The organism is Pseudoalteromonas sp. NZS71 (assembly GCF_015864715.1).
GTDB lineage: Bacteria > Pseudomonadota > Gammaproteobacteria > Enterobacterales > Alteromonadaceae > Pseudoalteromonas > Pseudoalteromonas arctica.
In genome coordinates this window covers 1-57,266 of the sequence record NZ_JADYWS010000031.1, presented here as the reverse complement: position 1 = coordinate 57,266, position 57,266 = coordinate 1, and the positions used below count along the sequence as shown (strand labels likewise).

At 39.8% G+C, this 57,266-nt stretch carries 52 protein-coding genes; 23 read left to right on the top strand and 29 right to left on the bottom strand.

Features of this window, described 5'->3' with window-relative positions; translation table 11 throughout:
* Positions 1-445: 445 nt before the first annotated feature.
* Both I6E85_RS17690 and I6E85_RS17685 read right to left on the bottom strand, forming a co-directional pair.
* On the bottom strand, positions 446-2,239 hold the full coding sequence (locus tag I6E85_RS17690; RefSeq protein ID WP_024591272.1) for a choice-of-anchor I family protein: 1,794 nt from the start codon (positions 2,237-2,239) through the stop codon (positions 446-448).
* 83 nt (positions 2,240-2,322) lie between these two features.
* The gene (locus tag I6E85_RS17685; RefSeq protein WP_024591273.1) at positions 2,323-3,552 is read right to left on the bottom strand and encodes an acyltransferase family protein; all 1,230 of its coding nucleotides are present in this window, start codon (positions 3,550-3,552) and stop codon (positions 2,323-2,325) included.
* A 144-nt stretch (positions 3,553-3,696) separates the two neighbouring features.
* Between I6E85_RS17685 and I6E85_RS17680 the strand changes: the two genes are divergently transcribed.
* Positions 3,697-4,539, top strand: a complete 843-nt coding sequence (locus I6E85_RS17680) for a LytTR family DNA-binding domain-containing protein (protein WP_197237188.1) — start codon at positions 3,697-3,699, stop codon at positions 4,537-4,539.
* A 27-nt stretch (positions 4,540-4,566) separates the two neighbouring features.
* Here I6E85_RS17680 and glmU read toward each other — a convergent pair whose 3' ends face one another.
* The 20 genes from glmU to rpmH all read right to left on the bottom strand — a co-directional run bounded on the left by glmU (position 4,567) and on the right by rpmH (position 23,674).
* Positions 4,567-5,925: a bifunctional UDP-N-acetylglucosamine diphosphorylase/glucosamine-1-phosphate N-acetyltransferase GlmU gene (glmU, locus tag I6E85_RS17675; RefSeq protein WP_101163105.1), complete on the bottom strand. Its 1,359-nt coding sequence runs from the start codon at positions 5,923-5,925 to the stop codon at positions 4,567-4,569.
* Positions 5,926-6,210: 285 nt separating this feature from the next.
* The gene (locus tag I6E85_RS17670) at positions 6,211-6,633 is read right to left on the bottom strand and encodes a F0F1 ATP synthase subunit epsilon (RefSeq protein ID WP_007377666.1); all 423 of its coding nucleotides are present in this window, start codon (positions 6,631-6,633) and stop codon (positions 6,211-6,213) included.
* A 13-nt stretch (positions 6,634-6,646) separates the two neighbouring features.
* Positions 6,647-8,032 carry a F0F1 ATP synthase subunit beta gene (gene atpD / locus I6E85_RS17665; RefSeq protein WP_007585971.1) on the bottom strand — a complete coding sequence of 462 codons (1,386 nt, stop codon included), beginning with the start codon at positions 8,030-8,032 and terminating at the stop codon, positions 6,647-6,649.
* 33 nt (positions 8,033-8,065) lie between these two features.
* Positions 8,066-8,926, bottom strand: a complete 861-nt coding sequence (gene atpG / locus I6E85_RS17660) for a F0F1 ATP synthase subunit gamma (protein WP_007585974.1) — start codon at positions 8,924-8,926, stop codon at positions 8,066-8,068.
* Between the two features lie 60 nt (positions 8,927-8,986).
* Positions 8,987-10,528 (bottom strand): F0F1 ATP synthase subunit alpha, encoded by a 1,542-nt coding sequence (atpA, locus tag I6E85_RS17655; protein WP_007585976.1) that lies wholly within the window; start codon positions 10,526-10,528, stop codon positions 8,987-8,989.
* A gap of 14 nt (positions 10,529-10,542) precedes the next feature.
* Complete coding sequence (gene atpH / locus I6E85_RS17650) at positions 10,543-11,076, bottom strand: F0F1 ATP synthase subunit delta (protein ID WP_007585978.1); 534 nt, start codon at positions 11,074-11,076, stop codon at positions 10,543-10,545.
* Positions 11,077-11,092: 16 nt separating this feature from the next.
* Positions 11,093-11,563 (bottom strand): F0F1 ATP synthase subunit B, encoded by a 471-nt coding sequence (atpF, locus tag I6E85_RS17645; protein ID WP_004335264.1) that lies wholly within the window; start codon positions 11,561-11,563, stop codon positions 11,093-11,095.
* A gap of 41 nt (positions 11,564-11,604) precedes the next feature.
* The gene (gene atpE / locus I6E85_RS17640; RefSeq protein WP_007585980.1) at positions 11,605-11,847 is read right to left on the bottom strand and encodes a F0F1 ATP synthase subunit C; all 243 of its coding nucleotides are present in this window, start codon (positions 11,845-11,847) and stop codon (positions 11,605-11,607) included.
* A gap of 61 nt (positions 11,848-11,908) precedes the next feature.
* Positions 11,909-12,766: a F0F1 ATP synthase subunit A gene (gene atpB / locus I6E85_RS17635; RefSeq protein ID WP_024592268.1), complete on the bottom strand. Its 858-nt coding sequence runs from the start codon at positions 12,764-12,766 to the stop codon at positions 11,909-11,911.
* Positions 12,767-12,781: 15 nt separating this feature from the next.
* Complete coding sequence (locus tag I6E85_RS17630) at positions 12,782-13,162, bottom strand: ATP synthase subunit I (protein WP_007585983.1); 381 nt, start codon at positions 13,160-13,162, stop codon at positions 12,782-12,784.
* 142 nt (positions 13,163-13,304) lie between these two features.
* Positions 13,305-14,228 carry a ParB/RepB/Spo0J family partition protein gene (locus I6E85_RS17625; RefSeq protein WP_024591276.1) on the bottom strand — a complete coding sequence of 308 codons (924 nt, stop codon included), beginning with the start codon at positions 14,226-14,228 and terminating at the stop codon, positions 13,305-13,307.
* 20 nt (positions 14,229-14,248) lie between these two features.
* Positions 14,249-15,034: a ParA family protein gene (locus I6E85_RS17620; protein WP_004335235.1), complete on the bottom strand. Its 786-nt coding sequence runs from the start codon at positions 15,032-15,034 to the stop codon at positions 14,249-14,251.
* A gap of 14 nt (positions 15,035-15,048) precedes the next feature.
* Complete coding sequence (gene rsmG / locus I6E85_RS17615) at positions 15,049-15,669, bottom strand: 16S rRNA (guanine(527)-N(7))-methyltransferase RsmG (protein WP_007585988.1); 621 nt, start codon at positions 15,667-15,669, stop codon at positions 15,049-15,051.
* Between the two features lie 15 nt (positions 15,670-15,684).
* Positions 15,685-17,574: a tRNA uridine-5-carboxymethylaminomethyl(34) synthesis enzyme MnmG gene (gene mnmG, locus I6E85_RS17610; protein ID WP_010555145.1), complete on the bottom strand. Its 1,890-nt coding sequence runs from the start codon at positions 17,572-17,574 to the stop codon at positions 15,685-15,687.
* A 428-nt stretch (positions 17,575-18,002) separates the two neighbouring features.
* Complete coding sequence (mioC, locus tag I6E85_RS17605) at positions 18,003-18,452, bottom strand: FMN-binding protein MioC (RefSeq protein WP_024591277.1); 450 nt, start codon at positions 18,450-18,452, stop codon at positions 18,003-18,005.
* Positions 18,453-19,558: 1,106 nt separating this feature from the next.
* Positions 19,559-20,923 carry a tRNA uridine-5-carboxymethylaminomethyl(34) synthesis GTPase MnmE gene (mnmE, locus tag I6E85_RS17600; protein WP_007584209.1) on the bottom strand — a complete coding sequence of 455 codons (1,365 nt, stop codon included), beginning with the start codon at positions 20,921-20,923 and terminating at the stop codon, positions 19,559-19,561.
* A gap of 135 nt (positions 20,924-21,058) precedes the next feature.
* Complete coding sequence (yidC, locus tag I6E85_RS17595; protein ID WP_024591278.1) at positions 21,059-22,696, bottom strand: membrane protein insertase YidC; 1,638 nt, start codon at positions 22,694-22,696, stop codon at positions 21,059-21,061.
* Between the two features lie 8 nt (positions 22,697-22,704).
* A complete protein-coding gene (gene yidD / locus I6E85_RS17590; protein WP_008138026.1) occupies positions 22,705-22,980 on the bottom strand; it encodes a membrane protein insertion efficiency factor YidD in 276 nt (91 codons plus the stop codon).
* A 129-nt stretch (positions 22,981-23,109) separates the two neighbouring features.
* On the bottom strand, positions 23,110-23,532 hold the full coding sequence (gene rnpA, locus I6E85_RS17585; protein WP_007584204.1) for a ribonuclease P protein component: 423 nt from the start codon (positions 23,530-23,532) through the stop codon (positions 23,110-23,112).
* A gap of 7 nt (positions 23,533-23,539) precedes the next feature.
* A complete protein-coding gene (gene rpmH, locus I6E85_RS17580) occupies positions 23,540-23,674 on the bottom strand; it encodes a 50S ribosomal protein L34 (RefSeq protein WP_004335215.1) in 135 nt (44 codons plus the stop codon).
* Positions 23,675-24,192: 518 nt separating this feature from the next.
* Between rpmH and dnaA the strand changes: the two genes are divergently transcribed.
* The 7 genes from dnaA to I6E85_RS17545 all read left to right on the top strand — a co-directional run bounded on the left by dnaA (position 24,193) and on the right by I6E85_RS17545 (position 33,889).
* Positions 24,193-25,581 carry a chromosomal replication initiator protein DnaA gene (gene dnaA / locus I6E85_RS17575; protein ID WP_010555148.1) on the top strand — a complete coding sequence of 463 codons (1,389 nt, stop codon included), beginning with the start codon at positions 24,193-24,195 and terminating at the stop codon, positions 25,579-25,581.
* Between the two features lie 13 nt (positions 25,582-25,594).
* Complete coding sequence (gene dnaN / locus I6E85_RS17570; RefSeq protein ID WP_004335206.1) at positions 25,595-26,698, top strand: DNA polymerase III subunit beta; 1,104 nt, start codon at positions 25,595-25,597, stop codon at positions 26,696-26,698.
* A 15-nt stretch (positions 26,699-26,713) separates the two neighbouring features.
* Entirely contained in the window at positions 26,714-27,808 is a 1,095-nt protein-coding gene (recF, locus tag I6E85_RS17565; RefSeq protein ID WP_008138030.1) for a DNA replication/repair protein RecF, read from the top strand.
* A 12-nt stretch (positions 27,809-27,820) separates the two neighbouring features.
* Complete coding sequence (gene gyrB, locus I6E85_RS17560) at positions 27,821-30,247, top strand: DNA topoisomerase (ATP-hydrolyzing) subunit B (RefSeq protein WP_008172005.1); 2,427 nt, start codon at positions 27,821-27,823, stop codon at positions 30,245-30,247.
* A gap of 142 nt (positions 30,248-30,389) precedes the next feature.
* Positions 30,390-31,292, top strand: coding sequence for a glycine--tRNA ligase subunit alpha (gene glyQ / locus I6E85_RS17555; protein WP_007584197.1), 903 nt, complete (start codon positions 30,390-30,392; stop codon positions 31,290-31,292).
* Between the two features lie 2 nt (positions 31,293-31,294).
* On the top strand, positions 31,295-33,364 hold the full coding sequence (gene glyS, locus I6E85_RS17550; RefSeq protein ID WP_024591279.1) for a glycine--tRNA ligase subunit beta: 2,070 nt from the start codon (positions 31,295-31,297) through the stop codon (positions 33,362-33,364).
* A gap of 75 nt (positions 33,365-33,439) precedes the next feature.
* Positions 33,440-33,889, top strand: coding sequence for a hypothetical protein (locus tag I6E85_RS17545; protein WP_024591280.1), 450 nt, complete (start codon positions 33,440-33,442; stop codon positions 33,887-33,889).
* A gap of 86 nt (positions 33,890-33,975) precedes the next feature.
* Here I6E85_RS17545 and tusA read toward each other — a convergent pair whose 3' ends face one another.
* The gene (tusA, locus tag I6E85_RS17540; RefSeq protein ID WP_024591281.1) at positions 33,976-34,215 is read right to left on the bottom strand and encodes a sulfurtransferase TusA; all 240 of its coding nucleotides are present in this window, start codon (positions 34,213-34,215) and stop codon (positions 33,976-33,978) included.
* Between the two features lie 153 nt (positions 34,216-34,368).
* Between tusA and I6E85_RS17535 the strand changes: the two genes are divergently transcribed.
* On the top strand, positions 34,369-36,333 hold the full coding sequence (locus tag I6E85_RS17535) for an RNA-binding domain-containing protein (RefSeq protein WP_024591282.1): 1,965 nt from the start codon (positions 34,369-34,371) through the stop codon (positions 36,331-36,333).
* 76 nt (positions 36,334-36,409) lie between these two features.
* Here I6E85_RS17535 and fadA read toward each other — a convergent pair whose 3' ends face one another.
* Together fadA and fadB are read right to left on the bottom strand one after the other, a co-directional pair.
* Positions 36,410-37,579 carry an acetyl-CoA C-acyltransferase FadA gene (gene fadA, locus I6E85_RS17530; RefSeq protein WP_007584192.1) on the bottom strand — a complete coding sequence of 390 codons (1,170 nt, stop codon included), beginning with the start codon at positions 37,577-37,579 and terminating at the stop codon, positions 36,410-36,412.
* Between the two features lie 4 nt (positions 37,580-37,583).
* A complete protein-coding gene (gene fadB, locus I6E85_RS17525) occupies positions 37,584-39,743 on the bottom strand; it encodes a fatty acid oxidation complex subunit alpha FadB (RefSeq protein ID WP_024591283.1) in 2,160 nt (719 codons plus the stop codon).
* Positions 39,744-39,935: 192 nt separating this feature from the next.
* Between fadB and I6E85_RS17520 the strand changes: the two genes are divergently transcribed.
* The 8 genes from I6E85_RS17520 to I6E85_RS17485 all read left to right on the top strand — a co-directional run bounded on the left by I6E85_RS17520 (position 39,936) and on the right by I6E85_RS17485 (position 47,738).
* The gene (locus I6E85_RS17520) at positions 39,936-41,822 is read left to right on the top strand and encodes a transglycosylase SLT domain-containing protein (RefSeq protein ID WP_007584188.1); all 1,887 of its coding nucleotides are present in this window, start codon (positions 39,936-39,938) and stop codon (positions 41,820-41,822) included.
* A 115-nt stretch (positions 41,823-41,937) separates the two neighbouring features.
* On the top strand, positions 41,938-43,260 hold the full coding sequence (pepQ, locus tag I6E85_RS17515; protein WP_024591284.1) for a Xaa-Pro dipeptidase: 1,323 nt from the start codon (positions 41,938-41,940) through the stop codon (positions 43,258-43,260).
* An 88-nt stretch (positions 43,261-43,348) separates the two neighbouring features.
* Positions 43,349-43,963 (top strand): YigZ family protein, encoded by a 615-nt coding sequence (locus tag I6E85_RS17510; protein ID WP_024591285.1) that lies wholly within the window; start codon positions 43,349-43,351, stop codon positions 43,961-43,963.
* Between the two features lie 96 nt (positions 43,964-44,059).
* Positions 44,060-45,511, top strand: coding sequence for a TrkH family potassium uptake protein (locus I6E85_RS17505; protein WP_007584186.1), 1,452 nt, complete (start codon positions 44,060-44,062; stop codon positions 45,509-45,511).
* Positions 45,512-45,555: 44 nt separating this feature from the next.
* Positions 45,556-46,215 carry a flagellar brake protein gene (locus I6E85_RS17500; RefSeq protein WP_024591286.1) on the top strand — a complete coding sequence of 220 codons (660 nt, stop codon included), beginning with the start codon at positions 45,556-45,558 and terminating at the stop codon, positions 46,213-46,215.
* Positions 46,216-46,679: 464 nt separating this feature from the next.
* Complete coding sequence (locus tag I6E85_RS17495; RefSeq protein ID WP_004335175.1) at positions 46,680-46,892, top strand: EF-hand domain-containing protein; 213 nt, start codon at positions 46,680-46,682, stop codon at positions 46,890-46,892.
* 139 nt (positions 46,893-47,031) lie between these two features.
* A complete protein-coding gene (locus I6E85_RS17490; RefSeq protein ID WP_004335174.1) occupies positions 47,032-47,244 on the top strand; it encodes a calmodulin in 213 nt (70 codons plus the stop codon).
* A gap of 278 nt (positions 47,245-47,522) precedes the next feature.
* Positions 47,523-47,738, top strand: a complete 216-nt coding sequence (locus tag I6E85_RS17485) for an EF-hand domain-containing protein (protein ID WP_007584177.1) — start codon at positions 47,523-47,525, stop codon at positions 47,736-47,738.
* Positions 47,739-47,819: 81 nt separating this feature from the next.
* Here I6E85_RS17485 and trkA read toward each other — a convergent pair whose 3' ends face one another.
* The 4 genes from trkA to def all read right to left on the bottom strand — a co-directional run bounded on the left by trkA (position 47,820) and on the right by def (position 52,052).
* The gene (gene trkA, locus I6E85_RS17480; RefSeq protein WP_004335170.1) at positions 47,820-49,196 is read right to left on the bottom strand and encodes a Trk system potassium transporter TrkA; all 1,377 of its coding nucleotides are present in this window, start codon (positions 49,194-49,196) and stop codon (positions 47,820-47,822) included.
* An 86-nt stretch (positions 49,197-49,282) separates the two neighbouring features.
* Positions 49,283-50,578, bottom strand: a complete 1,296-nt coding sequence (gene rsmB, locus I6E85_RS17475; RefSeq protein ID WP_197237187.1) for a 16S rRNA (cytosine(967)-C(5))-methyltransferase RsmB — start codon at positions 50,576-50,578, stop codon at positions 49,283-49,285.
* Positions 50,571-51,524 carry a methionyl-tRNA formyltransferase gene (fmt, locus tag I6E85_RS17470; protein ID WP_024591287.1) on the bottom strand — a complete coding sequence of 318 codons (954 nt, stop codon included), beginning with the start codon at positions 51,522-51,524 and terminating at the stop codon, positions 50,571-50,573. Before fmt ends, rsmB begins: the two co-directional genes overlap by 8 nt.
* A gap of 24 nt (positions 51,525-51,548) precedes the next feature.
* On the bottom strand, positions 51,549-52,052 hold the full coding sequence (gene def, locus I6E85_RS17465; RefSeq protein ID WP_007584168.1) for a peptide deformylase: 504 nt from the start codon (positions 52,050-52,052) through the stop codon (positions 51,549-51,551).
* Between the two features lie 118 nt (positions 52,053-52,170).
* Here def and I6E85_RS17460 point away from each other — a divergent pair, with 118 nt between their 5' ends.
* The 6 genes from I6E85_RS17460 to hemF all read left to right on the top strand — a co-directional run bounded on the left by I6E85_RS17460 (position 52,171) and on the right by hemF (position 57,118).
* The gene (locus tag I6E85_RS17460; protein ID WP_024591288.1) at positions 52,171-53,289 is read left to right on the top strand and encodes a LysM peptidoglycan-binding domain-containing protein; all 1,119 of its coding nucleotides are present in this window, start codon (positions 52,171-52,173) and stop codon (positions 53,287-53,289) included.
* Positions 53,290-53,320: 31 nt separating this feature from the next.
* Positions 53,321-54,412 carry a DNA-processing protein DprA gene (gene dprA, locus I6E85_RS17455; protein ID WP_024591289.1) on the top strand — a complete coding sequence of 364 codons (1,092 nt, stop codon included), beginning with the start codon at positions 53,321-53,323 and terminating at the stop codon, positions 54,410-54,412.
* 1 nt (position 54,413) lies between these two features.
* Positions 54,414-54,887 carry a DUF494 family protein gene (locus I6E85_RS17450; RefSeq protein WP_010555161.1) on the top strand — a complete coding sequence of 158 codons (474 nt, stop codon included), beginning with the start codon at positions 54,414-54,416 and terminating at the stop codon, positions 54,885-54,887.
* 114 nt (positions 54,888-55,001) lie between these two features.
* Positions 55,002-55,577 (top strand): type I DNA topoisomerase, encoded by a 576-nt coding sequence (locus I6E85_RS17445; protein ID WP_024591290.1) that lies wholly within the window; start codon positions 55,002-55,004, stop codon positions 55,575-55,577.
* A gap of 25 nt (positions 55,578-55,602) precedes the next feature.
* Positions 55,603-56,166 (top strand): L-threonylcarbamoyladenylate synthase, encoded by a 564-nt coding sequence (locus tag I6E85_RS17440; RefSeq protein WP_024591291.1) that lies wholly within the window; start codon positions 55,603-55,605, stop codon positions 56,164-56,166.
* Position 56,167: 1 nt separating this feature from the next.
* On the top strand, positions 56,168-57,118 hold the full coding sequence (gene hemF, locus I6E85_RS17435; RefSeq protein ID WP_024591292.1) for an oxygen-dependent coproporphyrinogen oxidase: 951 nt from the start codon (positions 56,168-56,170) through the stop codon (positions 57,116-57,118).
* Positions 57,119-57,266 lie beyond the last annotated feature (148 nt).

Below are 57,266 nucleotides of genomic sequence, written 5' to 3'. Positions count from 1 at the left end.
TTAGAACTCAATCTGTACGAGTGCCCACACAGATGATTGCTTTATATTGTTAAAGAACGTTTTGAGTCGCTTTAGCGCCTCAAGGGATGCGAATAATACACCCTTTATTTTTCGAGTCAACACTTAGTTTTAAACTTTCTTTTTAGATAATTTAAAACCGAAGTTTTATTTAACTCTCTGAGTAGTTCGTGCCTCGCTATGCGTTGGCGTTTCCTGTCTCAGTGGGGTCGCATTATAGGGAGATTCGAGCGGGAGTCAATGTTTTATTTCAGCTTTTTGACAATTAAATGAATTTAGTATGAAAGCTATACAAATAGAGGGCTGCAGGATACTTTTAGTTTAAAAAATACTCATAATTTATGTATCAATTGATGATGTATTAGTAAGGTTTAAACTAAGCTGTATGTTAAACAAACAACACACAGCTTTATTTAAAATTAAAGATTTATTTAGATGCTATTTCCCATACGGCAATAGAGCCTGATATTTCATTTCCAACAATTAAGAGTGGATTTCTTGTTGCACTTTGCTCTGCTGAAACGAATACCATTCCCTCAGGCGCTAAATCGCCTGTAATATTAGCTCCTTTGATTAAGCCTCGATTATAGAAGTAGTCTTCAAATTGCACATTGTATGGATTAGTAATGTCGTAAACCATAATGCCGCCCATACGTTCTAATCCAACAAAAGCAAATGTACGATCGTCAATTTTACCAATAGTCAGCGCTTCAGGCTCTGCGCCTTTATCATCTGAACGTGAGTCACCTTTGTTTTCATCTTCATTATTGTTAAATGATTCACCATGCACAGATGCTGTTATACGTGCTATATCGTCACCTGAATCAAAAACCACCAGCCCATTGCTATCCCAAATAGTAAAAGAACGTGCGCCATAGCCGTAAAGCGATTCGTATTGTCCGTCGTTATTGGTATCGCCTTTTATTGTTGTTACTTTTAAGCGACCAATATCATCATCGTCATTATTTAAGTAATCAAAATTAGCAGCAAGCGTTAAGTCTTCAACGCGGCTTTCATCTATATAAGCTAAGCAGCCATCGTCTTTATCGTAATCAAGCCCGCCCTTTGCTATACAGTCTGCTTCATCCGTTGTATCAAAAAAGTATTCTCTTGTGTCACCTTCGTTGGCAGTAACTATAAAGTTAGCGCCTTTCCAACTAAAGCTTGAGATAGTATCGGGCTGGTACATACCATAGAGCCCTGGGTATGATTTAAAATTCACGCCGCCGTCTTTATCTGAGGCATCAAGTTGTAAGCTTGACCAATCTTTAAAGCCTAAGCCCTTTAGCTCAAGACTGTTGTCTTGTAGGTTAACTATTGCAAGTGCATTGTTTTCTTGAATAGATACATAAGCATATTTGTTATCTTTAGAAATGCTAACGTACTCGGGCTCTAAATCCATAGCTACGGTGGTATTTATTAGATTACCGTTAATAGTACGACCATTTGGGTTTGCAAAAACTCCCCCTTGCGCTTCTAGTTCGGTTTGTTTGTTGTTATAGGCTTTAAAATCAATATTTATTGCTGTATCGGCTATTACATTATTTGTTATATCGATAATACTAATAGAACCTTCAGGATCTACGCTGTAGTCGCCACTTGGTTCACCTTCGTTAGCAACCACTGCCTTTGCGCCATCATGGGTGAACGTCACCATGTCTGGTAAAAATCCGACTGTAACATTTTTAATAAATACAGGTGAGTCGCCGCTTATATCGTAAAAAGCAATTTGACCTGCATCACCCGTGCTTTCAGCAGCCATTGCCACTGCAAGTAGATTGTTATTTTCATCAATAGCAATGCTGTTTGCATCGCCTTGGGTAAACTCGTTTAAAGGCAACGTAATAACGGATGTTAAATTTGTGCCGTTTATAACCCCTTCGTTATCTTTAACGAGTGCGGCAGTATCAAAGGTGTCTGCGGGTAAAATATTAATAACAGCGTCATCACCTGAACTGTTAATAGCGTAAATCCATTTTTTAGATGCTTGATATGCAACTATTTCAGCTGCACCTTCTGGGCTTTGTGCATTTAATACACCTCTACCCACAAGGTTAATATTTAATGCTGAATTGGCATTTATACCATTTAACCCATTAGTCCCACCTGTGCCTTGTTCTCCCTGTAATCCTTGAGAGCCGTTTTGACCATCGTCACCATCAAGTGAGCAACCAGTAAGAACAGATATAAGTGACAGCGCAATAATTGATTTTTTAAACATGTAATTTTCCTTAGTATTGTATTTGCTAAATATCAACACACAGGCATGACAAGATTATGGCAGTTTTAATACAGCCCCTTAGCCTAAGTAATTAGCTTATACGCTAGCGGAGTTATTAGAATTAAAGCGGCCGTATAGCCAATCGTTTTTACAGTCGGGGAATAATTTCGTTTAATTGCAACCCCTAGCAAAGGTCTAAGTACATCAGTACGTGTAATACCCCATGTAATAACACCGCAAAAAGACCAAGTCCCTGTAATAATGATGAATGGCTCAGCAACAGGCCCTAAACTTAAAGGCTGTAGTAAAAAACACAAAACAATCAAAATGCTTTGATGCAATAAATAAAAGGGAAACACCCATACATTGAGCTGTTTTAAATAGTAAGTATTAAAATTTAAAAATCGACGAGCGAGCGCAAGTACAAAAAATACACCTACAACACGTTGAATATTGTAGCTACCGATTAAAATAAAATGAGGAAGAGTAAACACCTTCTGATAACTTAATATTATAAGTACAAACAAAACCGCAAAACTCAAAGCCAGTAATACCAAGTTTTTATTTAAGCAGTTCCAAAAGTAAGTGTTTTTAGCAAGTATGTATCCTGAGAGTAGCAGTATTAAGCCGTTAGTCTCTCTGATTGAATCGCCAGTTAAGTAATGGCTTGTAAATAGTGTGGCAATAATGAGCAAGGTAATTAAAAACCCAAATGACATACCCCCTTTAACAAATGTTTTTAAAGGCGCAATAAAGGGCAAGCGTGCAAAAAGAGTTAAAACAATAATGATCAGCATAAATTGCCACAACGAGCGCAAATACCATAAGTGATTTACATCCACATTCGGCCACACTCCAGACTGATAATTAATAAAAAGCGTATTGTTCGTCTCTATAAAAGCTAAATAAAATTGCCAATAGCTAATATCAATAACACCTTGCTGTGACATTTCTGCAAACAGCTGTAAAGGCACTATTAGCCATAACCCCACCAGCAAGGGTAATAGTAAAAAAATAGAGCGGTATAAGGTGAAATGTAACCAAGACTTAAAGCTGCTTACTTTATCAATCATAAAACGCAGTGCTACGCCCGATATAAACCAAATGAGTAACATGCGCCAAGGTGAAAACACCAACATTAAATATTCAACATACTGTGATGTATAATTACTCTTAAAATGAAACCCCCAGTTTTCGCTATACAACATGCCAATGTGATAAAAAGTTAGCGACGCAAATGCGATTACCCTAAGCCAATCAAGATAATATTTACGCGAATTAACTAATGAAGGTTGTTGTACTTGAGTGCTCATGCTTTTACTACTTTATGTATGCTATGCGCTATTCATACCTAAAGCTCTCGCTAAAACTATCTATAAGTGCTTATATTACAAGCAATAGTGATAAAAGGTGGTATACAGGGATAAGCGTGCCACATCAGCAATAAGCATACATTTATGAACCTACAGCACTTTCAACGTTTTCAAAGCATTTACGCATCAGTATTACTGTGTGCTTACGTATTAATTAATAATACAGTGAACGCTACAACCCAAATAATGGAAGCCCAAAGAGAAGGGGCTTTAACTTTTTTAATGTGGGAGCCATTTGTTTGGGAGTATTCAAGTGCCTTGAGTACTTTGCTTATATTCCCTATTTTAATTTGGTTTTTAAGACACTTATCTTTTAATTGGCAAAATATTACGGCTTCATTAGGTATGTACTTTGGTGCCTCTATTATATTTAGCGTGTTACACGTTGGTATTATGGTAGGGGTTCGTAAATTCATATATTTGTTGAATGATGGGTCTTACAACTTTGGACTTAGCTGGTTTGAGCTTATTTATGAATACCAGAAAGACGCTATAAGCTTTGTGTTTTTCATCGTACTTATCAAAGTATATCAATATGTGGTGCAGCAGTTACTAGGTGAAGCCTCTTCAATTGAAGAAAGTGAGCAGCAAACAGCATCGACCATAAACCGCCTATTAGTTAAAAAGCTCGGAAAAGAATTCATTATAAAAATAGAGGATGTTGATTGGCTTGAATCGTCGGGTAATTATGTAAACCTACATATAGGCTCACGTATATATCCGTTAAGGGCAACGCTTACAGCATTGAGCAAACAACTTGAAGTACAGGGATTTTGTAGAATTCACCGCAGCCATGGCGTAAAACTCGATAAAGTGGAGTCCATTACAGCACTCCCCAGTGGCGACAGTGAAATAAAACTAACAACAGGTAAAGTACTTAACTTGTCTAGACGCTATAAAGAGCAATTTAAACTTCAGCTAAAATAAAAAAGGCTACCTAAGTAGCCTCTATTGTTATTTTTTAACTGGGCGTTTCCAACCCGTTAAATTACGCTGTTTAGAGCGTGCTATTGCTAATTGATCATCTTCAACGGTACTGGTGATCACAGAGCCTGCACCAATTGTTGCAGTTGCACCTATATTTACTGGAGCAACGAGTGATGAATTAGAACCAATAAAGGCATTATCGCCAATAATAGTTTTTGCTTTGTTAACACCATCGTAGTTACAGGTAATAGTGCCAGCGCCAATATTCACTTTTTCGCCAATTTCAGCATCACCTAAATAACTTAAGTGGTTGGCTTTAGAGCCTTTACCTAGTCGGGTTTTTTTCATCTCAACAAAGTTACCAATGTGTGAGTCTTCTTCCATTACAGCGCCTGGGCGAAGGCGAGCATAAGGACCAAGCGTACACTTATCTGCAACTGTGGCATCTTCAATCAGCGTATTAGCTTTAATAATAACGTTATCACCAATACTACAATTTTTAAGGACACAGTTAGGACCTATTTGTACATTATTACCAAGCGTGACCGTGCCTTCAAAAATAACGTTTACGTCGATAAGTACATCTTCACCGGTGGTAACTGTTCCTCGCACATCAATACGCGCAGGGTCAGCAAGTGTTGCGCCATTTAACATTAACTCTTCTGCTTGCCATGCTTGGTAAGCGCGCTCTAAGCCTGCAAGTTGTACGCGGTTATTTGCGCCCTCAACTTCCATTGCATGGTCTGGCTGAGCTGAAGTGATTTCTACGCCTTCACTGTGAGCCATTGCAACGATATCTGTTAAGTAGTACTCGCCTTGTGCATTATTGTTAGATAAGTTACCTAACCATGTTTTTAATAGCTTACCGTTAACAGCCATAATGCCTGTATTTACTTCGTTAATAAGTAACTGTTCTGGGCTTGAATCTTTTTGCTCAACAATACCAACTAACTTACCACCGGCACGAAGCATTCGACCATAGCCATTTGGGTTTACCAAATTTACCGTTAATACAGCTAAACCATTTTTAGGTGTTGCGGCTAATAAACGCTCTAGTGTTGATTGCTTTGTTAGTGGTACATCACCGTATAAAATTAATACCGTGTCTTCATCATTAACATGAGAGTTGGCTTGCGCTACTGCGTGGCCAGTACCAAGTTGTTCAGCTTGAAGTACCCAATTTACATTGTTATCGGCAAGTTGTTGTTGTAATAGTTCGCCGCCGTGTCCGTAAACTAGGTTTGTAGTCGTTGCACCTAATGCCATCGCATTATCAATAACGTGCTGCACCATTGGTTTACCTGCAACTTTGTGCAAAACTTTAGGTAGAGCAGAGCGCATACGAGTACCTTTACCCGCAGCAAGAATAATAGTTGTTAGAGCCATTAAAACAATTTCCTTTTTTCGTTGTTTTAGCTAAATAAGTCTTATGTTTAATCAGAAGATTACGTAAATCACTTCTTGTGCAAATACTCAGTAAGTTAGTTTATTAGTACTGAATCTTGACTGAAAAAACACACTTAATTGGATGACGTTATTGTAGCGAGGATTCCGGCAGGATATAAGTGTAAAAGTGTAGATAATAATCGGACTAAGGTATTTAGTGTAAATACAAAAGTAACAGGCACAAAAAAGCCCACTTAAAGTGGGCTTTTTACAAACCGGATAGGCTTACTTGTGACGTAATTGCTGAATTACGCGTAACTGAGCAACTGCTTCTGCCAGTCGCGTAGCCGCTTGCTGATAATCAAACTCAACAGCTGACGAATTCGCCATATGTTCTTCAGCTTCACGTTTAGCTTTTTGTACAGAATCTTCATCTAAATCTTCACCACGAACCGCAGTATCTGCAAGAATCGTGATGTGATTTGGTTGAACTTCTAATGTACCGCCAGCAACATATATCACATCTTCGTGACCAAATTGCTTAACTAAACGTACCATACCAGGTTTAAGGGCAGTTAGTAGTGGAGCATGGCCTAGGTTTACACCCAGCTCGCCTTCACTACCAGATACTTGAATCGATTCAACAAGACCAGAGAACAAACTCTGCTCAGCGCTTACTACGTCAAGATGTACAGTCATAGCTGTCATACTACCCTCCTAGTTACATGCCTTTGGCTTTTTCTTGAGCTTCTTCGATAGAGCCAACCATGTAGAACGCTTGCTCTGGCATATCATCAAATTCACCGTTTAAGATGCCTTTAAAGCCAGAAATTGTATCTTTTAGTGATACGTATTTACCAGACGCGCCTGTAAACACCTCTGCCACGAAGAATGGCTGAGATAGGAAACGTTGGATTTTACGTGCACGAGATACAAGTTGCTTATCTTCGTCAGAAAGCTCGTCCATACCTAGGATTGCAATGATGTCTTTAAGTTCTTTATAACGCTGAAGAACTGTTTGAACGCCACGTGCTGTATCGTAGTGCTCTTGACCAATTACTTGTGGGTCAAGTTGACGTGAAGATGAATCAAGTGGGTCTACCGCTGGGTAGATACCAAGTGACGCGATATCACGTGAAAGTACTACTGTTGCGTCTAAGTGAGCAAAGGTAGTTGCTGGAGATGGATCCGTTAAATCATCCGCAGGTACGTATACCGCTTGGATTGATGTAATTGAACCCGTCTTAGTAGAAGCGATACGCTCTTGAAGCACACCCATTTCTTCAGCAAGTGTAGGCTGGTAACCTACCGCTGATGGCATACGACCAAGTAGTGCAGATACTTCTGTACCAGCAAGAGTATAACGGTAGATGTTATCTACGAAGAAAAGTACATCGCGACCTTCATCACGGAACTTTTCAGCCATAGTAAGACCTGTTAACGCTACGCGTAAACGGTTACCTGGAGGCTCGTTCATCTGACCGTATACAAGCGATACTTTATCAAGTACGTTTGAATCGTTCATCTCATGGTAGAAATCGTTACCCTCACGTGTACGCTCACCAACACCTGCGAATACTGAGTAGCCGCTGTGCTCGATTGCGATGTTACGGATAAGTTCCATCATGTTTACAGTTTTACCAACACCGGCACCACCGAATAAACCAACTTTACCACCTTTAGCAAACGGACATACAAGGTCGATAACCTTGATACCAGTTTCTAAAAGTTCAACTGAACTTGATTGCTCTTCGTATGAAGGTGCTGCACGGTGAATAGACATACGGTCTTCTTCGCCGATTGGACCCGCTTCATCGATTGGCTCACCAAGTACGTTCATGATACGACCAAGTGTTGCTTTACCAACTGGAACTTGAATCGATTCACCTGTATTCATAACTAAAGCACTACGACGTAAACCATCAGTAGTACCCATAGCGATAGTACGCACTACACCGCCACCTAGCTGCTGTTGAACTTCTAGAGTCAAACCAGCTAAATCGCCATCTGTTACTCTTAGTGCGTGGTATACCGCTGGCACGCTATCTTGTGGAAATTCAATATCCACAACGGCGCCGATAATTTGGACGACCTTACCTAAACTCATGTCTATTCCTCTCGTTAATCTTTACCCGAAGCATTAAACTGCTGCTGAGCCAGAACAAATCTCACTAATTTCTTGTGTGATTGCTGCTTGGCGAGCCTTGTTATAAACAAGCTGTAGCTCATCCATAAGGTCACCTGCGTTATCAGTTGCAGCTTTCATTGCAACCATACGAGCAGCCTGTTCAGAGGCAGCATTTTCTACCACACCTTGGTATGCTTGAGACTCAATAAAGCGTACTAACAAAGACTCTAAAATAGCCTCTGGGTTTGGCTCGTATAAGTAATCCCATGTGTGAGCAGATACTTCTTCTTCAGCTTTTGGCAAAGGGAGTAACTGATCTATAATTGGCTCTTGCCTCATGGTATTAACGAATTTGTTATATACCAAGAATAAACGGTCTATTTTGCCTTCAGAAAATGCATCAAGCATAACTTTTACAGGACCAATAACGTCTTGTACTGAAGGTTTATCTCCTAGGCCCGCTTTTTTAGCGAGTAGTTGACCACCAAAACGTTGAAAGAAGCCAGCTGCTTTACTACCTAAAGTAGCAAATTCAGCATCAACACCTTTTTCTTTCCACGCTTTAACATCAAGTGCAACTTTCTTAAACTCGTTTGAGTTTAGACCGCCACACAGACCACGGTCTGTAGAGATAACAATATAACCAACTCGTTTTACTTCACGATCTTTTAAGAACGGGTGAGTAAAATCAAGATTTGCTTGAGCAACACGACCAATTACTTCACGTAATTTGTCAGCGTATGGACGGCTTGAAGCAACGCGTTCTTGCGCCCTTTTCATTTTAGACGCAGCAACCATTTCCATTGCGCTAGTGATCTTTTGAGTATTTTTAATACTCCCGATCTTGCTTTTAATCTCTTTTCCGCTGGCCATGACTCTCTCTCCGAATCAAGGTGTGCTTTAGTTTCCTAAAGCGCACCATTAATAACTAAATTACCAAGTTTGCGTAGACTTGAACTTCGTTAGAAGTTCTTTAAGCTGCGCTTCGATCTCGGCATTCAAGTTACCAGTTTCATTGATTTGAGCCACAAGCTCTGCGTATGTGCTATTTGCATACGAAAGTAAAGCTGCTTCAAAGTCACCGATTTTCGCGATTTCGATGTCTTGAAGGAAGCCTTTTTCAGCAGCAAATAACGACAAAGACATATCAGCAACAGACATTGGCGCGTACTGTTTCTGCTTCATTAGCTCTGTTACACGCTCACCATGCTCAAGTTGAGCACGAGTTGCATCATCAAGGTCAGACGCGAACTGCGAAAACGCAGCTAATTCACGGTACTGAGCTAGGGCTAGACGGATACCGCCACCTAGTTTCTTAACGATTTTAGTTTGTGCAGCACCACCAACACGCGATACCGAGATACCAGCATTTACTGCCGGACGGATACCTGAGTTGAATAAGTCAGTTTCTAAGAAGATCTGACCATCGGTGATAGAGATAACGTTAGTCGGTACGAACGCAGAAACGTCGCCGCCTTGAGTTTCAATGATTGGCAATGCCGTCAATGAACCAGTTTTACCTTTCACTTCACCATTAGTGAACTTTTCAACGTAATCTGCGTTTACACGCGATGCACGCTCTAAAAGACGAGAGTGAAGGTAGAATACGTCACCTGGGTATGCTTCACGGCCTGGTGGACGCTTAAGTAGTAATGAAATTTGACGGTAAGCAACTGCTTGCTTAGACAAATCATCATATACGATTAATGCGTTTTCACCACGGTCACGGAAGTATTCACCCATAGTACAGCCCGCGAACGGTGCTAAGTACTGAAGTGCCGCAGATTCAGAAGCAGATGCAACAACTACGATAGTATTTGCTAGTGCACCATGCTCTTCTAATTTACGAACTACGTTTGCAATAGTAGATGCTTTTTGACCAATCGCAACGTACACACACTTAACGCCTGTGTCTTTTTGATTGATGATTGCATCGATTGCTAGTGCAGTTTTACCTGTTTGGCGATCACCAATGATAAGTTCACGTTGACCACGACCAACTGGAATCATCGCATCAATAGATTTATAACCAGTTTGAACTGGCTCATCTACAGATTTACGCTCGATTACACCTGGTGCAATTTTTTCTACAGGTTCAAACCCGTCGTTATCTAGAGCGCCTTTACCATCGATTGGAGCACCTAGTGTGTTTACAACACGACCAAGTAAACCAGGACCAACAGGAACTTCTAAAATACGACCAGTTGTATATACTTTTACGCCTTCAGTAAGGTCAGCGTACGGACCCATTACTACTGCACCAATTGAGTCGCGCTCAAGGTTTAGTGCGATAGCATAACGGCTGCCAGGAAGCTCAATCATTTCACCTTGCATACAGTCAGCAAGACCGTGGATGCGGATGATACCGTCAGTAACAGATACAATAGTACCTTCGTTACGAGCTTCACTTACAACTTCGAACTTCTCAATACGTTGTTTGATCAGATCTGAAATTTCAGTGGAATTAAGTTGCATGCTCTTTTTCCCAATTACGATTGTAGTGTTGTAGCTAAGCGGTTTAATTTACCGCGAATAGTACCGTCGATTACAGTGTCGCCAGACCTAATAATAAGTCCACCAACCACTGACGCGTCTTCACTACAATTCAGCTTAACTTTGCGTGCGAAACGTTTTTCAAGTGCCGCTACCAATGACTCTTGTTGCGCAGCAACAAGAGGAGTTGCAGAAATCACATCTACTTCGATTTCTTTATCGTATTCTGCTTTAAATTCAGCAAATAACTGTGCAACTTCAGGTAGAGCTGTCAAACGTCCATTTTCAGCCATCACCTTAACTAGGTTCTGACCTTGTTCGTTGAGCTGCTCAGCACAAAGTTGAATAAATAATTCAGCTTGTGCAGTAGCTGTAGGCATACTCGCTAAAACAGACGATGCTTGCTCATTGCTGGCTACATGGCCTGCAAAGAACAACATATCATTCCAGCTTTCTAGAGTGCCTTTCTCAACGGCAAGTTCAAAAGCCGCTTTAGCGTATGGGCGAGCGATAGTAGTCAAATTAGACATGCTCATACCCTCCTAATTACAGCTCAGCGACAAGTTTTTCAACGATGTCACTATGTGCGGCTTGATTAATTTCACGCTCTAAAATACGTTCTGCGCCAATCACTGCCAGAGTTGCTACTTGCTTACGTAGTTCTTCTGTTATGCGATTACGTTCAGACTCAACTTCAGAGTGCCCTTGAGCAATGATACTTTCACGCTCTTGTTGACCACGAAGTGTTTCTTCGTCAACAATTAGCACTGCACGCTTTTTAGCTTGATCAATGATATCAGCCGCTTGAGCTTTTGCATCTTTAAGCTGTTCAGCAGCTTTCTTTTGCGCAAGTTCTAAGTCTTTTTCGGCTCTATCAGAGGCAGCTAAACCATCTTCGATTTTTTTCTGGCGAGCTTCAATTGCACCGTTTAGTGGTGGCCATACGTATTTCATACAAAATAATACGAACACCGTAAACGCAATCAATTCACCGATAAGAGTGGCGTTTAAATTCACAACCGCTCCTCCTTAAATAGTAAGCTGTTCAAAGAATAAAATTAAAGTACGAACAACAATACCATAGCGATACCAACACCAATCATTGCTACAGCATCGATTAGACCAGCAAGAATAAACATCTTAACTTGTAGCGAAGGTGCAAGCTCAGGTTGACGCGCACATGCTTCAAGGAATTTACCGCCCATGTTACCAAAACCGATTGCTGTGCCGATTGCACCAAAACCGATTAGTAAAGCTACTGCGATGTATTTTAAGCCTGTTAATAATTCTAAAGCTTCCATTTATTTCTCCAAAGTTTCAATTGTAAAGTTAAAAGTAAAAGTAAAATTGTAAATCTAAAAATTAGTGATTATCTGAACTTGCCATGCTTAGGTATACAATCGTAAGCATCATGAATAAGAATGCTTGTAATGTAATAACTAGAATATGGAATACAGCCCAAACAAAGTGCAACGGTAGTTGCATAAAACCGATAGCGCCGATCAAGATGAAAATCAACTCACCAGCATATAAGTTACCAAACAAACGTAGTGCTAATGAAAACGGTTTAGAAACGAGTGCAATCAGTTCAAGTAATAAGTTAAATGGTATCAAAATAATTTGAACGAACACGTTATTTGAGTTGAACGGATGAAGCGTTAACTCTTTAATAAACCCGCCAATACCTTTTATTTTGATTGAAAAGCCAACCATTAGTATAAATACACCCAGCGCTAGCGCTGAAGTCATATTAATGTCAGTCGTTGGTACAATTTTCATGTACACATCGTGTGAATCCATACCAAATGCAGTCTCACCAACGAAACCTGCAAATGCTGGAAGGAAATCAACTGGTATTAAATCCATTAAGTTCATTAAGAACACCCAAACGAAAATCGTTAAGGCTAATGGTGCAATAAGCTTGCTTTTACCATGGAAAGTATCGCGTACGTTGTCGCCAACAAATTCTACGATTATTTCAATAAAACACTGAAATTTTCCAGGTACACCTAGAGTTGATTTTTTAGCGGCACTACGAAAGATCCATAAAAATATAAGACCTAAACCGATAGACCATGCAAGGGTATCTATATGCCATGTCCAGAATCCACTGTCCGTACATGCTTTATTGAAGGCGAGACCTGTATCGGTCGAACACATCTTAGCATTGGTCAAATGGTGCTGGATATGGCCAGATAGAGTAACTTCTTCTGCTGCCATGTTATATCCCAAAAGTTAATGTTTAAAAAAAACGGGTGCGAACAATCCAGTAAAGAGCGCCAGTATATAAGTACTAAAAAAGGGTAATAAAATTACCGGAAAATGCTTCAGTACTAGCGCAAACAATACAATTGTTAGCATAAACTTTAATCCGTTGCCGCGTTTCAACGAGGCATACGCTTGATTTGCTCGACTTGCACCCATATATCTGAATGCATAAAGTGCAAATACAAAGTGCGGAAGTACTGCTACAGCTCCACCAGCGAGTGATGAAAGCGAGGCATTGACTCCCGAACTAAAAAAAATAATTACAGCAGCAACTAATGCTACAACACCCTGAAGGCAAATTAACTTTAATACGGCAAGTCGATATGGACTCGCTAACTTATCAGTCACGTTTAGTTAACCTTTATTGCGTTCTAATTGTTAGGGTGTGAAAACTGGCGAAATTATACTTAATCCTGCCAGTTTTGCAACTTGAGTAGATGCTTTGTAACACGAAATAGCTACAAATGTCCCTTTTTAGACATGTAGAAAACTAATGGTGGGTATTGTCGTGATTGATACGATTTAAAATGCCGTCAAGTTCATCTAGGTTAGTATACGAAATAACCAGTTTACCTTTACCTTTTTTATTGTAGTTAATCTCTACTTTAGCACCTAGATTTTCAGCGAGTTGTTGTTCTAACTGCTTAACATCTGGATCTTTTTCGGTTATTTCTTTAGCAGGTAAAGGTTCTAAAATTGAGCGTACGAGCTTTTCAGTTTCTCGAACTGTTAATGCTTTAGCTACAGCTAAACGAGCAGCATCTGACTGCGCTTCACCTTCAAGGGCTAACAGGCAACGAGCATGGCCCATTTCAATATCGCCATGTTCTAACAGAATTTTTACATCACTATTTAAGTTATTTAAACGCAATAAGTTAGTTACAGTCGTACGTGATTTACCCACCGCATCTGCTACTTGCTGATGTGTTAATTCAAATTCTATTAGTAAACGATTAAGTGCAACTGCTTCTTCCATGGCATTTAAATCTTCACGCTGAATATTTTCTATCAGTGCAATCGCAACGGCAGCTTCATCAGGTACATCTTTAATAATACAAGGTACTGTTTCAAGCTTAGCTATTTGCGCTGCGCGCCAACGACGCTCACCCGCTATAATTTCAAAACTATTGTGTGCAATAGGGCGCACAACAATGGGTTGAATAATACCTTGTGAGCGAATAGAACTAGCAAGCTCTTCTAGCGCCTCTTCAGACATGTCTTTACGAGGTTGGTATTTACCAGAGTGTAAAAACTCTATTGGGAGTTTTTGTAATTCACTATTATTAGCTGCGGCATTTTGCACAGCCTCAGAAACGTTTGATGTGTCGTGTTCCTTGCTTGGGCTTGGTGCAGGCTTTGACGAACTTAAAAGTGCATCGAGTCCTCGGCCTAAACCTCGTTTTTTAGCAGACATGTTATTTTTTTACCTCAAAGTTAGGCGACAACGGACGCTGTTTTTTCTTTTCTGCGTAACATTTCACCAGCGAGTGCTAAATACGCTTTAGCGCCACTTGATGCCCGGTCATAGTACATAGCAGGAGTACCAAAACTAGGTGCTTCAGCTAAACGAACATTACGCGGGATCACCGTACGGTATACTTTATCGCCAAAATGTTGTTTTAATTGTTCTGATACATCATTAGCCAAACGGTTACGCGGGTCGTACATAGTACGAAGTATGCCTTCAATTTGTAAGCTAGGATTCACTAACTTAGCAAGTTGCGTAATCGTATCCATTAATGCGGTTAACCCTTCAAGTGCATAATACTCACACTGCATTGGCACTAAAATAGAATCAGCTGCGGCCATTGCATTAACAGTTAACATATTTAGAGAGGGTGGACAGTCGATAAAAATAAATTCGTACTGGTCCTGAATTTTTTCAAGTGCGTTACGTAAACGCACTTCACGGGCAAATAATTCCATCAATTTAACTTCTGCAGCGGTTACATCACCGTTTGCAGCAATCATATGGTATTCGCCAGACGTTTCTTTAATGATAACGTCTTCTATAGGTTTATCTTCAATAAGTAGGTCGTAAATAGTTGGCACGTCGCCATATTTATCTACGCCACTACCCATAGTCGCATTACCTTGCGGATCGAGATCAATTAACAGCACTTTACGTTTCGTTGCAGCCATAGACGCAGCGAGGTTAACAGCGGTTGTAGTTTTACCCACTCCACCTTTTTGATTTGCTAATGCGATGACTTTTGCCACGGTGTCTCTGATCCCTAGTCTTTAGAAAGAATAATTAAATGTCGTTGTGCATCTAAATTAGGTACTTCTAATGCAATTTTTTGCTCAAACTTAACGCCTGCAGGTAGTGACTCTAGCTCTTCGCTAGGGAACACGCCTTTAAGTGCTATAAATTTACCCGAATGATCGATTAAGTGCGAACACCAGTCAACCATATCTTGTAATGAAGCAAAAGCACGACTTAGTACGCCGTCTAATTTAACACTTGGTTGATATTCTTCAACTCTTGACTGAACCGGGGTTACATTATCAAGACCAAGCTCATGTTTAACATGCATTAAAAATCGTACACGTTTACCTAAGCTATCTAATAACACAAAATGTGTATTAGGTAATGCAATTGCTAATACGATACCCGGTAATCCAGGACCCGTTCCAACATCAATATAATGATGACCGGGTAAGTGAGGCGCAACAACTAAGCTATCCATAATATGCTTAATCATCATTTCTTCAGGTAAGCGTACTGAGGTTAAGTTATAAGCCTTATTCCACTTATTCAATAACTCGACGTAACGAACTAGCTGTTGCTGTTGTTTTTCTGTTAGCGCAATATCAGTTTGCGCTAACAATGTAGTTAATTGTTGCTGTAACACTATGTACCCTTACCGTTACGCGGATTTGCGTAATAAGCCTTGCTTCTTCAGATACACTAATAATAGCGAAATCGCCGCTGGGGTGATACCAGAAATACGCGATGCTTGACCAATAGTGTCAGGACGCGACTCAATAAGCTTGGCAACTACCTCATTTGACAAACCAGATACGGTTTTATAATCAAACTCTTTTGGTAAAATTGTTTGCTCATGACGAAGCTGTTTGTTGATCTCATCTTGTTGACGCGCAATATAACCTGCGTACTTAGTATGGATCTCAACTTGTTCAAGTGCCGCTTTATTTGTAAATTCAGATCCTAATCCTTCTATAGCCATAAGATCGTTATAACGAATCTCTGGGCGACGAAGTAATTCTTCTAAACTTGCTTCACGTGTAAGCGGTGTTTTCAGTAATGCATTTACTTGTTCTACAACGGCGTGATCTTTGTGAATCCACGTATCTTTGATGCGTTGCTTCTCTTTTTCGATTACTTCCATTTTTTCGTTAAATGCCTGCCAGCGTTCGTCATTAACCAAACCTAGCTCACGGCCCTTTTCAGTTAAACGAATATCAGCATTATCTTCACGAAGTAATAAACGGTATTCGGCACGACTGGTAAACATACGGTATGGTTCTTTTGTACCCAGTGTTGCTAAGTCGTCGATTAATACACCCACGTAAGCTTCATCACGACGTGGTGTCCAAGAATCTTTGCCTTGCACTTTTAATGCAGCATTCATACCAGCAATTAAGCCTTGTGCCCCAGCTTCTTCATAGCCGGTAGTACCGTTAATTTGACCTGCAAAAAATAAACCTTCAATAAATTTAGTTTCTAAAGATTGTTTTAAATCACGTGGATCAAAGTAATCATATTCAATTGCGTAGCCAGGTCGACAAATATGTGCATTTTCAAAACCTGTAATCGATTGCACGATTTCAAGTTGTACATCAAACGGTAAACTAGTCGAAATACCATTTGGGTATAATTCGTATGATGTTAAACCTTCAGGCTCAACAAATATTTGATGTTTATCTTTATCTGCAAAACGAACAATTTTATCTTCAATTGAAGGGCAGTATCGTGGACCAATACCTTCAATAACACCTGAGTACATAGGTGAGCGATGTAAGTTTTTACGAATAACATCATGTGTTTTTTCGTTTGTGTAAGTTATGTAACACGGTATCTGTTGTGGGTGATCTGATTGTTTACCCATAAACGAAAACACAGGAGTTGGTGTATCACCTGGCTGTGCTTCCATTTTTGTAAAATCAACAGTACGTGCATCAATACGTGGAGGTGTACCCGTTTTTAAACGATCAACTCTAAATGGATGTTCACGTAAGCGATCAGCTAAAGCGATTGAAGGAGGATCGCCTGCACGACCGCCTTTATAATTTTCTAAACCAATATGAATTAAGCCGCCTAAAAAAGTACCCACGGTTAAAACAACACTTGGTGCACTAAAACGTAAACCCATTTGAGTTACTACGCCAGTAACACGATCGTTTTCAACAATAAGATCATCACATGATTGTTGAAAAATCTTAAGGTTATCTTGGTTTTGTAATGTTGTTTGAATAGCCGCTTTGTACAAAGCGCGATCTGCTTGTGCTCGAGTAGCACGAACAGCAGGTCCTTTTGAAGAATTTAGTGTACGAAATTGGATCCCGCCTTTATCAATGGCCTGTGCCATTGCACCACCAAGCGCGTCGATCTCTTTTACCAAATGACCTTTGCCAATCCCACCAATTGCTGGGTTGCAAGACATTTGACCAAGGGTATCCATATTGTGAGTCAGTAGCAGGGTATTCATCCCCATACGGGCAGCTGCTAATGCGGCTTCAGTGCCAGCATGTCCACCACCTACTACGATAACGTCAAAATTTTCGTGAAAAATCATTAATGGGATCCTACTTAAATCAAACCGGTAAACTTCAAAAGGGAGCGTATTCTACCTAGAAATTGGCAGAAGATAAATGATTAAACAAAGGGCAAGATCTAAGTATGTGATCTCTAATAATATAAAGGATCTTTTAAAGAGATCTTTTATTACTATTACTACTACTGATCGACTTTTCTGTTGATAAGGTTTAGATCTTCATTTAAAACATGAAATTAGATCAGATCTAAAGGTGTTAATATGATCGGATCATCCAGCAAATAAGCTCTGATCAAAAAGGCACTTTATGCACAGGGTTGAATCAGTTGGATCTTATCCAATGGATAAGCATGCTTTAAAACGCAGTTTATTCAATCTTTATCCACAAAACCTATTAAATTATTAGTAAATTGTGGGTAACTTTATATATAACTTTTTACTTGATCTATCTATTTTATGCCTGTTTGAGCTATCCAAGAGTCTAACCATGTTAATGCAGTGTCTTCTGGTAGTGCTTCATCGAGAATATTAAGCTCTAAACGTTCTGCTACTTTTATAGCGCCTTTTTGAGTTAATAAGGCATCTATATTACGTCCTGCTAGGTTATAAGTGTCATAACTAGTGTCGCCTAAAGCGATTACTGAATATTTTAATTCAGATAAATCATCTGCTTGAGTTACATCTTCAACAAAACTAATAAGATTTTCAGGGTAATCACCTGCACCATAAGTTGATGTGCAGATTAACCAAATGGTATTTTGCTGATCAATATCGCTAAATTCAGGTTGATCATGTAGTTGCGTAGTAATACCAAGGTTATTAAGCGCGTCGCTTAATTGCTCTGCAACATACTCGGCTGATCCCATTTGGCTGCCGACAATAAGATTTACTGAACTCATGAATATTAGTGATCACATTGGTTATAATTGCCGCCTATGATAACTGAGTGAGGATAACAGTAAAGTTAAGAGTGCTTTTTTGTATAACTATTTTTGCGGTAATTTTACACTCATTCAAAATTGTGTCTTTAAGTTGTTGATAATATAGTGTTTAACAAATTATCTTTAAATGTAATCTTCTGATCAAGTTGTTGATAACAGTGGGGAAAGCTCTGCTTAAACTGTTTTTTTAGGTTGTTTTATATTCGCTAAGTTATTGATATTACTTGTCAGTAAAAAATTAAATTGTAAATATCTCAATTAAAAATACATGTTGATCATAATGTGGATATAAAGCCTGTTGATAACCTTAAATTTAGATCGAAAATAATTTTTAAAAATGATCTAATAAAGCAGATCTAATGAAATTAATTAAAAATAAGTTCATAAATAGATAAATTACAATTGATCATGAGGTTTTTGCGACTGATTTACCTAGTTTTGGTATTTATTTGAGCTGAAAATTAGGTATTGTGGATAAGTGATCTCGGTATTTTTAATTTTATGCGAATTTAGAGCTGCTATTTTTATTAATTTTGCTGGTGGAGTTAGCAGATCAAAAGTTTTGAATACTTAACAGTTGAGTTATTTTATTTAAAAATCACGGTGATTATCAAATTATATGTTGTCAAAAGTAAGCTTTTTAGAGTACTAATCAGTGTTTTTTAGCTCTTTAATTGAGCGAATAGCATTATTTTTTGCGTGTATGAGGTGTGTTTTAGTGCATTTTTGTGAGCTAAAGTAAGTATAAGGAAGCCATTTATAACTACTTTTTGTATGACATATAATGCTATTAAAGCGTGCGGTTGTTTGAAAAGGCATCGGTTTTAGCCTTAATAATAGGTGTAATTTGTGCTATTAATTCCTCCAATAAGCACTCTCAGTATTGCCTACTCTATATAATCTGACCTCTCTTAGCACGTAACAAAGGTAGTTTTGGATATGATTTTATTGGCAGTAATTTGCAGGCATCAGGTGTATAAATACATATTTTACAGCAGAATATTTTACATAAAAAAAGAGCACCTAAGTGCTCTTATAATAAAAATATATCTGTAATAGGGTGTTTATTTACCAATACAAAACGAGCTAAATATTTTGCCAAGTAAGTCGTCTGAGGTAAATTCACCGGTTATTTCATTCAAATACTGCTGTGTTAAACGCAGTTCTTCAGCGAGTATTTCACCAGCAATGTGCATTTCTAACTGTGTTTTACCCGTTTCTAAATGATACGCAGCACTTTCTAGTGCATCCAAATGACGACGGCGCGCCATAAAGCCACCTTCTGTTGCACCTTGAAAGCCTATACAAGCTTTTAAATGCTCGCGAACAAGTTCAATACCGTCAGCATTTTTAGCACTTAAGCTGATAACCGGGTATTGTTGCTCTTGCTCCATTCCGACTATGTCGCCCGATAAATCAGCTTTATTTCTGATGACCGTAACCCCCATACCTTCTGGTAATTTTGCCATAAATTCAGGCCAAATTTTGTGCGGGTCAGTATCTATAGTATCAGTGCCATCAAGCATAAATAAAACGCGGTCGGCTTGGTTTATTTCATCCCATGCACGCTCAATACCTATTTGTTCTACTCTGTCTGGGCTTTCACGAAGGCCTGCTGTATCTATAATATGCAGTGGCATACCATCTATATGTATATGCTCTCGTAGTACGTCGCGAGTGGTACCGGCTATTTCTGTTACGATTGCGGCTTCACGACCGGCTAGAGCGTTAAGCAGGCTTGATTTACCCGCATTAGGGCGACCTGCAATAACAACACGCATACCTTCGCGCATGATGCTGCCCTGCTTGGCTTGGTTGGTTACAGTGTTAAGCTGAGTAATAATCGCGTCTAAGTCGCCTGACACTTTACCATCTGATAAAAAATCAATTTCTTCATCAGGAAAATCTATTGCCGCTTCTACATACATGCGTAAGTGAATTACTTTTTCTACGAGTGTTTCTATGTGCTTAGAAAATTCACCTTGGAGAGACTGTAGGGCGCTTTTAGCGGCTTGCTCGCTAGTGGCATTAATTAAGTCGGCGATAGCTTCTGCTTGTGTTAAATCAAGCTTGTCATTCATAAATGCGCGCTCAGAAAACTCACCAGGCTTTGCTAAACGAACGCCCTCTATTTTACTAATTTCTTTAAGTAACATGTCTAGTACTACAGGACCGCCGTGGCCTTGTAATTCAAGTACGTCTTCACCAGTAAATGAGTTAGGACCTGCAAAGTAAATGGCAATACCTTGATCAAGTTGCTCGCCAGCAAGGCTTTTAAATGGCACATAATCGGCGTAGCGAACTTTAGGTATTTTACCTACTACTTTTTCGGCGACACTTTTAGCAAGGCTACCTGAAACGCGAATAATACCAACACCACCACGTCCAGGTGCTGTTGCTTGTGCTGCAATTGTATCTTGATTGATCATGCTATTAATTTGCCAACGATGAGTAACTTTATGCCCGTATTGTAACCTATCGATTTATTTGTAGCGAATAGCTGTGGTGAAAAACAGGCAATAAAAAAGGCGACCGAAGTCGCCTTTATATAAGTAGGAGCTTAGTTAGCCTCTTACTTTAATTCCTTTCTTTTCCATGCCACGGTAGATGATTAACATCTGGACAATAGAAATAAGGTTAGACACTAACCAGTAAAGAACTAAACCAGATGGGAACCATAAGAAGAATACAGAGAAGATAACCGGCATAAAGGTCATCATTTTTTGCTGCATTGGATCAGTAACCGTCATAGGTTGTAGCTTTTGCGTCACAAACATACTCGCACCAAATAATATTGGCAATACGTAGTACGGGTCTTTCGCAGAAAGGTCAGTTAACCAAAAAATGAATTCAGCATGGCGAAGTTCAGTAGACTCTAAGAATACGTAGAACAAGGCTAAGAAAATTGGCATTTGTAGCAAAATAGGGAAACAGCCACCCATTGGGTTAACTTTTTCTTTTTTGTACATTTCCATAGTTGCTTGGCCGAACTTTTGACGGTCATCACCAAACTTTTCTTTAAGGGCTGCCATTTTAGGCTGTAGGGCACGCATTTTTGCCATTGAAGTGTATTGCGCTTTAGTAAGTGGGTACATTAACGATTTAACGATAATAGTGATGGCAATAATTGCTACACCCCAGTTACCTAAAATGCTGTGTAGCCATTTTAGCAATACAAATAAAGGTTGCGAGATAAAAAATAACCAACCGTAATCTACGGTTAGGTCTAGGTCTGGGTGAATCGCTTCAAGAATATCTGACTCTTTCGGGCCCATATAATAAGTAGCAGTTAGTATTTGCTCACTACCAGCTTGAATATTTACAGCGGGATCTTTAGCACCAATAATAGCGGCATTACTTTTTGTAATTAAGCTATAAAGTGTATTTGATTGGTCCTGCATTGGAACCCAAGCACTTACAAAGTAATGTTGAATAAAGGCAACGTAACCACCTTGTGTGCTTTTATTTAGGTTTTTATCAGCCATATCTGAAAAACTATACTTTTCGTATTTTTCTTCATCAGTACCGTATGCAGCACCTAAATAGTTTTGATCAACCATACTACCTTTTTCTTGTACGGTACGCTTAATTTGCGTGTATAGCTGTACTTGAAGAGGTGCGCTGGTAGTGTTGTTAATTTTGTATTCTAAGCCTACGTCATACTGACCTTTTTTGAATACATACGTTTTAGTAAAACTAACACCATTACTATCAGTAAACTGAAGTGGAACGCGAAGCTCATCACCCGTTAAGGTATATGATTTTTGTTCGGTACTATAAGTAGGGCGACCATTAGCTGATCCGTCAGGGCCATTTAAACCAATTAAGCCACTTTGTGAAAAGTATTGTTTGCCACCATCAAGCTGACCAAGAAGCATATAAGGCGTGTCACTGCCTTTTGTCTCTTCGTATTGAAGAAGGTCTGTTTCAACAATGTCACCGCCTTTGGTGTCAATTTTAACTTTAAAAACGTCAGTTGTAATTTCAATAACTGAACGCTTAGCTAAAGTTGCTGAAGCAGGTAACTCTGAATCTGACGATGAAGGAATATAATCATCCGACTCTGGTGAATTTGCTTGTAGTGTTTGTGTTGTGGCACTTGGATCGACTTTAGGCTTGTTGTAATCATTATCCCATTCTTGGAACAATAAAAACGACACTAGCATTAGGCCAATTAATAAAAACGTGCGTTGCGATTCCATAACAGCTCTTATTTCTCGTGTTGGTGGTTAATATGGGTTAATTTTTCAGGAACGGGGTCGTCTCCGCCTGAATGTAAAGGATGGCATTTTAATATGCGTTTTAAAGCTAACCAACTACCTTTTACCGATCCATGCAATTTAATTGCTTGAATAGCATAACTAGAACAGGTTGGATTAAAACGACAATGCGGACCTAACAGCGGGCTAATCCACTTTTGATAACCGCGGATAAATAACACTAAACAAAAAGTTGGTAAAGCAACAAGTGGTTTAAGTAACCTCATGATGTTTATGCCCCTACTTAAGTTTAGTGAGATAGATATCATGTATTTAAAGACTCAATTAGAAAATTTAAATGCATGATTAAAAGGTGAGCTAAAGATACATTAATTAACCCTGCAATTCTATTGCAATTAGGTTTGTTTGTTAGATTTAGCTGATTTGTTTGGGCGTTTCTTAAAAGGTGGCGGTTTAGGTGCACCTGGTTTACAGCGTTCGTTAATTTTTCGCCATAATTTAGTAAGTTGTTTGGTTATTTCTTCATTAGACTGCTCATCAATACCATTTTTAACCATAAGCACAATATCAATATTATCGATGCTGTGTTGATTTAAACGAAAACTTTCGCGAGCGAGACGTTTAATACGGTTTCGTTGGCATGCCTTTTTTACACGTTTTTTAGCAACAGTAAGACCTAACCGAGGTTTTTCTTGGTCATTTGGTTTAGCTAATAGAGTAAAGAAAGGAGTTGCAGCCCGAGCGGGTTCATTAAATATGCGAGAGTAATGCGAGGGAGTTAACAGACGTAACTCCCTGCCAAAGCTAAAGTCTTCCACTTATAAATTAAGCAGAAAGAACTTTGCGGCCTTTAGCGCGGCGACGTGCTAATACTTTACGGCCATTTACAGTTGCCATGCGAGCACGGAAGCCGTGTGCACGTTTGCGTTTTAAAACGCTAGGTTGAAAAGTTCTTTTCATAACAATCTCATCCGATCGGTTAAAGTTAAAACATCCTATACAGGTCGCGATCCTGGCATAGGTGCCATTGCGAGCGCGAGATATTATAGAGTAAGTAATGTAAAGTCAATCATAATTACGTTAAGGGTATATAACCCACCTACTACTATATAAGAGATCATATAAGGCGATCTGTTAGGATCATCATAAATAAGAAGTTTTCCACAGCCCCTGTATAAAAAGTGAATAAAAGCGGGGGAAAAGTAAATTGGATCGTAAATTTGGTTCGCGATCTTGATGTTATTTTGTTATGATCTCCTCTCAGGATCTAAAATAAAAACTGTTTTAAATCAGCTTGTTAATGATTTTATACATCGATATCAACAATTTTATAAAAATCAATCTTTTACTTGTGGATAAAGTGTCTTCATAATACGCGGTCTTGGGTCGCTTATTGGACCATTTGAACGCAATAAATGTATGATTTATAATCATTAATGATGTGCGGGAATAAAAATTATATCTCTGGGAGTTTAACTGTGTATCTGTCGGTTTGGCAAAGTTGTTTATATGTATTGCAAGATGAGCTGCCTTCGCAGCAATTCAGTATGTGGGTAAGACCGCTACAAGCAGAAAGTACCGAAGATACCTTGACGATTTATGCACCTAATCGCTTTGTGCTTGATTGGGTGAGAGAAAAGTACCTAAATAGAATTAACGAATTACTAGTAGAGATTTGTGGTGTTGAAGCACCAAAACTACGTTTTGATGTAGGTAGTAAACCTTTATTAAATGCACAAGCTGCACCGGTTATAGAAACTCAATCGGCACCAAGTGCACACGCTTCAGCAAAACAACAGCCTCGCGAGCAAAAGCCAGTTGTTGAACCTGCACCTAAGTCAGGTTACAAATCTAACATTAAAGAAAACTATACTTTTGATAGCTTTGTTGAAGGTAAATCAAACCAATTAGCAAAAGCTGCGGCCACACAGGTTGCCGACAATCCTGGCTCTGCTTTTAACCCTGTATTTATATACGGTGGCACTGGTTTAGGTAAAACTCACTTATTACATGCAGTAGGTAATGGCATTATGGCAAATAAGCCAGATGCTAAAATTGTTTACATGCATTCAGAACGCTTTGTTCAAGACATGGTAAAGGCACTTCAAAATAATGCGATAGAAGAATTTAAGCGTTATTACCGTAGTGTTGATGCATTAATGATTGATGATATTCAATTTTTTGCTAACAAAGAGCGTTCACAAGAAGAATTTTTTCATACCTTTAATGCATTGCTTGAAGGCAACCAACAAATTATTTTAACCTCTGACCGTTACCCTAAAGAGATTGAAGGCGTTGAAGACAGGCTAAAATCACGTTTTGGTTGGGGATTAACAATTGCGATTGAGCCACCAGAGCTTGAAACACGCGTTGCTATTTTAATGAAAAAAGCCCAGCAAAGTAAGATTAACTTACCACACGAAGTTGCTTTTTTTATTGCCAAAAAATTACGTTCAAATGTTCGTGAACTAGAGGGTGCACTTAACCGTGTAATCGCTAATGCGAACTTTACCGGTCGTCCTATTTCAATCGATTTTGTAAAAGAAGCGCTACGCGATTTACTTGCCTTGCAAGATAAACTGGTTACCATAGACAATATTCAGCGCACTGTTGCTGAGTACTATCGAATTCGTATATCAGACCTGTTATCTAAGCGCCGCAGCCGCTCTATAGCGAGGCCGCGCCAAGTAGCTATGGCGTTATCTAAAGAATTAACTAATCACAGCTTACCTGAGATTGGTGACGCATTTGGTGGACGCGATCATACGACCGTATTACATGCATGTCGTAAGATAAAATCACTACGTGACGAAAGCCACGAAATTAAAGAAGATTACCAAAACTTAATAAGAACATTGTCATCTTAGGGCTGACTTTATTATGCAAATAACAATATCAAGACAACAATTTTTAAAGCCATTGGTGCAAGTGTCGGGCGCAATAGAGCGCAAACACACGTTGCCAATTTTATCTAACGTTTTGTTAGTGGTAGAAAACGGACAACTTTCAATGACGGGTACTGACCTTGAAATTGAATTAGTTTCTGGCGTATTTGTAGGTGATGATATTGCCGATACAAAACTAACGTTACCCGCTAAAAAGTTACTCGATATTTGTAAAAGTCTACCAGATGGTTCAGACATTACTTTAAGCTTGCAAGAGCATCAATTACTTTTAACCAGTGGTAAAAGCCGTTTTTCATTAACGACTTTATCGGCTGATGATTTTCCTAATTTAGAGCAGTGGGACGGAGAGGTTGAATTTCAACTAACTCGTTTAGAGCTTCGTAAGTTACTCGAAAGCACGCATTTTTCGATGGCAAATCAAGACGTACGTTATTACTTAAATGGTATGTCGTTTGAAGTAGATAATACCGACATAAAAACAGTAGCAACAGATGGTCACCGTTTAGCTATAGCACAAAAGCAATTAACGCAATCGCTTAATACGCAGCGCCAGCTAATTATACCTCGCAAAGGTGTGCAAGAAATTATGCGCCTTATGGTAGCTGACGATGAATTGGTAACAATTCAGTTTGGTGCTAACCATATCCGTATTATTGATATTGAGTTTACATTTACAAGTAAACTGGTTGATGGGCGTTTTCCAGATTACCGTCGTGTATTACCACGTGGTGGCGACAAAGTAATTACAGCTAACCGAGAATGGTTACGTAATGCGTTCCAACGAGTGTCTATTTTATCTAATGAAAAGTTTCGTGGCGTACGCTTAAACTTATCAAATGGTTTATTAAAAATTACGGCCAACAACCCAGAGCAAGAACAAGCTGAAGAAGTTGTTGAAGTAAGTTACGAAGGTGCTGACCTAGAAATAGGGTTTAACGTGTCTTACGTATTAGACGTACTAAACACATTAAAAACAGAAGACGTACTATTTACATTAGCCGACTCAAACAGCAGTGCATTAATTGAAGGTGCAGGCGATGAAGAAGCAATGTACGTTGTTATGCCTATGCGTTTATAAGACTATAAATACATAATGAGCTTAAGTCATTTGAGCCTCAAATATTTTCGTAATATTGAGGCGCTGACGCTAGAACCAGTTAACGGCGTTAATATAATATATGGTGAAAATGGCAGCGGAAAAACCAGCCTTTTAGAGGCTATCTATTACCTTTCTCACGGCAAATCTTTTCGTACTCCAAAACACAAAAGTATTATCGCGCATCAGCAAGAGCAGTTTGTAATTCACGGGCGCAAAACAATACACGACTTATCTATTCCAATTGGTATTAGTAAAACTCAAACGGGTGAAACTAATTTAAAAATTCAAGGTAAGGCGAGCCGTAAAATATCCGAACTAGCTCAACTCATGCCAGTGCAAATTATTACACCAGAGAGCTATTCTTTATTTTTTGGTGGGCCTAAAGAGCGCAGAAAGTTTTTAGATTTAGGTTTGTTCCACGTGGAACATGAGTTCTTTTTTTTATGGCAATCGTTTAATAAAGTACTTAAACAACGTAATGCATTGTTAAAAACTAAGCCCAAGAATTATTTTGACCAAATTAAGTTTTGGGACAAAGAATTTGTTAGACTGGCTGAAGAAATAAATAAATTAAGATTGGCGTATATAAGTAGGTTTAAGCAGCAGTTTTTTGATAAAATGTGTGCAGAATTAACGCTTGTACGTGATTTAGAAATGACCTTTAACGCAGGCTGGAAAGAGACCGAATCTCTTGCAGATGCGTTAGAGCAAAACTTTGAGCGAGATGCTCGCCAAGGATTTACAAGTAAAGGCCCTCATAAGGCCGATTTTAGTTTTAGTGTCGCTGGCAACAGTGTGGAGAATACATTCTCACGCGGTCAATTGAAGTTACTATTATATGCGTTAAAAGTTACGCAAAATAGCTTAATTGAGTCAGAGACAGATAAGCAATCTATATTGCTAATAGATGATCTACCTTCAGAGTTAGGCGAAGATACAAAAGAGAAAGTGGGACAATTACTTGCTCACTGCAGTTCTCAAATTTTTATCTCTTCAATTTTGTCTGAAAGTATTTCTGCTGTGGTGGAACCCATGCAACGAGAACTACAAATGTTCCACGTGAAACATGGCAACCTAATAACAAGATAAGTGGGATTAACCATGTCTGAGAATTATGACTCGTCGAGTATTAAAGTACTTAAAGGATTAGACGCAGTAAGAAAGCGTCCTGGAATGTATATTGGGGACACCGATGATGGCACAGGCTTACACCACATGGTGTTTGAGGTCGTTGATAACTCGATCGATGAAGCCTTAGCAGGTCATTGTGATGATATTTATGTAACGATTCACTTAGACGGTTCTGTCTCAGTACGAGATAACGGTCGTGGTATTCCAACTTCTATCCATGAAGAAGAAGGCGTATCAGCAGCCGAAGTTATTATGACGGTACTTCATGCCGGTGGTAAGTTTGATGATAACTCTTATAAAGTATCTGGTGGCTTACACGGTGTTGGTGTTTCTGTTGTAAATGCACTTTCAGAAAAGCTAAAACTTACAGTTCGCCGTGAAGGTAAACTTCATGAGCAGTTTTACACTATGGGTGTTCCAGATGCACCTTTAGCTGTTATTGGTGAATCAGACACGACTGGTACAGAACTGCGTTTTTGGCCAAGTGGTGAAACATTCACAAACTTAGATTTTCATTACGAAATTTTAGCTAAGCGTTTACGCGAGCTTTCATTCCTAAATTCAGGTGTGAGCATCATTTTAAATGATGAACGTGAAGAAAATAAATCTGACCACTTTAAATACGAAGGCGGTATTCAAGCTTTCGTTGAATACTTAAACCGTAATAAAACACCTATACATAAAGGTGTATTCCATTTTACTCACGAACGTGAAGAAGATGGTATTAGCGTTGAAGTATCAATGCAGTGGAATGATGCATACCAAGAAAATATTTACTGTTTCACAAATAATATTCCACAACGTGATGGTGGTACTCACTTAGCCGGTTTTAGATCAGCGCTAACACGTACACTTAATAACTACATGGAAAAAGAAGGCTTTAACAAAAAAGCTAAAACAACCAGCAATGCTACCGGTGATGATGCCCGTGAAGGCTTAACGGCTGTTGTTAGTGTTAAAGTTCCTGATCCTAAGTTCTCATCGCAAACTAAAGACAAGCTTGTTTCAAGTGAAGTTAAGTCTGCAGTTGAACAAGCAATGGCTGAAAAATTCACTGAGTTTTTATTAGAAAACCCAACTGATGCCAAAATTGTTGTAGGTAAGATTATTGATGCCTCACGTGCTCGTGAAGCGGCGCGTAAAGCCCGTGAAATGACACGTCGTAAAGGTGCAATGGACTTAGCAGGCTTACCTGGTAAGCTAGCTGATTGCCAAGAAAAAGATCCTGCCCAATCTGAACTATATATAGTGGAAGGGGACTCTGCTGGCGGATCAGCCAAGCAGGGACGTAATCGTAAAAACCAAGCTATTCTTCCGCTTAAAGGTAAAATCTTAAACGTAGAAAAAGCACGTTTTGATAAAATGTTATCTTCACAAGAAGTAGCAACACTAATTACTGCATTAGGGTGTGGTATTGGTCGTGACGAATATAACCCTGAGAAATTACGTTACCACCGTATCATCATCATGACCGATGCGGACGTGGATGGTTCTCACATTCGTACGTTACTATTAACATTCTTCTATCGCCAAATGCCTGAAATTGTAGAACGCGGCTATATTTACATTGCTCAACCACCACTTTATAAAGTGAAAAAAGGTAAGCAAGAGCGTTATATTAAAGATGACCCTGCATTAGTTGAATACCTAACATCGCTTGCTCTTAATGGTGCAGCGTTGTATGCAAGTACAGATGCACCAGCTCTTGAAGGTGAGGCACTAGAAGAAATCGTTCACGATTATCAAAACACAGTTAAAGTAATTGAGCGTTTAAAGCGTAAATACCCTAACACGGTAATGGAACGCTTAATTTATCAAACAGAATTGAAAACTGATGACCTTTCAGATGAAGCTAAAGTAATTGCTTGGACTAAAGTGTTGGTTGACGACCTGATTGCACGTGATGAAGATGCGACTATTTTCCATGCTGGTACAGAGCATGATGCTGAGCGTAATATGTATTACCCGGTTGTGAATATTCGTCAGCACGGTGTAGATAAAGCACACGTACTTCATTATGACTTTATTGCGTCACGTGACTACCAACGCATTGCTGTGACTGGTACTAACATCGCAAACATCCTTAGCGAAGGTGCATATATTCAACGTGGTGAGAAAACAAAACCTGTTGATAACTTTGTGGATGCTTTGGAATGGTTGATCACAGAATCGAAGCGCGGGATCTATATTCAACGCTATAAAGGACTGGGCGAAATGAACCCAAGCCAGCTTTGGGAGACCACAATGGATCCTAGTGCTCGCCGTATGTTACAAGTAACGATCGAAGATGCTGTTGGCGCGGATCAATTATTTGCGACCTTAATGGGTGACCAAGTAGAGCCTCGTCGTGAGTTTATTGAAAAGAACGCACTACGTGTAGTTAACTTAGACGTGTAAAAAATATTGCTTACATAGAAAAAGGAGCCTAATGGCTCCTTTTTTATTTTCTTCAATTACACAAACTGCTTAAAACCTGAGTGTACACACGGTATACTAAGGGTAATTTTCACGCTACTTCTTAGATAGTAAAAAGCCAAATATGCAAAAATATGACGTAAAAACCTTTCAAGGTTTGATCCTGGCTTTACAGGATTATTGGGCGCAGCAAGGCTGTGTCATTATTCAACCACTTGATATGGAAGTGGGCGCAGGGACATTTCACCCGCAAACTTTTTTAAAGTCTATTGGTCCAGAGCCAATGGCGAGTGCATACGTGCAACCGTGTCGTCGTCCTACCGATGGTCGCTACGGTGAAAATCCAAATCGCTTACAACACTACTACCAATTTCAGGTAGTTTTAAAGCCATCGCCAGATAACATCCAAGAGCTTTATTTAGGCTCTTTAGCGGCTATGGGTATCGATACACTAACTCACGAAGTTCGCTTTGTAGAAGACAACTGGGAATCACCTACGTTAGGTGCGTGGGGCCTAGGTTGGGAAATTTGGTTAAACGGCATGGAAGTAACGCAGTTTACCTACTTCCAACAAGTTGGTGGTATTGAGTGTTCACCAGTAACGGGTGAGATCACTTACGGCCTAGAGCGTTTAGCAATGTACATTCAAGGCGTAGATAGTATTTACGACTTAGTATGGGCAGACGGTCCACTAGGGCGCGTAACCTACGGCGACGTGTTCCATCAAAATGAAGTAGAGCAGTCTACTTACAATTTTGAACACGCAAACGTAGAAGACTTATTTGCTCAGTTTGATAAATGTGAAGCAGAGAGCCAAAAGTTAATTGAAGCAAACTTACCACTACCGGCTTACGAGCAAGTAATGAAAGCATCGCACGCATTTAACTTACTAGACGCACGCCACGCAATTTCGGTAACCGAACGTCAACGTTATATTTTACGCGTTCGTGCGTTATCAAAAGCGTGTGCACAAAGTTACTATGACAAACGCGAAGCGCTTGGTTTCCCGCTGTGTAAGGATAAGTAAGTATGTCAGCACAAAATTTATTAGTAGAAATTGGCACAGAAGAGTTGCCACCAAAAGCACTGCGTAAATTAGCAGAAGCTTTTGCTGCAAACTTAACTGCAGAGCTTGAAACACTAGAGTTAGCACATCAAGGCGTAAGCTGGTATGCATCGCCTCGTCGTTTAGGTTTACAAGTAAAAGCGCTTGAAGCTAAGCAACAAGACAAAGAAGTTGAAAAACGCGGTCCAGCAACTAAAGCCGCATTTGACGGTGACGGTAACCCAACAAAAGCAGCAATGGGTTGGGCACGTGGTTGTGGTATTGAAGTAAAAGATGCACAAACACTCGAAACAGACAAAGGCGCATGGTTATTGCACATTGCTAAAGTAGCAGGGCAAGAAACTAAAACGCTAATGACAGGTGCAATTACTAAAGCGTTGGCTAAATTACCAATTCCTAAACCAATGCGTTGGGGCGCGAATAAAACACAATTTATTCGTCCTGTGCATACGGTAACTATTTTGTTTGGTGATGAGTTACTTGAAGGTGAGATCCTTGGTAAGAAAATAACTAACCAGCTTCAGGGTCATCGTTTTCACCACCCAGAAAAAATTAGTATAAACCATGCAGATGACGTTTTTGACGTACTTAAATCTGCTTACGTTATTGCTGATTACGAACAACGTAAAGCGCAAATTCGTATACAAATAGAAGAAGCTGCAAAAGCAGTTAACGCTATTGTTGCTATGGATGAAGATTTACTAGAAGAAGTAACATCACTTGTAGAGTGGCCAGTTACTTTAACGGCAACATTTGAAGAAGCATTTTTAGATGTACCAGCCGAAGCGTTAATCTATACCATGAAAGACGATCAAAAATACTTCCCGTTATTAGATCAAAACGGCAAACTTTTAAATAAATTTTTGTTTGTATCTAACATAGAAAGTAAAGATCCAAGTGTGGTTATTTCTGGTAACGAAAAAGTAGTGCGCCCGCGTTTAGCCGATGCACAGTTCTTCTTTGAAACAGATAAAAAGAAAACTCTAGAAAGCCGACTAGAATCGCTTGATAGCGTATTGTTCCAAAAGCAACTTGGTACGCTTAAAGATAAGTCTCAGCGCATTAGTGAGCTTGCGGGTTATATTGCTGAGCAATTAGGTGCTGATAAAGACCTAGCACAGCGTGCAGGCTTATTAAGTAAAACTGACCTAATGACTGAAATGGTAATGGAATTTACCGACGTGCAAGGTGTAATGGGAATGCATTACGCTCGCCACGATGGTGAAGCCGAAGATGTAGCCTTAGCGCAAAACGAGCAGTACATGCCACGCTTTGCAGGCGACAACTTACCTACAAATTTAATTAGCTGCGCAGTAGCGATTGCTGATAAGTTTGATACGCTGGTGGGTATTTTTGGTATAGGCCAAGCACCTAAGGGTGACAAAGACCCATTTGCTCTTCGTCGTGCTGCTATTGGTGCACTTCGCATTATGGTAGAAAAAGAACTACCACTTGATATTTTAGACCTAGTAGCTAAATCGCAAACATTGTTTGGCGACAAGTTAACTAACTTAAATGTATCAACTGACGTATTTGAATTTATGCTAGGGCGCTTCCGTGCGTGGTATCAAGACGAAGGTATTGAAGTAGACGTAATTCAAGCAGTGCTTGCACGTCGTCCGACTAAACCTGTTGATTTTGATCGCCGTGTTAAAGCCGTAAGCCACTTCCGTACATTAGACGCAGCAGAAGCGCTTGCAGCAGCTAATAAGCGTGTAGGTAATATTCTGGCTAAAAACGACATTACCAGCCAAGGTAGTGTTGATGAGAGCTTATTAAGCGACGACGCTGAAAAAGTATTAGCATCACAAGTAGCAAAATTTGCCACTGACCTTGCACCACTTTACGCAGATGGAAACTACCAAGAAGCATTAAGCCAATTGGCAGGTATTCGACAAAGTGTTGATAACTTTTTTGACAACGTAATGGTTATGGCCGACGATGAAGCAGTTAAGCAAAATCGTCTTGCGCTATTAAGCCAGTTAAGCGGATTGTTTTTAGGTATTGCAGATATTTCTGTTTTACAAAAATAACACCGATTAGCAATTTTAAAAGCCAGCGTTTTGCTGGCTTTTTAGTTTTCACTGTATGCAAAGGAAACCCCATTGATGATTTCTATGAAACGAATTTTAACCTTAGCAATTGCTGGTTTACTTACTGCCTGTACAAGCCAAATTTCGATTAACGATGTATTGCCACAGCAAGAACTTGATCGCACAATTTACTTACGTGGCGACTTTACACTGTGGGATGCAGAGCCCCAGTATCAGTTTGCGCCAGTTGGACCAGCGCTTTATCAAGCACAAGTGAAATTTTCGACGCCTGGTAAAGTGTACGAATTTAAAATAGCAGATGCCGATTTTAGCGAAGGTTATAACTGTGGTTATAGCGACGCACAACCAGCAGGGCAAAGCTTAACACTCGGCCAGCCAGCTATCGCAGACTGTAATACTATTTATAACTACTTTAGTTTCACACCAGCAATAAAAGGCACGTACATAGTAAGCATTGATTACAGCGACTACGACAGGCCACAAGTGACGATAACTAAGAAGTAACAGCTATAAATGGAAAGTTATCAGCAGATTGAATTTAGAAACACGTTAGATAAGAGTTAGTACAAATTCCTGATAGTTGATAGAGGTTACAACCCTTTCTTGACGACATATCTATATGGTGTTTCGTCCGCATCTTTAGCTACCAGAGTGTGGTCCATAAACGTACAAAAACTTGGAATATCTCGGGTAGTTGATGGATCATCAGCGGTTACTAATAGCGTCTCACCATCGCTCATTTTACGGATGGCAGCACGTACCATCATCACAGGTTCTGGGCAACGAAGGCCTATGGCATTTAATTGATGATCGGTGTTATCAAAGCTCATGGTTAGCTTATTAGTTAGAGTAAGGAATAATATGGCGTCTATTCTAGCTTTGATATATAAATAAATAAAGCTGTACCAGAATTGTTCCTAATATAAACTTTGCTTTTAATCTACTAAGAGCAGTGTAGATAATTTAGAAAAGAATTGAGATTTATGTTCCAGATTACTGATGAAGAGGACTTACAGGCACTTTCTGAGTCTGAAGAGTTAGAGTTTAAATTAGCTCAGGGTAAAGATGGTAAAGGAAAATTACCAGATGACTTTTGGCCGACTTATAGTGCAATGGCTAATAGTCGCGGTGGTTATGTTGTATTAGGGGTAAGAGAGAGAAAAGGCTTATTGTCCATCGCTGGTATCCAAGATATAGCTCTTGTTCAAAAACAGTTATTTGATATTGCAAATAATAAAGCGAAAGTTAATATTAATTTATTATCAAATGATGATACCCAGCAAATTACAATAAATAATAAAAATTTATTAATTGTAAAAATACCCTCGGCAAAACGAGAGAGTAAGCCTATTTTCTTGAATAATCAGCCAATGAAAGAAACTTATGTTCGATTACACGAAGGTGATCATCGTTGTGATGAAGAGCAAGTTAAAAGAATGATGGCTGAACAGGTTGAGAGTTGTAGAGATGATAAAATTTTAAAAGGGTTTAACTTCGATGATATAGATTTAGATAGCTTGAAGGCTTATAAAAATTTATTTTCAGTAGCCAAGCCGCAACATACTTGGTTGGAGTTAGATCTTTTTGAAATGTTTAAGAAGTTAGGTGGTTGGAGAAAAGATAGATCGTCAGAAGAGGAAGGTATAACCCTGGCTGGGATTTTAATGTTTGGTACGTGGGAGGCTATTCAGGAAGCGATGCCAAACTACTTTGTTGATTACCGTGAGCGAGATGAAGCAAATACAGAGCGCTGGATAGATAGGCTTTATCCTGATGGCTCTTGGTCAGGCAATATTTTTGACTTTTACAGGCGAACTTATAGAAAGCTAACTACTGAACTTAAAGTTCCATTCGACCTTCAAGGTGGAGTTCGTCTTGATGATTCTAAAGCGCATGAAGCAATTCGGGAAGCCTTGGTAAATACACTTGTTCATGCCGATTATACTGGTAGAAGCTCTATTTTAATTGTTAAACGCCCCGATTTATTTGGTTTTCGTAATCCAGGTCTAATGCGTGTGCCTCCTGAGTTAGCTGTGAAAGGTGGTGAGAGTGACTGCCGAAATCGTAGGATGCATCAAATGTTCTTAATGATAGGTGCAGGCGAACGTGCCGGTTCAGGTGTTCCAAAAATATATAGTGGGTGGAAATGGGCTAATTGGAGAACACCAAAACTTTATGAGAAGCATATTCCATCAGAACAAACTCTGCTGGAACTGTCTACGGTCAGTTTGATTCCAAAAGAAATAACAGAGCTCTTAGCTTCTTTGTTTGGAGATGCATTTTATTCTCTTAATGAATTAGAGCAAATGATTGTAACAACAGCTGCTATTGAAGGTTGGGTGAACCATGAACGCTCCTGTCAACTCACAAGCAAACATTCAAGAGATGTAACTTTAGCATTACCACGATTGGTAGATAAAGGTTTCTTAGTTTCAAGTGGAGAAAAGAAAGATAAATCCTATAGCTTACCGGGAATGGAGCTACCATCACCAGAAGATGTATTCACAAATACGTTAACCCAGTTTAATAGGTTAACGCATAACGTAGATAACTTAACGCATACCGTAGATAACTTAACGCATAAGGGTTCCGAATTAGATAAGAGCCCTGTTAAGAGAGATGAAAAAGGAAGGTTTATCAGTGAGATGATAGATAAGCCATTTGTTGATAAGTTAGATACTTTAACTGAGTTTTATAGGGCTGAGCTTAACGCATTAGGGGCTACAGCTAGAGAGCAGAGGCGTTTAGATGTCGATACTATGAAGCAGATAATATGTAGGTTATGTAAAGGGCATTATATATCAGTCTCAGTATTAGAAGCTTTACTTGATCGCAAACCTCAAAGTTTAAGACAGAACTATTTAAAACCTATGGTTTCAGATGGAGTTCTCAATATGGCATTTCCATATAAGCCTAACTCTCCAATGCAGGGATATACAACAAGCTAGCTAATAAAAAAGGCGAACTGAATAAAATCAGTCCGCCTTTTTAATCACCAAGATGGTTTTACATGTTTAAAACTAATTAGTCTTGAACACGTTCAAATACAGTGGCAATGCCTTGGCCTAAACCAATACACATAGTTGCTAAACCGTATCGTACATTTTTGTCTTCCATTAAGTGAATAAGCGATGTGCTAATACGCGAACCCGAACAACCCAGAGGGTGACCAAGTGCGATTGCGCCGCCATTTAAATTCACTTTTTCGTCAACAACATCCATTAACCCTAAATCTTTCATTACAGGTAATGATTGTGCTGCAAAGGCTTCGTTAAGTTCTACTACGCCTAGGTCATCAATTGTAATACCGGCTTGAGCAAGTGCTTTTTTACTTGCTGGTACTGGGCCGTAACCCATAATTGATGGATCGCAACCAGCGACTGCCATTGCTTTAATGCGCGCACGAATTGGTAAGCCAAGTTCTTTTGCTTTTTCTTCGCTCATTACTAACATTGCAGATGCGCCGTCAGAAAGTGCAGAAGACGTACCGGCTGTTACCGTGCCCGATGCAGGATTAAATACAGGGCGAAGCTTTGATAGGCCTTCTACTGTTGTTTCTGGGCGAATTACTTCGTCGTCTTCAACTAATATAAGCGAACCATCTGCTGCGTGACCTTCCATTGCTAAAATTTCGCGACGGAAACGGCCTTCAACAGTTGCAGCTTGTGCACGTTGATGTGAGCGATAAGCAAATTCATCTTGTTGCTCACGGCTAATGCCATGAAGTGTTGCAAGGTATTCTGCTGTTAAACCCATTGAGCCCGATGCTTGTGCAATCGTTGTTGCAAGGCCAGGGTGAAAGTCGTTGCCGTGAGTCATAGGTACGTGACCCATGTGCTCAACACCACCAATTAGGTAAGTGTCGCCAGCGCCTGTCATTATTGCGCGTGCAGCGTCATGCAATGCTTGCATTGACGATCCACATAAACGGTTAACCGTTACAGCAGGTACGCTGTGTGGGATACCTGCAAGTAATGCTGCGTTACGTGCTACGTTAAAGCCTTGCTCTAATGTTTGCTGTACACAACCCCAATAAATATCGTCAATTGATGCTGGATCAACTGCTGGGTTGCGATCAAGTAAGCCTTTCATTAAATGTGCGCTTAAGTCTTCAGCACGTTTATGTTTGAATACACCACTTTTAGAGCGACCCATTGGTGTGCGGATACAATCTACAATTACTGGATTATTCATGATATTAACCTTCCACCTTATAGAAAACACGACCTTCTTCGGCCCACTTGCGAGTTTGCTCAGATACTTGGTAAATCGCACCTAGGTGAGCGTATTTGTCTGCTGCTGCAACAAAGTTAGCTAAACCAGTTTGATCTAAGTAACGGAACGCGCCGCCTCTAAATGGAGGGAAACCAACACCGTAAACTAATGCCATATCTGCTTCTTGCGGTGAGGCAACTATGCCTTCTTGCAAACACAGTAGCACTTCGTTAATCATTGGAATCATACAACGGTCGATGATTTCTTGTTTATCAAATTCTTTTGGTGCGTCTGTAATTGGGCTTAGTAGCTCAACTGCTGTCTCGTCATGAGACTTTTTAAGACGACCGCGACGATCTGTTTCGTATTTGTAAAAACCGGCTTTGTTCTTTTGACCAAAACGTTTTTCGTTGGCAAAAATAGTTACAGGGTCTTTATCAGCACGCGCCATACGCTCAGGGAAACCGTCAGCCATTACGCCAGTACAATGGAACGCTGTATCAATACCTACAACATCAAGTAAGTAAGCCGGACCCATAGGCCAGCCAAATACGTTTTCCATTACTTTATCTACTTTTGCAAAGTTAGCGCCTTCAACCACTAATTTGCTAAAACCTGCAAAGTAAGGGAATAAAACACGGTTTACAAAAAAGCCTGGGCAATCGTTAACAACAATTGGCGATTTACCTAATTTAAGTGCGTAATCAACTACTGCATTAATTGTTTTATCTGAGGTTTTTGCGCCACGGATAATTTCTACTAATGGCATTTTTGGCACAGGGTTGAAAAAGTGCATACCACAGAAGTTTTCTGGCTTATCTAGCGCTTGTGCTAGTAAATCAATACAAATAGTTGATGTGTTTGAAGTAAGTACCGTACCTTCTGGCATGGTCTTTTCAAGATCAGCGAGTACTGCTTGCTTAACTTTAGGGTTTTCTACAACGGCTTCAACAATAATGTTGGCACTTTGTAGGTCTGACGCGTTAAGTGTTGGCTTAATTTTGCTAAGTGTTGCCAACATTTTTTCCATTGGCATGTGGCCACGCTTAACTTTTGCGCCTAATAACTTAGACGCTTCACCCATACCTAAATCAAGCGCATCTTGTTGGATGTCTTTCATTATAATAGGTGTGCCTTTATAAGCAGACTGGTATGCAATACCGCCACCCATAATACCAGCCCCTAATACAGCGGCTTGTTTAATTTCTACATCGCTTTGTTTAGCAAATTTACGTGCTTTACCTTTAATGTATTGGTCAGCTAGGAATATACCTGTCTGTGCAGCTGCTTCTGGTGTACGTGCTAATTTAGCAAAGTTAGCATTTTCGATTGCCATTGCTTCATCGCGAGTACAGTTTGCCGCTGCTTTAATAGTACGTACAGCCATAACCGGTGCAGGATAGTGGCCTTTGGTTTTACCCATTACCATACCTTCTGCCATAGCAAAGCTCATGCCTTGCTCAACACGGTTTAATTTAAGTGGCTGTAGTTTTACGTTACGTTTTGCTTGCCAATCTAGCTTGCCAGAAATCGCTAGCTCAAGTGTTGATACACTTGACTCTAAAAGTTTGTCAGCACTAACTACCGCGTCAAACGCACCTACTTTAAGGGCATCTGCTGCGCGGTTTTCTGCGCCTGAGGTAATCCACATCATCGCGTTATCGGCGCCAATGATACGTGGTAAGCGCACTGTGCCACCAAACCCTGGCATTATGCCAAGTTTAACTTCTGGTAGGCCCATTTTAGCTGTTTCGCTTGCCACGCGATAATCGGTAGCAAGTGCCCACTCACAACCACCGCCAAGTGCCATACCGTTTATAGCGCTTAGAGTTGGGAATGGTAAATCTTCGATTGCATCAAAAACGTCGGTTGCGTTTTTGATCCACACTACTAATTCTTCTTCAGGTTTAGTAAATGTAGGTAAAAATTCGAAGATATCGGCACCAATAATAAAGTGGTCTTTATCACTGGTAAAAATCATGCCTTTGATATCAGTATTGGCAGCTAATTCTTTTAATGCTGCTGCGCAATCTGAAAGAGTTTTTTGAGATAATGTGTTTACAGAACCTGCAACACAAAACTTAAACTCGGCGATGTTTTCCTTTAGGAAGCTAACTTCAAAGGAATCGCTTTTATATAACATTATTATTCTCCCTAGTTGACGAACTAAGACTGGTACGATGAGTTTGCATTTCAATCAGTGTGCTTGCTTTAAATTAAAAATGCAACGAAAAATTTAACTCGGTTACAATCGACTGGTTAAAATATAGCTGGTTTGGTGCTAAGGTGGTTGAAAAGTTTTTATTCACTACTTTAATTTTTATTAAAGGACATTATGAAAAAATATTTACTAAGTGTTGCGGCAGCTGCATTCATTTTCCCTCTTCACTCTGCCGAGGCAAGTATCGATAACGATGCCTTTTTAGATGCCGAAAAAAAAGTAAGGTACGGAAGTTACCAAGACTTTAAACAAGCGGTTAGTAACCTAAATCATCCGTTAAAACCGTATGTTGAAAAAACATATTGGCAACGTCACCCGAGTATTAAGCATCAGGCAGAGATAGAAGACTATTTAAATATATATCAGCATACACCGCTTGAGTGGCCTGTGCGCAAAGCGTGGTTGGAGTATTTAAAAGAGAACAATGAAAAAGCGGCGTACATACGCAACTACCGTGAAACTTCTAATACTGGGCTTACCTGTACTTATTTAGATTTTCAGCTCGACTTGGGCGCGCCTGAAAAGGCGATTCTAAATCAGGTGACCGACTTATGGGCCGTTGGTAAATCGCAACCTAATGGCTGTGATAGTTTGTTTTCTACGTGGCGTAAAAAAGGCTACATGAAAGAAGAAACGGTTTGGAAGCGTGTAACACTTGCTGCACAAGGCGGGACGCAAAGCTTATTACCTTACTTAAAAACTTTATTGCCAAGTAAGGATCGTTACTTAGCTGATTTATATCTAAAAGTGCGAAAAGATCCAAGCACGGCAGCTGGATTATATCGATATAAAAATAAGTCGGCTAAAGAAGGCCAAATAGCAATTTATGGTGTTAAGCGTTTGGTTTGGCGCGATAAAGAGCTTGCTTTAAAAGCATGGGAAAAACTAGAAAAAATATTTAAGTATAGTGATGAAGATAAAGCTGACGTGTATTACACCTTTGCATTGTCACTTGCTTCAAGCGGGCATAAGCAAGCGAGCTTTTGGCTAAATAAAGTGCCGAAAGAGCGATTAGACAGCAAGCTTATTCAATGGCAACTGGGCAATATGCTCAAAACCCAAGATTGGGAAGGGATTGCTGCGTTTTTTACAGGAAAAGAGGATTTAAGCCTTGGCCAGCAATATTGGTTAGCTTATAGCTATGCTAAACGTGGCGAGCAACAAAAAGCAGACGATATTTGGAAAAAAGTAGCGGCTAATCGTGATTATTACGGCTTTTTAGCAGCAGCACGTTTAGGGTTGCCCGTTGATTTAAATAATCAACCTTTAGCAGTCGATAAGGTGCTTGTAGATAAAGTAAGTAATGCACCTGGCTTTAAGCGTGCAAAAGCACTTTATGATATTGAGCGCTTTACGTCCGCGCGCCGTGAGTGGAATTATTTAACGGATACGTCTAGCGATGAAGAAAAGCTAGCAGCATCACAACTATCTACCGATTTAGGTTGGCACGACAGTACTATTTTTACTTTAGCAAAAATTAAAGCGTGGGATAACGTAGAGCAACGTTTTCCGTTTGCGTTTCAAGATGTTTTTGAGCGCTACAGTAAACGTAGCAAGATAGATGTTGCCTGGAGTATTGCTATTGCAAGGCGCGAAAGCTCTTTTGCGCCAGATGCACGCTCGCATGCTAATGCACGTGGTTTAATGCAGTTATTACCTAGTACTGCTGAGTATGTAAATAAAGGCAGTGTGACAAGTAGTCGTTTATATCAACCTAAAACAAATATTAGGTTGGGTACGAGTTACTTACAATACTTAAAAAAGAAAAACCATGGCAATGAAGTGCTGGCAACAGCTTCTTATAATGCGGGTTATCACCGTATAAAGCGTTGGTTACCTGATGACGCTATTCCGGCTGAGTTATGGGTAGAGCTTATTCCGTATCGCGAAACCCGTGATTACGTAAAAAATGTATTTGCGTACAGACAGGTTTACCATACAAGAATGGGCCGAGAAGGTAATGTATTAGCGCCGCTACTCGAAATGAAAATGGGCGGTTAGTAAATATCAGTTTAAAGTAGGGGGATATCTAATGCGTTTAGACCCCCCCTTTTTTGAGCGCTGAGGGGATAAGTGGTAGACTCAGAGCAAGTTAAATTTAACAGATGGATTAACAATGGATAAATTAGCCGTTTTATACGCCGAACATATTGCAACACTGCAACAGCGTACTCGTACAATTTGTAATAGCGAAGGGTTAGAAGGATTAGTAATTCATTCAGGCCAAGCTAAGCGCCAGTTTTTAGATGATATGTATTATCCATTTAAAGTTAATCCACAGTTTAAAGCGTGGTTACCGGTTATTGATAATCCTCATTGCTGGATTGTGGTAAATGGCAGCGACAAACCAAAACTAATATTTTATCGCCCGGTAGATTTTTGGCATAAAGTACCAGACGAGCCACGCGACTTTTGGGCTGAGTACTTTGATATAGAGCTATTACTTCAGCCTGATCAAGTAGAAAAGTTATTACCATACGACAAAGCTAAATACGCTTACATGGGCGAATATATTGAAGTAGCGCAAGCACTTGGTTTTAGTATTATGAACCCTGAGCCTGTACTTAACTATTTTCATTACCACCGCGCTTATAAAACGCAGTACGAACTTGAATGTTTACGCAACGCTAACCGCATTGCAGTAGATGGGCATAAAGCCGCACGCGACACATTTTTTAATGGTGGTAGCGAGTTCGATATTCAGCAAGCGTACTTAATGGCAACACGTCAAAGCGAAAATGAAATGCCGTACGGCAACATTGTTGCACTTAACGAAAACTGCGCTATTTTGCATTACACGCACTTTGATCCAAAAGCGCCACACACTCATAACTCATTTTTAATTGATGCCGGTGCAAACTTTAATGGTTATGCTGCTGATATTACTCGTACGTATGATTTTAAAAAGCAGGGTGAGTTTGCTGAGCTTGTACAAGCGATGACGGTTCAACAAATCGAGTTAGGTAAAGGTTTAAAGCCGGGTATGCTTTATGGTGATTTACACGTTGAATGCCATAACCGTATTGCACAAATACTCAGTGACTTTAAAATTGTTAACCTACCAGCGACAGAAATTGTTGAGCGTAAAATTACCTCTACTTTCTTCCCGCATGGACTAGGGCATCACCTAGGTTTACAAGTCCATGATATGGGTGGTTTTATGAGTGACGAAAAGGGCACACATCAGCCATCGCCTGAAGGGCATCCGTTCTTGCGTTGTACTCGCCTGATTGAAAAAAACCAAGTGTTTACCATTGAACCAGGTTTATATTTTATTGATTCACTGCTTGGTGATTTAGCGCAAACCGATAATAAGCAGTTTATTAATTGGGAAAAGATTGAGTCATTTAAACCATTTGGCGGTATTCGTATTGAAGACAACATTATTGTTCACGAAGATAGCTTAGAGAATATGACACGAGATTTAGCGCTCGATTAATTCTAGTTAACACTAATTAGTTTATACACGTTAAAATACGTACATTATTTAAAGGGGCCTTTTGGCCCCCTTTTTACAAGTTTAAAATATGCCTGAATATAAATATCCCGCTGCTGACGTTTTTCATCAAGAAGAAATTAAAAAAAGTACGTTTATAGTTCACATTGCACATACCCCCGATTTAAATTCAGCTAAAGCATTTATTAAAAGCATTGAAGAAAAGTATAGCGATGCGCGTCATAACTGCTGGGCACATGTGGCAGGCAACCCCGGTGGCAGCCATGTTTATGGTTTTTCGGACGATGGTGAACCAAATGGCACTGCAGGAAAACCTATGTTAAATGTGCTGGTGGGTTCAGGCCTTGGCGAAATCACAGCTGTTGTTACACGTTACTTTGGCGGCATAAAATTAGGCACGGGCGGGTTAGTACGTGCTTATGGTGGCTCATTAAATAATGCATTAGTAAAATTGCAAACGGTACTTAAAGTTCCCAGTGTTGAAATTACCGGGAGTAGCGAGTACAGCATGCAAGGTGCGATTGAGCAGTTATTAAAAACAAAGTATCAAGTGCTTAATATTGATAAGCAATTTACTGCTAATATTAAATGGGTGATTACAATAGATAGCCGCGAAGCTCAGCAAGCAATCAAAGATATTTTTGATTTAAGTCACGGCGCAGTTGAGTTAACTATTAAAGAGTAATAACCTACACAAATTGCATGTAATGCATACTGACCCTATTTAATTTGGTTGATACTACTCAGCCTGAATTTACTAATAATAAAAGCGACAAGCTAAATGCAATTTCGTACCATCATAAAAATTCTTGGCCAACTTGTTGCGCTGTTCAGTATTACCATGGTGCCTCCGGCACTGGTATCTTTAATATATAAAGACGGTGGTGGTGTTCCTTTTGTTTTAGCATTTATCTTTAGTGTTGTTATTGGCATGATGGCTTATTACCCAAACCGCCATGAAAACGGTGACTTAAAAGCACGTGAAGGCTTTTTAATTGTTGTTTTGTTTTGGCTGGTACTTGGGGCGTTTGCGTCCTTGCCGCTTATATTTTTACAAGAACCTAATTTATCGCTCGCCGATGCGGTGTTTGAAGCATTCTCTGGTTTAACAACCACCGGCGCTACAGTACTTACCGGTATTGAGTACTTACCTAAGTCGGTGTTGTTTTATCGTCAGCAACTCCAGTGGTTTGGCGGTATGGGTATAATCGTACTCGCTGTCGCTATACTCCCCATGCTAGGTGTTGGTGGTATGCAGTTATATCGCGCTGAAATACCTGGGCCTGTAAAAGATTCCAAAATGACCCCGCGAATTGCCGATACAGCAAAGCACCTTTGGTATATTTATGTGTCGCTGACTATTGCTTGTATGCTGGCTTATTGGGCAGCAGGGATGGAGTGGTTTGATGCGATATGTCATGCATTCTCAACGGTCGCGATAGGTGGTTTTTCTACTTACGATGCTTCCATGGGGCACTTTGACAGCCCTGTAATTAACTTTATTTGTGTGTTCTTTTTAATTATTGCCGCTGTTAACTTCTCCCTGCATTACGCCGCAGTGGCCAGTCGTAACATACAAGTTTATATTCGAGACCCTGAGTTTAAGGTGTTTTTGTGTATTCAATTAGCGCTGGTGGTTATTTGTTTTACCGTACTTTCCTCTAACGAAATATTTGCTAATGGCGATGAAACCCTCGATCAGGCATTATTTCAGGCTGTTTCTATGAGTACAACAGCAGGCTTTGCTACTGATAACTTTTCAACATGGCCTTTGTTTTTACCTATTTTACTTATATTTTCGAGCTTTATTGGTGGCTGTGCAGGCTCTACTGGTGGTGGTATGAAAGTAGTGCGCGTGTTCTTACTTTACTTGCAGGGTGTGCGTGAGCTTAATCGTTTGGTGCACCCACGGGCTATATATTCAATCAAGCTGGGTCGAAAGGCGTTGCCAGACAAAGTAGTAGAAGCCGTGTGGGGATTTTTCTCTGCATATGCGTTGGTGTTTATTATTATTATGTTAGCGCTTATGGGCACGGGTATGGATAACATAACTGCGTTCTCAGCCACTGCGGCTTGTTTAAATAACTTAGGTCCAGGTCTGGGGGATGTAGCGTCGCATTATGGCGCTATAACCGATGGTGCTAAATGGTTGCTTACCATTGCAATGGTGTTTGGTCGTTTAGAAATATTTACTTTATTAGTGTTATTTACGCCTACTTTTTGGCGTGGATAAACGAGCGGCTTAAGTTTTAAATTACGAACTATTGGGAAAGGGATATGCCAACAAATTTAGAAAAGCTAAAGCATATAAGTGTAGGCAGCTTAGTCGACCTAGAAATATTAACACCTACAAGCAGTAAGCGTGTTAAAACTGAATTAATTGGTTTACTCGATAAACAGTTTATTATTTTAAATTATCCCAATGCAAAGCGTTTACCTGCGGCGAGTGACTATTTACGTGATGGCGTAATGGTTGTTGTAAGAGCGCTTATTGAAGGTAGTGGTGGGCAAGTTATTGCGTTTCGCCAGCAAATTATGTCGGTAGCCTCTCATCCCGCTAAACTCGTGTTTATAAACTTTCCAAAGCAAGTGCAGTTATTTGCGCTACGCTCACAAACACGCATACCTACCTTATTACCTGCAAAGCTAAAGCTAAGTGACGATAGGGTACTTGAAGGCCTTATTAAAGACATTTCACTCACTGGTGTAATGTTTGATATTAGAGGCGATCAGCAAGTTGAAAGTATTAAAGATATGCAATGCACTGTCGTACTTAATAGCAGTGATAAAGATTTTGAAGGTGAAATTTGCAGTGTTAAAGAGCATGCCGCAGGCGTGCACTGTGGAATTAAGCTACTAGCAAGCGAGGATGAAATGAAAGCCTTTATGAAAGAGCATTTTATAGACCCTTCTGCGCTTGAGCCTACCGTTGAATAAATAGGTTTTCGCTTATTTGCAACAAAAAGGCATTTTACGTCAGTATTTATAAAATTTTTTTTTCTCTTTCATAATTAAAATTATTATTTAAATAAAACAACTGATTACGTATTATTTTTTACAGCTTATTTTTTGTTATTAAAGCTTCCTCGTTAAAATTTATCTCAATTATTCTTTAAAATCCCTCCTTTTAAAACCGTACATTTAAAAATGTATCTTTTTATATAAACATAACTATATGTTTTTAATGACTTTAATGCCATCTCTTTAAAACGTGTTGCTAAAGGGCAACAATAATTATTCTAAAAACGCTTTCTTGTTGTACGTTTTATATTTAACTTATTGAAAATTATTAATTTTTAAATGTTGGCATCTAAGTTGTAATAGTCTAAGTGTACTGAACGAAATCGTGATTCAAAGTGAAATACTTAATCGCACACACATAAATTTGAAGGATACATATTATGAAAAGCATTAATAAAACTTTAGCACTTATCGCTATTGCATCTTCTTCAGCCGCTTTTGCTGCAACAGATTTTGACACACTGGATGTAGACGGCAGTGGCACAATTAGCCAAGCAGAAGCATCAGTTGATGCAAAGCTAATGAGCATGTTTTCTGAGCTTGATACTGACCAAAATGGTGAGTTATCAAAAGAAGAATTTTCAGAAGCTTAATTAAAAAGTATTTATCCTGAGTTGCCAAAGACACCTAAGTAGGCAAGGGAGCTTACGAAAGAGGATAACAAGGAAGTGAAAAATTACGTTTTAAGTTAAACGAAGCAATTTTTTTGATAGAACATTGAAGGATTAAGTTATGAAACATTTAAATAAAGCATTAGCACTTATAGTACTAGCATCTTCTTCCGCTGCATTTGCAGCATCAGATTTTGACAGCCTTGATATCGATGGTAGCGGCACAATTAGCCCAAGCGAAGCGGCAGTCGATACAGATTTAATGGCTGAATTTATTGAGCTAGATACCGACGGTAGCGGCGAGCTTTCTAAAGAAGAATTCGCTAATTACTAATTAACCTGAACTCTGGATAATAAATCTATCTCGAGCAGCTATTTTCAGCGCTAACTGCGTTGAATTTGCTTGCAATAGGCCAGCTATTGACGCGTAAATTCGCCTTGTTTTCACTGAAAATCTCTGGCTAGAGAAAATAAATTTAAATATCACCATGATTCAATACGTTAGTAAATCTCTTAACCAGAGTACAGGTTAACTAATCTTTTTTCAGATTAAACATTTTTCACAGTCAGGGATCTTTGAAAAGGACTTCCCATATTACTAGGAATATTATTATGAAAACATTAAATACAACACTTGCAGTTATCGTTTTAGCATCTTCATCAGCAGCATATGCCGCAGTAGATTTTGCCTCTTTTGATGCAGATGGTAACGGTGCTATTACAATGGAAGAAGCAAAGGTTAACCCTCAGCTTGTAAAGATTTTTGATGATTTGGATACTGATGGTAATGGTGAAATCTCTAAAGAAGAGTTTTCAAAAGTACAGTAATCAATATTTAAGCATACTCCATTAAAGCCGCCTTAGTCAGCGGCTTTTTTGTGTATTAAATTAACTAATTAGAGTAACTAGTTAAAGGAATATAGCACTTACTTGGAATAGTTTTTCTACAACGGTAATGTGTTTTTTGTCGATTAAAAACATGATGACATGATCGCCCGACATAATAATTGTATCATCGTGAGCTATCAGCACATCGTCATTACGTACTATTGCCCCAATGGTTGTACCTGCAGGAAGTTTTATGTCGGCAATCGCACGACCAACCACTTTAGATGTGTTTTCATCACCATGAGCAACCGCTTCAATGGCTTCTGCTGCGCCTTTACGCAGTGAATACACGTTAACAATATCACCACGGCGTACGTGCGTTAATAACGCTGATATAGTTGCTTGTTGTGGCGATATGGCAATATCTATTTCGCCGCCTTGTACCAAATCAACGTAAGCTCCACGTTGAATAAGTACCATGGTTTTTTGTGCGCCCATACGTTTTGCAAGCATGGCCGACATAATGTTTGCTTCATCGTCGTTGGTTACGGCAATAAATACATCGACTTGTTCAATATGCTCTTCTGAGAGCAGTTCTTGATCAGATGCGTCACCACAAAAAACGACCGTGTTATCGAGCATTTCTGAGAGTTGCTCGGCACGTTCTTTACTGCGTTCAATTAGTTTAACGGTGTGGTTTTTTTCAAGTGAGCGGGCAAGGCCTGCCCCAATGTTACCGCCACCAGCTATCATAATTTTTTTGTACGAACGCTCAAGTTTTTGTAGCTCGTTCATTACTGCGCGTATATGTTTTGTAGCGGCAATAAAGAATACTTCGTCATCGGCTTCAATAACGGTGGTACCCAGTGGTTTGATTGCTTTACCTTGACGATAAATAGCGGCAACACGAGTTTCTACATTAGGAATATGTTCTTTAAGTGCAGATAACGCATAACCTACTAATAAACCCCCATAGTAAGCTTTTACGGCTACTAACGAGAGCATGCCATCAGCAAACTGCAATACTTGCAGAGCACCAGGGTAGTCAATTAGACGGCGAATATACTTAGTGACCAGTGCTTCGGGAGCAATGTAATGATCGATTGGTAAATCATCGTTTTGAAATAGTTTTTCGCGGTATTTTAAATATTGCTCTGAGCGAATGCGGGCAATTTTAGTGGGCGTTTTAAAAATACTGTACGCCACTTGGCATGCAACCATGTTCACTTCATCTGAACTGGTTACTGCTATAATCATATCGGCATCTTCAGCGCCTGCACGGCGTAAAACATCAGGATGCGCGCTGTGGCCCATAACCCCTTGTAAGTCGTACTTATCTTGAAGTTCACGTAATCGGTTACCGTCTATATCAACAACGGTAATTTCGTTTTGTTCGCCAACTAAGTTTTCAGCAAGCGTAGCACCAACTTGCCCGGCACCGAGTATAATTATTTTCATTATTTACCCGTGGTATTGATCATAATTTAATTAAAAAAATAGCCATTTAATGTTTCATAAATGGCTAACTATTTAGTGTACGGCTATTAGGCTTTTTTAACTAGCTTAGCGTAATAAAATCCATCACTTTCACCGGGCAGTAACTGCAAACCTGGAGTTGTTACGGTATCATTTTCGTGTAGAGGTATATGTTCTACATCATCGTTATTAGCTAAAAACTTAGCAACTTGCTGTTGGTTTTCTTGTGGAAGAACCGAACACGTAGCATATACCAATGTGCCACCTGGTTTTAACAGTGGCCAAATGCTATCAAGGATATCGTTTTGTAACTTAGATAAGTCTTCGATATCTGATGCGCGACGTAACCATTTTATATCAGGGTGACGGCGAATTACGCCAGTGGCTGAACAAGGCACATCAAGCAAAATACGATCAAATAATTTTTCGTCCCACCAAGTATGTGGTTGTGAGGCATCGCCACATTGCAGGTCTGCACCTAAGCCAATACGAGTTAAGTTTTGCTTAACGCGTTCAAGGCGAGTTGAGTCGCTATCAAGTGCAAGTACATCAGCATCAGCAAGCTCTAATATATGACACGTTTTTCCGCCAGGTGCTGCACAGGCATCTAAAATATAGTCATCTGCTTTAGGTTCTAAAAAGCGGGCTGCCAACTGTGCTGCAGCATCTTGTACTGAACATGCACCTGTATCAAACTCAGGCAACGAAAATACATCACGTGGTTTGGCAAGCTTAATCCCATCAATAAAGTCAGGGTTTAAGGTGTGTTCAATATCGTTAGCGCTAAGCATTTCGCTGTACTCTTGCGTGCTAAATTGTGCTTGGTTTACACGAAGCCACATTGGTGCTTGTTGCTGGTTTTCTTCAAGTAGTGCTTCCCAGCTATCTGGGTAGGCTGTTTGCACCTGTTTAATAAACCAATTTGGATGGTTGTATAAACATACCGGAATAAGCTTCGCTTTTTCTTCAAGCTCTGCTTGTTGGCGCTGAAAATTACGTAAAATGGCGTTTATCAGCCCTTTTAATCCTAAAGCGCGTAGTTGAGCCAGTGCGTTTACAGTTTCTGAAATTGCAGCATGTGGTGGTACGCGCATATGCTGCAGTTGATAAATACCTACGTATAATAAAAACTGAAATATTCTACGTTTACCTTTCAATGGCTGCTCTACTAAGTGTTGGCAGTAATTTTCAAGGCTCGGTAAGTAGCGTAAAACGCCATAACAAATTTGCTGTAGCAACGCTTTATCTTTAGGCGGCAAGCCTTGGCTTGCAAATGGAAGTTCTTGATTAAGCGATGCGCCTTTATCAACTACGTTATATAAAGTTTCAGCGGCCAGCGCTCGTACGTTTGGAACATTACTCATTGTTTTCGCCTAATATTGTGCCAGGGGTAACCCAGTCACTACGACCATTTAAAAAGTCGTTAATTGCCATTGGTTTTTTACCTTGCGGCTGTAATTGCGTAATACATAAAGCATGCTCGCCACACGCCACTACTACGCCATTTTTGTCGCTTGATAAAATTTGCCCAGGATCACCTGATTGCAGCACAACCTGCGCTTGATAAATCTTTACTGTTTGCCCACCCATTTGGGTAAAGCACACTGGCCATGGATTAAAAGAGCGAATGTTTCGCTCAATTTGCAGTGCACTCATTGACCAATCGATATTAGCTTCCTCTTTAGAAAGCTTTTTAGCGTAGTTAGCAAGTTCATCATTTTGAGGTTCAGGGGTGATCTCGCCATTAGCTAATTTATTAATGGTTTCAATTAACGCGTCTGGACCTAGCTCAGCAAGCTTTGTATATAAACTAGCGCTAGTTTCTGTCGTGCCAATAGGGCAGCGACTTATATGTAGCATATCGCCGGTATCTAGCCCTTCATCCATTTGCATTATTGTTACGCCGGTTTGTTCATCACCTGCCCAAATTGCGCGTTGAATAGGTGCAGCGCCGCGCCAGCGCGGTAATATAGAGCCATGCACATTTAAACAACCCAAACGTGGGGCTTCTAATATAGCTTTAGGTAAGATTAAGCCATACGCTACAACAATCATAATGTCGGCATTTAAGCTTGTTAGCTCTGCTAGTGCTTCATCATTTTTTAATGACTGTGGCTGAAAAACCGGTAAGTTGTGCTCAAGCGCTAGCGCTTTCACTTCACTGGCTTTTAATTTTTTACCACGACCTGCAGGGCGATCTGGCTGGCTATATACACCCACTATTTGGTGTTCGCTTTGTATCAGCGCTTGTAAATGACGTGCTGCAAAGTCCGGCGTACCGGCAAATATAATGCGTAATGGTTGAGTCACTGAGTTTTCCTAAGGTACTTATTACTAATCTGCAAATTTAGCTTCTTTTTCAAGCTTTTTACGAATACGTTGGCGCTTTAATGGAGATAAGTAATCAATAAACAGCTTACCTTGAAGGTGATCTAGTTCGTGTTGAATACAAATAGCCAGTAATTCATCTGCATCTAGTACAAACTCTTCACCGTTTTCGTTAAGTGCAGCGACTGTTACTGTTTCAGCGCGGTCTACTTTTGCATACGAGTTAGGTACTGATAAACAGCCTTCTTCGCTAACGGTAGAGCCGTCTTTTTTAATGATTTGTGGATTAATTAATACCAGTGGCTCATCGCGCTCTTCTGATACATCAATAACAACGATTCGTTGATGAATATCTACTTGCGTGGCCGCAAGTCCAATGCCATTTTCATCGTACATTGTCTCTAGCATGTCTTTTACAATTTGGCGTACTGTGTCGTCAACTTGTGCAACATCTTTTGCTATAGTACGTAAACGTTCATCTGGAAATCTTAAAACTTCTAACCTAGCCATAGTTACCTTTTTCACTTGTGCTTAATTTAGGGTATTGTATGCTCTTATTTTAGCCATTCGCGTTCACCTTTAACAGGTTTTGGGCAATAATAATGAAAAAACAATACAAGGAAGCTCAATGAAATCTCCATTACTTGCAATCATGCTTACGTTAAGCGCTGCGTTCCCCGCAGTTGCTGACGTACTTAAAATAAAAAAAGATGCACCAAAACAGTATGTTGTAAAAAAAGGCGATACACTTTGGGATATTTCTGGCATCTATTTAGATGAGCCTTGGCTATGGCCTGAACTTTGGCAAATGAATCCACAAATTGACAACCCGCACCTAATTTACCCCGGTGATGCATTAGCGCTGATATACGATGCAGATGGAAACCCACGTTTAGTGATTAATAAAGGATATAGAAAGCTATCCCCTCAGGGTCGTATTACACCAAAAGGGCGTAATGCTATTACTACTTTGCCGCTTGAAATGATCAAACCGTATATCAGTTACGAACAAGCAATGAACAGTGACGATATTAAAGGCAAGCCTTATATTTTAGGTGCTAACGAAAATACTAAAACACAAACGTTAGGCCATATTTTATATGTTAAAGGCGACTTACAAGTACATAAAGCATATGCCATTTACCATAAAGGTGACCCTTACACCGATTTAACCGGTGAAGTGTTAGCAACGCGTGCATCTTACGTGGGTATCGCACGTGCGTTTAGAGCGGGTGATGAACACAATGGCGTGCCTTCGTCATTACGTGTTGAATCTGTTAAACGAGAAATTCAGCAAGGCGATTTTTTAATGCCGGCAATGGAAGGTCAAATGCTTCCTGCGTACTTTAATATTCACCGTCCTTCTGAGCCTGTAACAGGGAATATTATTGCTTCCCCACGACAAGTTAGAGAATTCAGCACAATGGATGTTGTAGTGCTAAACTTAGGCAGTGAACAAAACATAGAAGCGGGTCATGTATTAGATCTAGAACGTCAATCGCCAACGGTTATTGATGGTCCTCGTGGCCCTCGTTATCCAGAAGATTCTAGTAAATACGAGAAGCTTTTATCTGATGTGAGCCAATTATTTGGTGGTGAGTCTGACGAAGAGAGCACAACGTGGACTATGCCTAAAGAAAAAGTTGGCGAGCTAATTGTCTTTAAAGTGTATGACAAAATAAGTTATGCATTAATAACTAAAAACCAGCACCCAATTCGCATTGGAGATATTGCAGTTATTCATTAAGAAGTAGCGAGTCGGTGCTCTAGGAGAGAGCATGGATCAGTCATCTGGCAAGCTAGCCCACTGGCTTGCCTTTTATATGTGTAAAGGGTTGGGTATCAAAACCCTTTTAGCACTATCTACAAACTATTCCCTTGGGTCGTTATTCGACTTATCTCATGACAAGCTTTTACAGCTTGGATTAACCGCTAATCAAGCGAGTAATTTACTCAACACCAATTGGCAACAAGTCAGCCATTATGAGCAACTAATTGCGCAGCAGGGCATTACCGTTGTCTGTATTTTTGATGCGCTTTATCCAGAAGATCTCCGACAGATTGCCAGTGCGCCTTTATTACTATTTTGTAGGGGAGATGTCTCGTTATTATCTACTCCACAAATTGCAATTGTAGGGAGTCGTAATGCCACACCTACCGGGCTTGAAATAGCATCAGAATTTGCATACGAGTTAACTTTAGCGGGTATTACAGTTACCTCAGGTATGGCACGGGGAATAGATGGAGCAGCACATAAGGGCTCTCTTGCTGGTACGGGTAAAACCATAGCGGTGCTTGGTACTGGGGTTGATATTTACTATCCTAAACGCCATAAACTATTAACAGACCAAGTTTTAGAAAGCGGCCTGTTGGTGAGTGAGTTTTTACCAGGGGCAGCTGCTCATGCGCATAACTTTCCGCGCCGAAATCGTATTATTTCTGGGTTATCGTTGGGAGTGCTTATTGTTGAGGCTGAAATTAAAAGTGGTTCGTTAATTACAGTACGCTATGCGCTTGAACAAAATAAAGAGGTATTTGCAGTACCGGGTTCTATTAAAAACCCGTTAGCGCAGGCAAGTCACTTTTTAATAAAGCAAGGTGCTAAGCTGGTAGAAAACGTGGCTGACATTCTTGATGAGGTGAGTTTTACTTACGACAATAATGTATGTAACAAAGAGCAGCCTATTCAGGCAAATTCTCAATGCGAGGTTTTAAATAGCATTGGCTTTGAAGTCACCAGCGTAGACGACATTGTACGTCGTGCGCAGTGGCCAATAGACAAAGTGCTCGCTAGGTTGCTCGATTTAGAATTAGACGATCAGATTGAGCGAGTGTTAGATGGTTATATTAAGTTGAGCGCAGGAAGGTAATATGTTTGATATTCTTTTATATCTTTTTGAAAATTACATTCATAGCGAAGCGGATATATTTGCAGAGCAAAATGAATTAACCGATGAGCTACTGCGCGCGGGCTTTAATAAGCCTGAGATATTTAAAGCTCTCGATTGGTTAGAGCAACTCGCCGATTTACAACACAGCGATGAGTCTCCTTATCTTATTACTAACCCTAAAGATGCTGTGCGTATATTTACCGATAGTGAATGCCAAAGGCTCAGTGCTGAGTGTCGTGGCTTTTTAATGTTTATTGAGCAAATAGGCGTAATTAACAATGTAACTCGTGAGATGGTAATGGACTGTTTAGCCTCACTAGATAAACCAACCATAAGCCTAGAAGATTTAAAATGGATTGTACTTATGATTTTGTTTAATGTTCCTGGCTCTGAAGAGGCATATGAGCAAATGGAAGATTTGATTTTTGATGAACCCAGCGAACTTCTTCATTAGAGATAATTATCTTAATTGTACTCAAATTACTTAAACGGATAAGCACGGCATTGCTTGTATCTTTAAGTGGTTTGGGTATATTAGGCGAAAATTCACTAACCTATTAGGATCACCATGAGTAAAATCGACCATTCGCTTTTCTCGGCGAACAAGCACGCCCTCGAAAAAGAATACGAGATATGCCCACAGTGTGGTTCAGAGTTAGTGATCCGCAATAGTAAATCAGGCCCTTTTTTAGGATGCGCAAGTTATCCCCAATGCGACTTTATTAGGCCGTTGGCACATCACGATAGTAACGAAATTAAAGTTCTTGAAGATTCAGCATGCCCGCAGTGCAGCAAACCGCTGGTGGTTAAAAATGGCCGCTACGGTATGTTTATTGGGTGTACGGGATATCCAGAGTGCCATTACATTGCTAACGAAAATGAAGAAAAACAAAGCGAAGACACTTTGCCAAGTTGCCCTAAATGCAAAAAAGGTCATTTAGTCGCGCGCAGTAATAAATTTGGTAAAGTATTTTATTCTTGTGATTGCTATCCAAGTTGTAAATACACACTTAATAATAAACCGGTTGAACACCCGTGTCCTGAATGTAACTGGCCTATCGTCATAGAGAGAAATATGGCAAACGGCACATTATTGCAATGCCCACAAAAAAGCTGCATGCATAAGCTCACCCCAACTGAATAACGTTTAATTATATCTGGAGACTACTTTGTCAGACCTTTCAAATACGCCCACTGCAATAACATGCTTAACGCAAGGCGAAGTTATTTTATACCCAACAGAAGCTGTATATGGTTTAGGTTGTGATCCAGATAATCAACAAGCCGTTGAGGCACTATTAGCTATTAAGCAGCGCCCGGTTAAAAAAGGGCTTATTTTAATTGCTGATAACTACGGGCAATTATTAAAATACGTAGATGATGCAAAAATACCAATGGATAAACGCGCTGATATTTTTTCGAGTTGGCCTGCTGCAATTACATGGGTTATGCCTGCATCTAAAAATACGCCTAAATGGCTCACAGGGCAGTTTGATACCATCGCAGTAAGAGTAACAAACCATCCAACAGTAAAGCGTTTGTGCCAAGAGTTTGGTAAGCCACTAGTATCAACCAGTGCAAACTTAACCGGTCAAGAAACAGTAATTAGTATTGAGCAAGCCAAAGCGCAATTTGCAGAACAAGTTGGCTTTTACGTTGACGAGCCGTTAGGTGGTAATACTCAACCAAGCACAATAAAAGACGCCATGACTGGCAAAATATTTAGAGGTTAATATGCAAAGCGAATTATTAGATCAAGTAAAAGCATACTTTATGGCTTTGCAAGACACTATTTGCCAAGGTTTGGAGGCTGCAGATGGCAGTGCTAAATTTATAGAAGATAACTGGCAGCGAGCAGAAGGTGGTGGTGGTCGCACACGTGTAACCACAAATGGTACTGTAATAGAGCAAGGCGGAGTTAATTACTCACACGTATTTGGCGCTTCAATGCCAGGTTCGGCAACAGCACATAGACCAGAGCTTGCAGGGCGCAGCTTTCATGCGTGTGGTGTGTCGTTAGTTATTCACCCTAAAAACCCTCATGTACCAACAAGTCATGCCAATGTGCGCTTTTTTATAGCCGAAAAAGAAGGCGAAGAGCCAATATGGTGGTTTGGTGGCGGATTTGATCTCACTCCTTTTTATCCAGTATTAGAAGACGTACAGCATTGGCATCAAGTTGCTCACGACATTTGTGCGCCATTTGGTAGTGAAGTTTATCCAAAATATAAAACATGGTGCGACGAGTATTTTTATTTAAAGCACAGAGACGAGACGCGCGGAGTAGGCGGTTTGTTTTTTGACGATTTAAACGAACTTGGTTTTGAAAAGAGTTTTGCGTTTATGCAATCGGTGGGTAATGGATTTTTAGATGCCTATTTACCTATTATTGAACGTCGCAAAAATGACGAATACACAGAGCAACAACGTGATTTTCAGCTTTATCGTCGCGGACGTTATGTCGAGTTTAATTTAGTATGGGATAGAGGCACTTTATTTGGATTACAAAGTGGCGGGCGCACTGAGTCTATATTAATGTCTATGCCACCACTTGCACGCTGGGAATATAACTATAAACCAGAGCCAAGTAGCCCAGAAGCTAACCTATATCAGTATTACTTACGCCCGCAAGAGTGGCTAACTAGTCAACCAAGTGAGTTGATAGCCAGAGAATGGCAATTATAACAATTACACAGTAATCAAAAAGGCGCTAATTAGCTGTCTCTTATACACAAATCCCTGCTAAGAAATTAGCGGGGATTTTTTTGAACTAAATCTCAATGTCATGATCAGATCTTCAAATCTTGTTTGAGGGCACATTATGATTAACGAA

What these genes read in the sequence shown, in the direction of transcription:
- glyS (WP_024591279.1), top strand. Translation starts at nt 31,295, where the DNA reads ATGTCAGCACAAAATTTATTAGTAGAAATTGGCACAGAAGAGTTGCCA.
- hemF (WP_024591292.1), top strand. Translation starts at nt 56,168, where the DNA reads ATGCAAAGCGAATTATTAGATCAAGTAAAAGCATACTTTATGGCTTTG.
- mioC (WP_024591277.1), bottom strand. Translation starts at nt 18,452, where the DNA reads ATGAGTTCAGTAAATCTTATTGTCGGCAGCCAAATGGGATCAGCCGAG.
- glmU (WP_101163105.1), bottom strand. Translation starts at nt 5,925, where the DNA reads ATGGCTCTAACAACTATTATTCTTGCTGCGGGTAAAGGTACTCGTATG.
- atpE (WP_007585980.1), bottom strand. Translation starts at nt 11,847, where the DNA reads ATGGAAGCTTTAGAATTATTAACAGGCTTAAAATACATCGCAGTAGCT.
- I6E85_RS17685 (WP_024591273.1), bottom strand. Translation starts at nt 3,552, where the DNA reads ATGAGCACTCAAGTACAACAACCTTCATTAGTTAATTCGCGTAAATAT.
- I6E85_RS17445 (WP_024591290.1), top strand. Translation starts at nt 55,002, where the DNA reads ATGAGTAAAATCGACCATTCGCTTTTCTCGGCGAACAAGCACGCCCTC.
- rsmB (WP_197237187.1), bottom strand. Translation starts at nt 50,578, where the DNA reads ATGAGTAATGTTCCAAACGTACGAGCGCTGGCCGCTGAAACTTTATAT.
- fadA (WP_007584192.1), bottom strand. Translation starts at nt 37,579, where the DNA reads ATGAATAATCCAGTAATTGTAGATTGTATCCGCACACCAATGGGTCGC.
- pepQ (WP_024591284.1), top strand. Translation starts at nt 41,938, where the DNA reads ATGGATAAATTAGCCGTTTTATACGCCGAACATATTGCAACACTGCAA.
- def (WP_007584168.1), bottom strand. Translation starts at nt 52,052, where the DNA reads ATGGCTAGGTTAGAAGTTTTAAGATTTCCAGATGAACGTTTACGTACT.
- I6E85_RS17545 (WP_024591280.1), top strand. Translation starts at nt 33,440, where the DNA reads ATGATTTCTATGAAACGAATTTTAACCTTAGCAATTGCTGGTTTACTT.
- I6E85_RS17460 (WP_024591288.1), top strand. Translation starts at nt 52,171, where the DNA reads ATGAAATCTCCATTACTTGCAATCATGCTTACGTTAAGCGCTGCGTTC.
- I6E85_RS17520 (WP_007584188.1), top strand. Translation starts at nt 39,936, where the DNA reads ATGAAAAAATATTTACTAAGTGTTGCGGCAGCTGCATTCATTTTCCCT.
- fadB (WP_024591283.1), bottom strand. Translation starts at nt 39,743, where the DNA reads ATGTTATATAAAAGCGATTCCTTTGAAGTTAGCTTCCTAAAGGAAAAC.
- I6E85_RS17505 (WP_007584186.1), top strand. Translation starts at nt 44,060, where the DNA reads ATGCAATTTCGTACCATCATAAAAATTCTTGGCCAACTTGTTGCGCTG.
- rpmH (WP_004335215.1), bottom strand. Translation starts at nt 23,674, where the DNA reads ATGAAAAGAACTTTTCAACCTAGCGTTTTAAAACGCAAACGTGCACAC.
- I6E85_RS17495 (WP_004335175.1), top strand. Translation starts at nt 46,680, where the DNA reads ATGAAAAGCATTAATAAAACTTTAGCACTTATCGCTATTGCATCTTCT.
- atpH (WP_007585978.1), bottom strand. Translation starts at nt 11,076, where the DNA reads ATGTCTAATTTGACTACTATCGCTCGCCCATACGCTAAAGCGGCTTTT.
- yidC (WP_024591278.1), bottom strand. Translation starts at nt 22,696, where the DNA reads ATGGAATCGCAACGCACGTTTTTATTAATTGGCCTAATGCTAGTGTCG.
- I6E85_RS17690 (WP_024591272.1), bottom strand. Translation starts at nt 2,239, where the DNA reads ATGTTTAAAAAATCAATTATTGCGCTGTCACTTATATCTGTTCTTACT.
- I6E85_RS17670 (WP_007377666.1), bottom strand. Translation starts at nt 6,633, where the DNA reads ATGACAGCTATGACTGTACATCTTGACGTAGTAAGCGCTGAGCAGAGT.
- I6E85_RS17490 (WP_004335174.1), top strand. Translation starts at nt 47,032, where the DNA reads ATGAAACATTTAAATAAAGCATTAGCACTTATAGTACTAGCATCTTCT.
- glyQ (WP_007584197.1), top strand. Translation starts at nt 30,390, where the DNA reads ATGCAAAAATATGACGTAAAAACCTTTCAAGGTTTGATCCTGGCTTTA.
- tusA (WP_024591281.1), bottom strand. Translation starts at nt 34,215, where the DNA reads ATGAGCTTTGATAACACCGATCATCAATTAAATGCCATAGGCCTTCGT.
- trkA (WP_004335170.1), bottom strand. Translation starts at nt 49,196, where the DNA reads ATGAAAATAATTATACTCGGTGCCGGGCAAGTTGGTGCTACGCTTGCT.
- atpG (WP_007585974.1), bottom strand. Translation starts at nt 8,926, where the DNA reads ATGGCCAGCGGAAAAGAGATTAAAAGCAAGATCGGGAGTATTAAAAAT.
- atpB (WP_024592268.1), bottom strand. Translation starts at nt 12,766, where the DNA reads ATGGCAGCAGAAGAAGTTACTCTATCTGGCCATATCCAGCACCATTTG.
- gyrB (WP_008172005.1), top strand. Translation starts at nt 27,821, where the DNA reads ATGTCTGAGAATTATGACTCGTCGAGTATTAAAGTACTTAAAGGATTA.
- mnmE (WP_007584209.1), bottom strand. Translation starts at nt 20,923, where the DNA reads ATGATCAATCAAGATACAATTGCAGCACAAGCAACAGCACCTGGACGT.
- I6E85_RS17625 (WP_024591276.1), bottom strand. Translation starts at nt 14,228, where the DNA reads ATGTCTGCTAAAAAACGAGGTTTAGGCCGAGGACTCGATGCACTTTTA.
- I6E85_RS17500 (WP_024591286.1), top strand. Translation starts at nt 45,556, where the DNA reads ATGCCAACAAATTTAGAAAAGCTAAAGCATATAAGTGTAGGCAGCTTA.
- I6E85_RS17680 (WP_197237188.1), top strand. Translation starts at nt 3,697, where the DNA reads ATGAACCTACAGCACTTTCAACGTTTTCAAAGCATTTACGCATCAGTA.
- I6E85_RS17510 (WP_024591285.1), top strand. Translation starts at nt 43,349, where the DNA reads ATGCCTGAATATAAATATCCCGCTGCTGACGTTTTTCATCAAGAAGAA.
- I6E85_RS17450 (WP_010555161.1), top strand. Translation starts at nt 54,414, where the DNA reads ATGTTTGATATTCTTTTATATCTTTTTGAAAATTACATTCATAGCGAA.
- mnmG (WP_010555145.1), bottom strand. Translation starts at nt 17,574, where the DNA reads ATGATTTTTCACGAAAATTTTGACGTTATCGTAGTAGGTGGTGGACAT.
- dnaN (WP_004335206.1), top strand. Translation starts at nt 25,595, where the DNA reads ATGCAAATAACAATATCAAGACAACAATTTTTAAAGCCATTGGTGCAA.
- atpA (WP_007585976.1), bottom strand. Translation starts at nt 10,528, where the DNA reads ATGCAACTTAATTCCACTGAAATTTCAGATCTGATCAAACAACGTATT.
- I6E85_RS17485 (WP_007584177.1), top strand. Translation starts at nt 47,523, where the DNA reads ATGAAAACATTAAATACAACACTTGCAGTTATCGTTTTAGCATCTTCA.
- atpD (WP_007585971.1), bottom strand. Translation starts at nt 8,032, where the DNA reads ATGAGTTTAGGTAAGGTCGTCCAAATTATCGGCGCCGTTGTGGATATT.
- dprA (WP_024591289.1), top strand. Translation starts at nt 53,321, where the DNA reads ATGGATCAGTCATCTGGCAAGCTAGCCCACTGGCTTGCCTTTTATATG.
- recF (WP_008138030.1), top strand. Translation starts at nt 26,714, where the DNA reads ATGAGCTTAAGTCATTTGAGCCTCAAATATTTTCGTAATATTGAGGCG.
- yidD (WP_008138026.1), bottom strand. Translation starts at nt 22,980, where the DNA reads ATGAGGTTACTTAAACCACTTGTTGCTTTACCAACTTTTTGTTTAGTG.
- I6E85_RS17535 (WP_024591282.1), top strand. Translation starts at nt 34,369, where the DNA reads ATGTTCCAGATTACTGATGAAGAGGACTTACAGGCACTTTCTGAGTCT.